55 protein-coding genes and 2 tRNA genes (2 of these 57 cut by a window edge) are annotated in these 56171 nt (G+C 68.0%); 22 read left to right on the forward strand and 35 right to left on the reverse strand.

Translation table 11 applies throughout. From position 1 onward, the window contains the following. Nucleotides 1-534 carry the 5' portion of a TetR/AcrR family transcriptional regulator gene (locus FB560_RS09755; RefSeq protein WP_141872176.1) on the reverse strand. Its footprint begins 54 nt before the window's first position, so the window shows 534 of its 588 coding nt (coding positions 1-534); it begins with the start codon at nt 532-534; its stop codon lies beyond the left edge, outside the window. Nucleotides 535-631: 97 nt separating this feature from the next. Between FB560_RS09755 and lipB the strand changes: the two genes are divergently transcribed. Beyond that, nucleotides 632-1270: a lipoyl(octanoyl) transferase LipB gene (gene lipB, locus FB560_RS09760; RefSeq protein WP_141872177.1), complete on the forward strand. Its 639-nt coding sequence runs from the start codon at nt 632-634 to the stop codon at nt 1268-1270. Then, complete coding sequence (lipA, locus tag FB560_RS09765) at nt 1267-2256, forward strand: lipoyl synthase (protein ID WP_141872178.1); 990 nt, start codon at nt 1267-1269, stop codon at nt 2254-2256. Before lipB ends, lipA begins: the two co-directional genes overlap by 4 nt. A gap of 9 nt (nt 2257-2265) precedes the next feature. Here lipA and FB560_RS09770 read toward each other — a convergent pair whose 3' ends face one another. Further along, a complete protein-coding gene (locus FB560_RS09770; protein ID WP_141872179.1) occupies nt 2266-2766 on the reverse strand; it encodes a DUF2004 domain-containing protein in 501 nt (166 codons plus the stop codon). Nucleotides 2767-2809: 43 nt separating this feature from the next. Beyond that, on the reverse strand, nt 2810-3682 hold the full coding sequence (gene ftsY / locus FB560_RS09775) for a signal recognition particle-docking protein FtsY (protein ID WP_141872180.1): 873 nt from the start codon (nt 3680-3682) through the stop codon (nt 2810-2812). 33 nt (nt 3683-3715) lie between these two features. Here ftsY and FB560_RS09780 point away from each other — a divergent pair, with 33 nt between their 5' ends. Continuing rightward, the gene (locus tag FB560_RS09780; protein WP_141872181.1) at nt 3716-4381 is read left to right on the forward strand and encodes an alpha/beta hydrolase; all 666 of its coding nucleotides are present in this window, start codon (nt 3716-3718) and stop codon (nt 4379-4381) included. A 10-nt stretch (nt 4382-4391) separates the two neighbouring features. Here FB560_RS09780 and smc read toward each other — a convergent pair whose 3' ends face one another. Further along, the gene (gene smc / locus FB560_RS09785) at nt 4392-7937 is read right to left on the reverse strand and encodes a chromosome segregation protein SMC (RefSeq protein WP_141872182.1); all 3546 of its coding nucleotides are present in this window, start codon (nt 7935-7937) and stop codon (nt 4392-4394) included. Nucleotides 7938-8457: 520 nt separating this feature from the next. Here smc and FB560_RS09790 point away from each other — a divergent pair. From FB560_RS09790 to FB560_RS20690, 5 genes are all read left to right on the forward strand, one after another. Beyond that, nucleotides 8458-8730, forward strand: a complete 273-nt coding sequence (locus tag FB560_RS09790) for a hypothetical protein (RefSeq protein ID WP_141872183.1) — start codon at nt 8458-8460, stop codon at nt 8728-8730. 14 nt (nt 8731-8744) lie between these two features. Further along, nucleotides 8745-9836, forward strand: coding sequence for a GNAT family N-acetyltransferase (locus FB560_RS09795; RefSeq protein ID WP_141872184.1), 1092 nt, complete (start codon nt 8745-8747; stop codon nt 9834-9836). Beyond that, a complete protein-coding gene (locus FB560_RS09800) occupies nt 9833-10912 on the forward strand; it encodes a GNAT family N-acetyltransferase (protein WP_141872185.1) in 1080 nt (359 codons plus the stop codon). Before FB560_RS09795 ends, FB560_RS09800 begins: the two co-directional genes overlap by 4 nt. 98 nt (nt 10913-11010) lie before the next feature. Further along, nucleotides 11011-11706 carry an ABC transporter ATP-binding protein gene (locus FB560_RS09805; RefSeq protein ID WP_141872186.1) on the forward strand — a complete coding sequence of 232 codons (696 nt, stop codon included), beginning with the start codon at nt 11011-11013 and terminating at the stop codon, nt 11704-11706. Then, a complete protein-coding gene (locus tag FB560_RS20690; protein ID WP_170198099.1) occupies nt 11703-13022 on the forward strand; it encodes an FtsX-like permease family protein in 1320 nt (439 codons plus the stop codon). Before FB560_RS09805 ends, FB560_RS20690 begins: the two co-directional genes overlap by 4 nt. 21 nt (nt 13023-13043) lie before the next feature. On the opposite strand, the gene FB560_RS09815 is transcribed toward FB560_RS20690, so the two are convergent. From FB560_RS09815 to FB560_RS09845, 7 genes are all read right to left on the reverse strand, one after another. After that, nucleotides 13044-13580, reverse strand: coding sequence for a GNAT family N-acetyltransferase (locus tag FB560_RS09815; protein ID WP_141872187.1), 537 nt, complete (start codon nt 13578-13580; stop codon nt 13044-13046). Between the two features lie 49 nt (nt 13581-13629). Beyond that, nucleotides 13630-14493, reverse strand: a complete 864-nt coding sequence (gene mutM, locus FB560_RS09820; protein WP_141872188.1) for a bifunctional DNA-formamidopyrimidine glycosylase/DNA-(apurinic or apyrimidinic site) lyase — start codon at nt 14491-14493, stop codon at nt 13630-13632. Continuing rightward, nucleotides 14486-15178 carry a ribonuclease III gene (gene rnc / locus FB560_RS09825; RefSeq protein ID WP_141872189.1) on the reverse strand — a complete coding sequence of 231 codons (693 nt, stop codon included), beginning with the start codon at nt 15176-15178 and terminating at the stop codon, nt 14486-14488. Before rnc ends, mutM begins: the two co-directional genes overlap by 8 nt. A 17-nt stretch (nt 15179-15195) precedes the next feature. Then, nucleotides 15196-15405 carry a 50S ribosomal protein L32 gene (gene rpmF, locus FB560_RS09830; RefSeq protein WP_017830754.1) on the reverse strand — a complete coding sequence of 70 codons (210 nt, stop codon included), beginning with the start codon at nt 15403-15405 and terminating at the stop codon, nt 15196-15198. A gap of 2 nt (nt 15406-15407) precedes the next feature. Then, nucleotides 15408-15902 carry a YceD family protein gene (locus FB560_RS09835; protein WP_229673224.1) on the reverse strand — a complete coding sequence of 165 codons (495 nt, stop codon included), beginning with the start codon at nt 15900-15902 and terminating at the stop codon, nt 15408-15410. Between the two features lie 127 nt (nt 15903-16029). Next, nucleotides 16030-16527 (reverse strand): pantetheine-phosphate adenylyltransferase, encoded by a 498-nt coding sequence (gene coaD / locus FB560_RS09840; RefSeq protein WP_141872190.1) that lies wholly within the window; start codon nt 16525-16527, stop codon nt 16030-16032. 54 nt (nt 16528-16581) lie between these two features. Beyond that, nucleotides 16582-18762 (reverse strand): ATP-dependent DNA helicase RecG, encoded by a 2181-nt coding sequence (locus FB560_RS09845; protein WP_141872191.1) that lies wholly within the window; start codon nt 18760-18762, stop codon nt 16582-16584. Nucleotides 18763-18823: 61 nt separating this feature from the next. Between FB560_RS09845 and rsmD the strand changes: the two genes are divergently transcribed. Beyond that, nucleotides 18824-19462 (forward strand): 16S rRNA (guanine(966)-N(2))-methyltransferase RsmD, encoded by a 639-nt coding sequence (gene rsmD, locus FB560_RS09850; protein WP_141872192.1) that lies wholly within the window; start codon nt 18824-18826, stop codon nt 19460-19462. Here rsmD and thiL read toward each other — a convergent pair. Then, nucleotides 19432-20427 (reverse strand): thiamine-phosphate kinase, encoded by a 996-nt coding sequence (thiL, locus tag FB560_RS09855; RefSeq protein WP_141872193.1) that lies wholly within the window; start codon nt 20425-20427, stop codon nt 19432-19434. The two genes, rsmD and thiL, sit on opposite strands and share 31 nt — an antisense overlap. Nucleotides 20428-20450: 23 nt before the next feature. On the opposite strand from thiL, the gene FB560_RS09860 reads away from it, so the two are divergent. Continuing rightward, a complete protein-coding gene (locus tag FB560_RS09860) occupies nt 20451-20933 on the forward strand; it encodes a DUF3515 family protein (protein ID WP_141872194.1) in 483 nt (160 codons plus the stop codon). Nucleotides 20934-20994: 61 nt separating this feature from the next. Here the strand turns inward: FB560_RS09860 and FB560_RS09865 are convergent, their stop codons facing one another. The 6 genes from FB560_RS09865 to leuC form a co-directional block, all read right to left on the reverse strand. Further along, complete coding sequence (locus FB560_RS09865) at nt 20995-22077, reverse strand: D-alanine--D-alanine ligase family protein (protein WP_141872195.1); 1083 nt, start codon at nt 22075-22077, stop codon at nt 20995-20997. After that, entirely contained in the window at nt 21983-23092 is a 1110-nt protein-coding gene (locus tag FB560_RS09870; protein ID WP_229673222.1) for an NAD(P)H-dependent glycerol-3-phosphate dehydrogenase, read from the reverse strand. The genes FB560_RS09865 and FB560_RS09870 overlap by 95 nt, the downstream gene beginning before the upstream one ends. A 13-nt stretch (nt 23093-23105) precedes the next feature. Next, complete coding sequence (locus FB560_RS09875; protein ID WP_141872197.1) at nt 23106-23870, reverse strand: lysophospholipid acyltransferase family protein; 765 nt, start codon at nt 23868-23870, stop codon at nt 23106-23108. Then, nucleotides 23867-25234: a UDP-N-acetylglucosamine 1-carboxyvinyltransferase gene (gene murA, locus FB560_RS09880; RefSeq protein WP_141872198.1), complete on the reverse strand. Its 1368-nt coding sequence runs from the start codon at nt 25232-25234 to the stop codon at nt 23867-23869. Before murA ends, FB560_RS09875 begins: the two co-directional genes overlap by 4 nt. A 67-nt stretch (nt 25235-25301) precedes the next feature. Further along, nucleotides 25302-25898, reverse strand: coding sequence for a 3-isopropylmalate dehydratase small subunit (leuD, locus tag FB560_RS09885; RefSeq protein WP_141872199.1), 597 nt, complete (start codon nt 25896-25898; stop codon nt 25302-25304). Between the two features lie 2 nt (nt 25899-25900). After that, nucleotides 25901-27358: a 3-isopropylmalate dehydratase large subunit gene (gene leuC, locus FB560_RS09890; protein WP_141872200.1), complete on the reverse strand. Its 1458-nt coding sequence runs from the start codon at nt 27356-27358 to the stop codon at nt 25901-25903. A 187-nt stretch (nt 27359-27545) separates the two neighbouring features. On the opposite strand from leuC, the gene FB560_RS09895 reads away from it, so the two are divergent. Beyond that, nucleotides 27546-28841: an O-acetylhomoserine aminocarboxypropyltransferase/cysteine synthase family protein gene (locus FB560_RS09895; RefSeq protein ID WP_141872201.1), complete on the forward strand. Its 1296-nt coding sequence runs from the start codon at nt 27546-27548 to the stop codon at nt 28839-28841. Then, nucleotides 28838-30151 (forward strand): LLM class flavin-dependent oxidoreductase, encoded by a 1314-nt coding sequence (locus tag FB560_RS09900; protein WP_141872202.1) that lies wholly within the window; start codon nt 28838-28840, stop codon nt 30149-30151. The genes FB560_RS09895 and FB560_RS09900 overlap by 4 nt, the downstream gene beginning before the upstream one ends. 21 nt (nt 30152-30172) lie before the next feature. On the opposite strand, the gene FB560_RS09905 is transcribed toward FB560_RS09900, so the two are convergent. Continuing rightward, on the reverse strand, nt 30173-30670 hold the full coding sequence (locus FB560_RS09905) for a DUF427 domain-containing protein (protein WP_141872203.1): 498 nt from the start codon (nt 30668-30670) through the stop codon (nt 30173-30175). 36 nt (nt 30671-30706) lie between these two features. On the opposite strand from FB560_RS09905, the gene FB560_RS09910 reads away from it, so the two are divergent. Beyond that, nucleotides 30707-31303: an LON peptidase substrate-binding domain-containing protein gene (locus FB560_RS09910; protein WP_141872204.1), complete on the forward strand. Its 597-nt coding sequence runs from the start codon at nt 30707-30709 to the stop codon at nt 31301-31303. 20 nt (nt 31304-31323) lie between these two features. On the opposite strand, the gene FB560_RS09915 is transcribed toward FB560_RS09910, so the two are convergent. After that, nucleotides 31324-32328, reverse strand: a complete 1005-nt coding sequence (locus FB560_RS09915; RefSeq protein ID WP_141872205.1) for a TerC/Alx family metal homeostasis membrane protein — start codon at nt 32326-32328, stop codon at nt 31324-31326. A gap of 264 nt (nt 32329-32592) precedes the next feature. On the opposite strand from FB560_RS09915, the gene FB560_RS09920 reads away from it, so the two are divergent. The 4 genes from FB560_RS09920 to FB560_RS09935 all read left to right on the forward strand — a co-directional run bounded on the left by FB560_RS09920 (nt 32593) and on the right by FB560_RS09935 (nt 36178). Beyond that, complete coding sequence (locus FB560_RS09920) at nt 32593-33150, forward strand: RNA polymerase sigma factor (RefSeq protein ID WP_141872206.1); 558 nt, start codon at nt 32593-32595, stop codon at nt 33148-33150. After that, nucleotides 33147-34259: a DUF4349 domain-containing protein gene (locus tag FB560_RS09925; protein WP_141872207.1), complete on the forward strand. Its 1113-nt coding sequence runs from the start codon at nt 33147-33149 to the stop codon at nt 34257-34259. Before FB560_RS09920 ends, FB560_RS09925 begins: the two co-directional genes overlap by 4 nt. A gap of 132 nt (nt 34260-34391) precedes the next feature. Next, nucleotides 34392-34940, forward strand: a complete 549-nt coding sequence (locus tag FB560_RS09930; RefSeq protein ID WP_141872208.1) for an ArsR/SmtB family transcription factor — start codon at nt 34392-34394, stop codon at nt 34938-34940. Continuing rightward, the gene (locus tag FB560_RS09935) at nt 34940-36178 is read left to right on the forward strand and encodes an MFS transporter (RefSeq protein ID WP_229673141.1); all 1239 of its coding nucleotides are present in this window, start codon (nt 34940-34942) and stop codon (nt 36176-36178) included. The genes FB560_RS09930 and FB560_RS09935 overlap by 1 nt, the downstream gene beginning before the upstream one ends. A gap of 50 nt (nt 36179-36228) precedes the next feature. On the opposite strand, the gene FB560_RS09940 is transcribed toward FB560_RS09935, so the two are convergent. Continuing rightward, nucleotides 36229-36301, reverse strand: a tRNA-Glu gene (locus FB560_RS09940). A gap of 151 nt (nt 36302-36452) precedes the next feature. Between FB560_RS09940 and FB560_RS09945 the strand changes: the two genes are divergently transcribed. Together FB560_RS09945 and FB560_RS09950 are read left to right on the forward strand one after the other, a co-directional pair. Next, entirely contained in the window at nt 36453-37091 is a 639-nt protein-coding gene (locus FB560_RS09945) for an MBL fold metallo-hydrolase (protein ID WP_141872210.1), read from the forward strand. Beyond that, nucleotides 37091-37627, forward strand: coding sequence for a GNAT family N-acetyltransferase (locus tag FB560_RS09950; protein ID WP_325058550.1), 537 nt, complete (start codon nt 37091-37093; stop codon nt 37625-37627). The genes FB560_RS09945 and FB560_RS09950 overlap by 1 nt, the downstream gene beginning before the upstream one ends. Before the next feature lie 8 nt (nt 37628-37635). Here FB560_RS09950 and pepN read toward each other — a convergent pair whose 3' ends face one another. Next, nucleotides 37636-40125 (reverse strand): aminopeptidase N, encoded by a 2490-nt coding sequence (gene pepN / locus FB560_RS09955; RefSeq protein ID WP_141872211.1) that lies wholly within the window; start codon nt 40123-40125, stop codon nt 37636-37638. 100 nt (nt 40126-40225) lie between these two features. On the opposite strand from pepN, the gene FB560_RS09960 reads away from it, so the two are divergent. Further along, nucleotides 40226-40663: a MarR family winged helix-turn-helix transcriptional regulator gene (locus FB560_RS09960; RefSeq protein WP_170198100.1), complete on the forward strand. Its 438-nt coding sequence runs from the start codon at nt 40226-40228 to the stop codon at nt 40661-40663. A gap of 60 nt (nt 40664-40723) precedes the next feature. Then, nucleotides 40724-41581: a 3-hydroxyacyl-CoA dehydrogenase gene (locus tag FB560_RS09965; protein ID WP_141872213.1), complete on the forward strand. Its 858-nt coding sequence runs from the start codon at nt 40724-40726 to the stop codon at nt 41579-41581. Between the two features lie 58 nt (nt 41582-41639). On the opposite strand, the gene FB560_RS09970 is transcribed toward FB560_RS09965, so the two are convergent. The 3 genes from FB560_RS09970 to FB560_RS09980 all read right to left on the reverse strand — a co-directional run bounded on the left by FB560_RS09970 (nt 41640) and on the right by FB560_RS09980 (nt 44546). Continuing rightward, nucleotides 41640-42620, reverse strand: coding sequence for a DNA topoisomerase IB (locus FB560_RS09970; protein ID WP_141872214.1), 981 nt, complete (start codon nt 42618-42620; stop codon nt 41640-41642). Nucleotides 42621-42736: 116 nt separating this feature from the next. Further along, a complete protein-coding gene (locus tag FB560_RS09975; protein WP_141872215.1) occupies nt 42737-43234 on the reverse strand; it encodes a hypothetical protein in 498 nt (165 codons plus the stop codon). Between the two features lie 34 nt (nt 43235-43268). Continuing rightward, nucleotides 43269-44546: an MFS transporter gene (locus tag FB560_RS09980; protein ID WP_141873203.1), complete on the reverse strand. Its 1278-nt coding sequence runs from the start codon at nt 44544-44546 to the stop codon at nt 43269-43271. Nucleotides 44547-44653: 107 nt separating this feature from the next. Here FB560_RS09980 and FB560_RS09985 point away from each other — a divergent pair, with 107 nt between their 5' ends. Continuing rightward, entirely contained in the window at nt 44654-45463 is an 810-nt protein-coding gene (locus FB560_RS09985; protein ID WP_141872216.1) for a hypothetical protein, read from the forward strand. Between the two features lie 18 nt (nt 45464-45481). On the opposite strand, the gene FB560_RS09990 is transcribed toward FB560_RS09985, so the two are convergent. From FB560_RS09990 to FB560_RS10035, 10 genes are all read right to left on the reverse strand, one after another. After that, complete coding sequence (locus FB560_RS09990) at nt 45482-47161, reverse strand: MFS transporter (protein WP_229673139.1); 1680 nt, start codon at nt 47159-47161, stop codon at nt 45482-45484. Further along, entirely contained in the window at nt 47158-48174 is a 1017-nt protein-coding gene (glsA, locus tag FB560_RS09995) for a glutaminase A (RefSeq protein ID WP_141872217.1), read from the reverse strand. Before glsA ends, FB560_RS09990 begins: the two co-directional genes overlap by 4 nt. Before the next feature lie 168 nt (nt 48175-48342). Next, nucleotides 48343-48414 (reverse strand) — tRNA-Gln (locus FB560_RS10000). 169 nt (nt 48415-48583) lie between these two features. Beyond that, nucleotides 48584-50089 (reverse strand): glutamate--tRNA ligase, encoded by a 1506-nt coding sequence (gltX, locus tag FB560_RS10005; protein WP_141872218.1) that lies wholly within the window; start codon nt 50087-50089, stop codon nt 48584-48586. 12 nt (nt 50090-50101) lie between these two features. After that, nucleotides 50102-50872 carry a class I SAM-dependent methyltransferase gene (locus FB560_RS10010; RefSeq protein WP_141872219.1) on the reverse strand — a complete coding sequence of 257 codons (771 nt, stop codon included), beginning with the start codon at nt 50870-50872 and terminating at the stop codon, nt 50102-50104. After that, complete coding sequence (locus FB560_RS10015; protein ID WP_141872220.1) at nt 50869-52128, reverse strand: MFS transporter; 1260 nt, start codon at nt 52126-52128, stop codon at nt 50869-50871. Before FB560_RS10015 ends, FB560_RS10010 begins: the two co-directional genes overlap by 4 nt. After that, nucleotides 52125-52901 carry a fumarylacetoacetate hydrolase family protein gene (locus FB560_RS10020; protein ID WP_141872221.1) on the reverse strand — a complete coding sequence of 259 codons (777 nt, stop codon included), beginning with the start codon at nt 52899-52901 and terminating at the stop codon, nt 52125-52127. Before FB560_RS10020 ends, FB560_RS10015 begins: the two co-directional genes overlap by 4 nt. A gap of 124 nt (nt 52902-53025) precedes the next feature. Further along, nucleotides 53026-54126, reverse strand: coding sequence for a branched-chain amino acid aminotransferase (locus tag FB560_RS10025; protein WP_141872222.1), 1101 nt, complete (start codon nt 54124-54126; stop codon nt 53026-53028). A gap of 62 nt (nt 54127-54188) precedes the next feature. After that, nucleotides 54189-55232, reverse strand: a complete 1044-nt coding sequence (locus FB560_RS10030; RefSeq protein WP_141872223.1) for a 3-isopropylmalate dehydrogenase — start codon at nt 55230-55232, stop codon at nt 54189-54191. Nucleotides 55233-55306: 74 nt separating this feature from the next. Then, nucleotides 55307-56171, reverse strand: the 3' portion of a protein-coding gene (locus tag FB560_RS10035; protein ID WP_141872224.1) for an MFS transporter. It continues 671 nt past the right edge of the window; the window shows 865 of its 1536 coding nt (coding positions 672-1536); the start codon falls outside the window, past its right edge; its stop codon occupies nt 55307-55309.

Raw genomic sequence — 56171 nt, forward strand, 5'->3', positions numbered from 1 at the left:
CTCGGGCGTGCCCCGTCCCGCTCCCTGCTCGGCCCACACTCGCAGGGACGACAGCACGGCGGTCGCGTGCGCAGAACCCAGGATGTCCGCTCGGATGACGTCGATGCCGGAGGCGATGGCGGCGTCTGCGATCCCCGACGACAGGCGCGCATGGCGGAGACCGGTGTCGCGAACCAGTTCCTTACGAAGTCCCATCGCCGCGGCGTTGCGCAGGGCGAGGGCGAGCGGGTCGGGTTCGAACCCCCGCACGATCCTCATGAGGATCTCGCGCACCGCATCCCCGCCGGCATCGTCCCCGAGCGCCTGCAACGAGTCGAGCGCCTGGTCGATGCGCTCGTCGATCCCCGACCAGAGCACATCGCTCTTCGAGGTGAAGTAGTTGAAGAAGCTCGACCGACTCACTCCGGCACGTTGGGTGATGTCGGCGACGGATGTCCCGTCATATCCCCGCTCCAGGAACAGCTCGCACGCCGCTTCCGCCAGGGTCTCGCGGGAGGACGCCTTGGGGCGTCCGGCGCGGCCAGTCGAACTCATGCCTTCACGCTACCGCGCGGGCGCCGTGCGCCGCCGACCCGACCATGCAGGAGTATTGTTAGACCCGATCCAACTAGTCGCTCGACGGGAGACCCCCATGCTGGACATCGTCACGCCCGGACTCGCTCCGCATCTGGTTCCGTACCTGGAAGGGTGGGAGCTGCAAAGACGCATCCACGCGGATGTCGTCGCCGGGACACGACTCGACACCCTGGTCCTCCTCGAGCACGAGGCCGTCTACACGGCGGGCAAACGGACCGAAGCGCACGAACGCCCCTCGGACGGCACTCCTGTGGTCGACGTCGATCGCGGGGGCAAGATCACCTGGCATGGCCCGGGGCAGCTGGTCGGCTACCCGATCGTGCGACTTCCTGAACCGATGGATGTCGTCGCCCATGTGCGACGGCTGGAGCGCGTGCTGATCGAGGTGCTGCGCCCGCTCGGCGTGGACGGCTACCAGGTGGAAGGACGCAGTGGCGTCTGGGTGCGCCGGCCGCTGTCGGAGGACAAGGTCGCCGCGATCGGCGTCCGCGTGCAGCAGGGAGTGACGATGCACGGCTTCGCCATCAACTGCGACAACAGTCTCTCCGGATTCCGCGGGATCATCCCGTGCGGGATCACCGACGCGGGTGTCACCACGGTGAGCGAGGTCGTCGGTGCCGACGTCTCCCCCGCGGACATCCTCGAAGCCGTCGCTGCCGCCTTCACCACCGAGTACGCAGGAGTTCCCGCATGACCGCCGCCCCCGAAGGACGCAAACTCCTGCGTCTCGAGATCCGCAACGCCGAGACGCCGATCGAGCGCAAGCCCGAATGGATCCGGACCAAGGCGAAGATGGGGCCGGAGTACACCGCACTCCACTCCCTCGTGAAGAGTGAGGATCTGCACACCGTCTGCCAGGAAGCCGGGTGCCCGAACATCTTCGAATGCTGGGAGGACCGCGAGGCGACGTTCCTCATCGGCGGTTCCCAGTGCACGCGTCGCTGCGACTTCTGCCAGATCGACACCGGCAAGCCCGCCGACTACGACACCGACGAACCGCGCCGCGTCGCCGAGAGCGTCGTCAAGATGAACCTCCGCTACGCCACCGTGACGAGCGTGGCGCGCGACGACCTCCCTGACACCGGGGCCTGGCTCAACGCCGAGACCGTACGGAAGATCCACGAGCTCAACCCGAACACCGGCGTGGAACTGCTCGCGAACGAGCACAACGCGGATCCCGCGTTCCTCGGGCAGATCTTCGATGCACGGCCCGAGGTGTTCGCACACAATGTCGAGACGGTGCCCCGCATCTTCAAGCGCATCCGCCCCGCCTTCCGGTACGAGCGCTCTCTCGATGTGCTCACGCAGGGTCGCGCTGCCGGGCTCATCACGAAGTCCAACCTGATCCTCGGCATGGGTGAGGAGCCGGAAGAGGTGGTGCAGGCTCTGCACGACCTCCACGACGCCGGCTGCGATGTCATCACCATCACGCAGTACCTGCGCCCGTCACCGCGTCATCTCCCGGTGTCCCGCTGGGTGAAGCCCGCCGAGTTCGTGGAGTTCAAGGAGGAGGCGGAGCGCATCGGCTTCCTGGGCGTGCTCGCGGGACCGCTCGTGCGTTCCTCGTATCGCGCAGGACGCCTCTGGGCGCAGTCCATGATCTCGAAAGGCCGCGAGATCCCGCCGCACCTCTCGCACATCGCGGAGAGCGCCGATCTCGGATTCGCTCAGGCGGTGTGACCCGGGGCGTCAGTCGGCGCTCATCACCGACTGCACGCTGCCGTCGGAACCGAGGTTCACCAGCAGCACGTCATCGGTGGAATCGGGATCGAGCGCGTACTCCAGAACCGCGAACGGCTCGGATCCGCCGTGCTCGTCGGCCAGAATCGTCATGCTCATCAGGCGGAGCGAGCGGATGATGTCGACGGCCGGGTCGCCCGAGACGTCGACCAGCACCTCTTCGAGCTCGTCACCGTACGTCTCCTGCTGCTGCAGGATGTACTCGGTCACCTCGCTCGTGCGGTCGTCGACCTCGGCGAGCATTCCGCGGCGCGCCGTGTCGTCCACGCTCTCCAGTCCGGCGATCAACGAAGCGGCGATGTCGAGCGCCTCGGAGGAGACGTCGTCCTGATCGGGCGCGGTCAGATCGACGGTGACACTCTGGTCGCCGAGCTCCACGGTCTCCGACCAGAAGATCGAGCCGTCGGGACCCGAGGAAAGGAGTCCGAAGTAGTCGTGTTCGATCGCCATAACGCTATGAAACCAGCCTCGTGCTCGGTGCGGTAGTCCCTCGTCATCCGACGAGGGATTGAACGAAGACATGCGGGGTGAAACCGGTCAGATCGTCGATGCCCTCACCCTGTCCGAGGAGCTTGACGGGGATCCCCGTACGCTCCTGCACCGCCAGTACGAATCCGCCCTTGGCGGAGCCGTCGAGCTTGGTGAGCACGAGTCCGGTGACGCCCGCGTGCTCCAGGAACGCTTCGGCCTGAAGGACGCCGTTCTGGCCCGTCGTCGCATCCAGAACCAACAGGACCTCGCTGATCGGGGCCTGCTTCTCGATCACCCGACGGATCTTCGTCAGCTCGTCCATCAGACCACCCTTGGTGTGCAGGCGCCCTGCCGTGTCGATGATCGCGATCTCGATGCCCTCTCGCATCGCATACTCCACGGTCTGGAATGCGACGGATGCCGGGTCCTGGCCCTGCTGCTGCGGGCGCACGATGGCCGCTCCCCCGCGCTGCGCCCACGTGGCGAGCTGATCGACCGCGGCGGCACGGAACGTGTCTGCCGCGCCGACGACGACGCTGCGCTGGTATCCGCGCAGGAACTTCGTGAACTTGCCGATCGTCGTGGTCTTGCCCACGCCGTTGACGCCGACGACGAGCACGACGGCCGGCCGCTCCGTGAGCTTGAGCGTGGTGTCGAACTTCGCGAAATGCTCCTCGAGCGTCTCGCGCAGCATCCGCTGAAGATCCTGTGGATCCGTCGTGCGGAAGCGCTCGACCTTCTCACGCAGCTCCTCGACGACGCGCTCGCTGATGTCCGGGCCGAAATCCGCCGTGATGAGCGCGGTCTCCAGGTCCTCCCATGTCGTCTCATCGATCGTGGGCTTGACGAACATGCCGCGCAGTGCGCGACCGAGGGACCAAGACTTCTCCGCCATGACTCCAGCCTACGTGTCAGGTAGCATCCGGACATGCAGCGCGACGTCCTCACACGGCTCTTCCTCCATGGAGCCGGTCGACGCGGCCACGCCGCATGGCCGGGACTGCCCGAATCGAGTGGAACCTTCCTCGAGTTCGACTCCCGCTCGACGATCGACGACCAGACGCGCGCCCTGCAGGACTCCCCGCACCAGGCGATCGTGTTCGCGCATTCGATCGGTGCCGTACCTGCGGCTCTGGCTGCACGACCGATGGGCGTTCGCGGCGCGGTGCTGGTCGAGCCCGCGCTCTATGACATCGTCCGTGGTGAGAGCGCGATCGAACGCCACATCGGAATCGTCGTGGAGGCGCGGGCACAAGCCGAGGCGGGGAACCTCGAAGGATTCTGGGCGATCCTGCGCCCCCTGATGTTCGGAGGCTCCTTCGACCCCTCCACCTGGGAACAGGAGAAGCCGCTCGCGCAGCAGTGGGCGGTGACCAATCTCCCGTGGGGGCACGGAGTACGCGCGCAGATGCTGGGCGAGATACCCACGCTCGTCGTCACCGGAGGGTGGAACGACGAGTACGAGATCATCGCGAGACGCCTGGTGGACGATGTGGGAGCCGAACACCACGTTCTTCCCGGTGCCGCCCACCGCCCGCAGGACCATCCGGGATTCGTGTCGGTCGTCGAGCGTTTCGAACTCTCGCTCCGCTGACGACGGGTGATCAACGGGCGGCCGCTGCGCGGTCGCCCACGCGCTGCCCGACCACAGCCGACACGCCGTCCTGGCGCATGGAGACGCCGTAGAGGGCATCCGCGATCTCCATCGTGCGCTTCTGGTGCGTGATGATCAGCAGCTGAGAACTCTCGCGGAGCTGCTCGAACACGGTCAGCAGTCGTCCGAGGTTCGCGTCATCGAGCGCCGCCTCCACCTCGTCGAGGATGTAGAACGGGCTCGGACGGGCCTTGAAGATGGCGACGAGAAGCGCCACGGCCGCCAACGATCGCTCGCCACCGGACAGCAGTGAGAGGCGCTCGATCTTCTTGCCCACCGGCCGCACGGACACCTCGATGCCGGTGGTGAGCATGTTGTCCGGATCCGTGAGCGAGATGCTTCCCGTTCCGCCGGGGAACAGCAGGGGGAACACCTCTCCGAACGCCTCCTTGGTGTCTTCGAATGCGCTCGCGAAGATCGTCTGCATCCGCTCGTCGAGGTCCGTGATGATCGTCAGCAGGTCCTGTCGCGTCTGCGTGAGGTCTGCGAGCTGCTCGGTCAGGAACGCGTGGCGCTGCTCGAGCGCGGCGAACTCCTCGAGCGCGAGCGGATTCACCCGCCCGAGCTGAGCCAGCTTGCGCTCGGACTCGTTCAGACGCCTCTGCTGGATACGACGATCGAACGGGATCGCCGTATCGTCGCTGCCGTCGTCGCCGTCCACGACCGTGAGCGGATCACGTGGAACCGGCTGATCCGGTCCATATTCCGCGATCAGAATATCTTCGTCGAGCGCGAGCTCGGACGCCACCCTCTCGAGCAGGCTGTTCAAGTGGAGCTTCTTCTCGTGGATCTGCAGTTCGAGACCGTGCACGCTCTCTGTGAGGCCGGCGAGGCGCTCCCGCAGCGAGGTCTCCTGCGCGCGGAGAACGCTCAACTCCTGGTTCTGCGCCGAGCGCGCGGACTCCGCTTCGGCGAGAGCGACACGGGCCTCGGTCACCGAACGGTCCAGCGAATCGAGGATGCGGGGCAGCTCCTCGGCCACTCCGGATGCCGACTCCCGCTGTGCGCGTCGGATCACCGCACGCCGGGCGGCCTCAGCGGCCGCTCCGCGTTCCTGTTCACGCTGACGCTCGAGTGCGGTGACTCGGGCCTGTGCAGCACGCACGCGCTCTCGGAGCGTCTCGATCTCCAGCCGTGCCCTGACCTCGCCCTCGCGGGCCGACTCCAGCGACTCCATGAGCCCGTCGCGCGCCGAGGCGTCGAGCACGGGTCGAGGTGCGGCGATCGCCTCCTCGAGCGCGTCCTTCGCCTGCCGCGCCTTGACCTCGGCATCGGCCACAGCGGCCTGCGCCTGCGCGAGACCGGCTTCCAGACGCTCGCACTCGGCGACAGCGGCCTCGTGCTGCACGGTGATGCGGTTCACCTGCTCGGCGTGACTGGCCAGAGCCGCGTCGTGCTCACGGAGGGCACGCAGCGCGTCCCTGGCATTGCATCGCGTCGTCTCGACGCGCTCGTTCGCGTCCTCGCGCGCTTCGCGCAGGGAATCCACGACGACTTGGATCTCTGCCAGCCGCTCGCTCGCCGCGTCACGCTCGGCCGCGAGCTCGAGCCGTGACCGCTCTCCCCCCGACCCGGTACGCAGCGTCTGCGCCGTGATCACATCACCGGTCACCGTCACGATGGTCGTCGTCGTGTCGCCGGTCACGTCGAGAGCCGCTCGCGCTGCACGCGCCGCGCCGAAGTCCTCTGCGATCAGGACGTGTGCCAGGATGCCGAGCACACCGGCCGGTGCCGTGACCGTGTCCACAGCCGGTGTCACCCCGGCCAGCTCGGGCAGGGACAGGCTCGGGCGAGCAGCATCCGCGACCACGAAATCGACCACACCTCTGCGTGCATCCGCGGCCTCTGCCGCGAGAGCGAACGCATCTGCGGACGAGTCCACGAGCACGCCCTCTGCCAGGGGGCCGAGCACGGCGGCGACCGCCGCCTCGAAGCCCGCCCGCACCTGCACCGAGTCACCGACGAGTCCCCGCACTCCCTGTGCACCCAGCTTCACGATCTCGGCGGCACCGCCGGAGATCGCGAGCGCACTGCTGAGAGCAGCAGCCTTGGCCGTGAGCGCATCGACCTCGCGTTCCGCGGCGTGCAGGCGCTCGCGCAGGGTCTCACGTTCGGCCTCCGCCGCTGTGGCCGCACGCTGGGCGCTGTCGTACGCCACCGAGTGCTCGGCGGCCGTGCCCTCCGGCGCCTCGGCATCGTCGATCGCCTCGAGCGCATCCGCGGCCTCACGACGACGCACATGGGCAGCCTCCAGAGCGTTCTCCTGCCGGAGGACCGCTCCACGCACGGCAGCCAGCGCGGATGCGGCGGCGTCGGACGTGCCGCGAAGTGTGTTCAGGCGCATGTCGTACTGCGAGACGAGCGCACTCTGCTCGGCGATGTCGACATCGAGCGTGTCGAGTTCGGCCCGCGCGTTCATGACCTCACGGCTCGCCGTCACCGCCGCATCCTGCGCATCTCCGAGGCCGGCGGAGATCTCCGTGATCTCGTCCTTCGCCTCATCGATCGTGCTCTGGGTCACAGTGACCGCCGTCACCGCCGCGTCGTCCTCCTCGGACCCCAGCAACGCGAGACGCTGGTTGGCGAGCGTGTAGAGGCCACGCATGCGCTCCTGCACCTGCTCAAGTCCGAATGCCACACCGCGCGCCTGGTCGACGGCCACGGAGTTCTGGTCCTGCTCCAGGCGAGCGATACCCGCGCGCACGCCCTCGGCCTGATCGGTGAGGACGAGTCGTTCGGTGTGACGCTCGTGTTCCGTGCGCGTGTGATCAGCGAGCGCCGTCCGCAGCGCGACGACGTCGTCAGCGAAGATACGCGCCTTCGCGTCGCGGACGACCGCCGCGATGGTCTGCGCCTCACGCGCGATCTCGGCCTGCCGACCGAGCGGCTTGAGCTGGCGCCGGATCTCGCCGGCGAGGTCGCTCAGACGCGTGAGGTTCGACTCCATCGCATCCAGCTTGCGGAGGGTCTTCTCCTTGCGGCGACGGTGCTTGAGGATGCCGGCCGCCTCCTCGATGAAGCCTCGACGGTCCTCCGGGGAGGCCTGCAAGACCGTGTCGAGGCGTCCTTGCCCGACGATCACATGCATCTCGCGTCCGAGCCCGGAATCACTGAGCAGTTCCTGCACGTCGAGCAGGCGGCAGTTGTCCCCGTTGATGGCGTAGTCGCTCGAGCCGTTCCGGAACAGGGTGCGGCTGATCGTCACCTCGGCGAATTCGATCGGCAGCGCACCGTCACTGTTGTCGATCGTCAGCTGCACTTCGGCGCGTCCGAGCGGGCCACGCGTCGACGTGCCGGCGAAGATGACGTCTTCCATCTTGCCGCCGCGGAGCGTCTTCGCACCCTGCTCGCCCATGACCCAGGCCAGTGCGTCGACGACGTTCGACTTGCCGGAACCGTTGGGGCCGACGATGCAGGTGACGCCCGGTTCGAAGACGAAACTCGTGGGTTGCGCGAACGACTTGAACCCTTTGAGCGTCAGGCTTTTCAGATGCATACGGGCACCGCTCGTCGGGGGAGAATCACGCCCACACGCTACCGGAATTCCGCAGATCCGCCCGCATCCCGCGCGGCACGAGCGGGAACCGGACCACACCGCGACACGCCGGATCCGCACCGAGATGCTTGACGAGCGCGCGCGCCGTTCGCTACGGTAGGCCACCGGATCGCCACACACGAAGGAGGTTACCGATGATCACTCAGCTGAACGCACAGGCCACAGACCTCGCCGCGCACGCATTCTTTGCGCCGCGCCTTGCGCACTCGGTAGCCACCGGCATCCGTCCTCGCGCAATCTCCTAGAACCGCACTCGGAGACTCTCGACCGTTTCCAGGGTCGAGTCTCGAAGGTTCTTCCACGCCCGCTCGCCCGATCTCCGGATCATGCGACCTCCGCCACCCCGGCAGTCGCCGGACGCGTGGCTCCGGAATTCCGCCACTCCGTGCGGACTCCGTTCGCCGACCCGGCATGAGTCCGGTTCGGCGCTTCTCGCCAACTCTTCCTCGAAGGAATCACCGTGAACACCACGCTGTCTCACAGCACCACCCACCCGCCGGATACCGAGGACCGCCAGGTCCTGCAGATCCCCGCCCCCGCAGAACTGCGCCGGCTCGCGTTCGCTGATCGCCTGTCGCTGCGCTTCGCCATCTGGCTGTTCGAGCGGGCCCAGCGTCCGCGTCGTCCGCGCGTCACCGCCACCGTCGATCCGTTCCTGCTCCGCGAGCAGAATCTCTCACATCGCGAGTCGATCGCCCTGCTCACCTACGACCTGCAGCGACAGCTGCGATGACCAGGAGCCTTCCCATGGAGATCGTCTCCCTCCCCGCCGGGGCGACCCTGCATCCGCTCGTGCTTCCGGCACGAGCGGATGCTGCGGACGCGGGCGAGTTCCACGAACTCGCCCGCGTCCGCAACGCCGTGTATCGCGAGCTCACCGGACGCGATGAGCAGGACCGGTCGCCGGCAGAGCTGCTCCCGCTGCTGCGTTCCCGCACGGAGCGCACGACCTACGTCTGGACCGTCCAACAGGGCGGCGAGGTCGTCGGTCGTGCCGTCGTCGATGTCCCGCACGATGCCGGCTCTCGCGTCGTGATCGCCACGATCGAGATGCTCCCTCGGGTCTGGGGCCAAGGCATCGGCACGGCGGTTCTCCCGCATGTGGAAGCCATCGCACGCGACCACGGACGATCGGTGATCCAGAACTGGACGGAGCAGCAGGCGAGCGACGGCCCCCGCATCGAGGCGCCGACGGGGTTCGGCAGCGTGCCGCGCGATCACGTCGCCCGATTCCTGCAACACAGCGGCTTCGGGCTCGAACAGGTGTATCGCGTGAGCCACCTCGCCCTGTCCGCGCGGATCGACGCCCACGTCGACGCACTTCTCTCCGACGCTCGTGCGGCGTCTGCCGGATACCGGCTCGTGCACTGGACGACGCCCACTCCGGCCGCGCGCATCGACGACTACGCGTGGCTCAAGTCGCGCATGTCGACGGATGCACCCTCGGCAGGTCTCGACACCGATGAGGAGAAATGGGACGCCCGGCGCGTCATCGAGATGGAGGAGCGCGTGGCGCAGATGGGACAGACCCTCCTGGTCGTCGCGGCGGAGCATATCGAGACGGGCCGACTCAGCGCCTTCACCGAGCTCGGGATCGGTTCCGACCACACCGCGACGACCCATCAGAACGACACGCTCGTGCTCAAAGAACACCGCGGTCATCGCCTCGGAATGGTTCTCAAATGCGAGGCGCTGCGGCTCTGGCGCGATCTCATGCCCGAGTCGACACGCGTCATCACCTACAACGCCGAGGAGAACCGGCCGATGCTCTCCATCAACGAAGCCATCGGCTTCCATGCCATCGCCTATGAAGGCGCCTGGAAGAAGGAACTGAGATGACCGACGCCGATCTGACCATCACCCCGCTCACCGTCCCGGGGAGTCTCGACGACACGGACGCGGCAGACTTCATCGCCTTCGGCGACCTCAGCCGGCTCGTCTGCGATGAGGAGGTGGGACTTCCGGATCTCTCCCCCACGGCCTCACAGATGCTGGCCTCCTGGCAGGACGAGTCCGACTCGCTCCATCTCGGGTTCGTCGCCCGCCGCGACGGCGACATCGTGGGAATGGTGTCACTCTCCTACGCGCAGGAAGAGCACGCGAAGGCAGCAGAGTTCGACGTCCTGGTGCCCGCAGCGCATGCCGACGAGGGCATCGCGCAGGCGCTGCTGCTCTGCGCCGAGGACGACGCGCGTCGCCGCGGACGTGATGTGATGCAGACGTGGACGCTCCATCGTCCCGCGAACACGAGTGACGTGCTCATCCCGAAGACGGGCTGGGGACGGATCCCGCCCACCGCGCTGTCGAACTTTCTCGAGGCCCATGGTTACGGCCTCGAGCAGGTCGAGCGCAACAGCGAACTGGACCTGCACGCGGATCCGGGCGTCTGGGAGCGCGCGCTCGCTGACGCATCCGCGTTCGCGGGACCGGACTACCGTTCGCTCACCTGGGAGCTTCCGACCCCGCCCGCGCTGCGTGCCGGGTACGCCTCTGTGCTCGCCCGGCTCGTGACCGACGCCCCCAGCGGCGACATGGAGTTCGACGCAGAAGTCTGGGATGCCGATCGAGTCGCGCGCCGCGACGTGCGCATGACCAGCGCGGGCCAGCTGGTCGCGGTCTCGGCCGTCGAGCACGTGCCCACCGGCGAGATCGTCGCCTACAACGAACTGCTGGTCGGCCCGGACCGCGCGGGCATGACGCACCAGTTCGGCACACTGGTGGCGACGGAGCATCGCGGGCACCGCCTCGGCACGATCGTGAAATGCGCGAACATCCTGCGCTGGCGCGAACTCGTGCCGCAGTCCTCGCGCGTCTCCACGTTCAACGCTGAGGAGAACCGTCCGATGCTCGACATCAACGAGGCGCTCGGATTCGTCCCCGTCTCCTACGCAGGGGCATGGCAGAAGAGGATCTGAGTGTGCGGTGCCGAACTCATCCTCCGGGATGAGATCGGCACCGCATCTTCATCCGCCCGACCGACGCATCGCCGAAGGTCGGCGACGAGGCTGGAGACATGAACGCTCCCGTCATCGAAGCCCATGCTCTCCAGAAGACCTTCGGCGTCACCCGTGCTCTCGCGGGTGTCGACCTCGCAATCCATCGTGGCGAGTCCGTCGCGATCATGGGCGCCTCCGGATCGGGCAAGACCACCCTGCTGCATGTGCTCGCCGGGATCATCACCCCGGACTCGGGATCCGTCACCTTCCGTCCGTCCGAAGGCGCGGCGATCGATGTCGCCGCGCTCGGCGAGTCCGCTCGTTCCCGCCTGCGACGTGAGCGTTTCGGGTTCGTCTTCCAGCAAGGGCTGCTGATCCCGGAGCTCACAGCGGTCGAGAACGTCGCCCTCGCATCGATGATCAACGGCGTGTCGCGGAAGGATGCCATCCCGCACGCGGCGGCGTGGCTCGCAGCGCTCGGGCTGGCAGGTATGGAGGACCGCCGGATCGGCGAGCTCTCCGGCGGCCAGGCCCAACGCACGGCGATCGCCCGCGCCCAGGCGACCGGCGCAGAGCTCGTCTTCGCCGACGAACCGACCGGAGCACTGGACTCCCAGACCTCCTCCGAGGTCATGGACGCCCTCCTGTGGTCGACGACAGGTCAAGGCCGGTCGCTGGTCGTCGTCACGCACGACGCCGAGGTCGCAGCCCGCTGCACACGGACGATCGCGGTCCGCGACGGTCGCATCATCGCGGCGGCGGTCAACGCATGAACCGTCACGTGCTGGCGCTCCTCCTGCGTCCTGCCGAAGGTCAGGGCAGCCTTGTGGCCTTGCCCGTCATCGCCTTCGGCGTCGTCACCACGCTGGTGCTCACCGTCATCGGCGGCGCACAGTCGTTCTGGGGGTGGACCGATGGATACGCCGGGCTCTACCAGGCTCTCGCCGCCATCGCCCTCGTCCTTCTCCTCGTCCCCCTGACGTCGCTCGGCGGTGCTGCCGCCCGGCTCGCCGCGCGGAGAAGGGACGAGCGACTCTCCACCCTGCGCCTGCTGGGAGTCTCACCGGGCGGTGTCGCGGTCGCGACCGTGACGGAGTCGGCACTTCTCGCCGGTGTCGGTTCGCTGGCCGGGGTCGTCGGGTATCTCGCGCTCAGCCCGTTGATCGCACTCATTCCGTTCCGCGGCCAGGCGCTCGGGCTCACGGGAGTGCTGCTTCCTCCGCTCACGGTCGTAGCCGTCGTCGCCGGTGTGCTCCTGGTCGCCGTATCGAGCGCCGTGATCGGGCTTCGACGCGTCGTGATCTCGCCGCTGGGGGTGCGCATGCGTGCCACGGCGACGAGTGCGCATTGGATCCGCGCTGTCGTGGCGGTCTGCGTCCTCGCGATCTCCTTCGTGCTGATCAAGGTCTTCCCGTCTGTGGGCAGCCTGCTCACGACGATCGTGGTGCTGTCCGTCCTGTTCGGCGGCGCCCTCGCCGTCTTGAACCTGGTGGGACCGTGGGTTCTCAAAGTCGTCGCTCAGCGCCAGCTCCGTCGCGCTGAGCTTCCCGAAAGGCTGCTCGCGGCGCGCATCGTGCTCGACTCGCCCCAGGCGGCGTGGCGTCAGGTCGGCGGCATCGCGATGGCCAGCTTCATGGCCGTCTTCGCCGGCACCGGGGTCTCCCTCATGGGTCTGATGAACGCCGAGGGCTCGTCCGCCGACGCCGCCCTCGCGGTCGACATGCGCACCGGGCTGATCATCACCCTGATCGGATCATTTCTGATGGTCGCCGCCTCCGTCGGTGTGAACCAGGCGTCCGACGTGCTCGATCAGAAGGAACTGCATGCGAGTCTGCATCGTCTCGGCATGCCCTGGCAGACGGTCGATCGCGCGCGCCGCCGCGCGATCATGTCGCCGTTGCTGATCACCGCCATCGGCTCGGCGGTCTGCGCGGCGATCCTCGTGTTCCCGCTCCTGGGCATCGCGCTCATCACCACCCCGGAATCGCTCCTCACCATCGCCGCCGTCGTCAGCGCGGGGATCGGGGTCGTCTGGGCCACGACGCGGGCGACACGGCCGCTGCTCGCCCGGTCGTTCGCGACCGTGTGACGTGCGCTGGAGCTTCATGGTTCATTCGAGCCGCGAGTACATGTACATGTCGCGCCGACGAGACCCGATCTCCTGCCAGCCGCGAAGCAGCCCCTCTCGCAGGAAGCCGCATCTTTCCGCGACCCGCCAAGAGCCTTCGTTCGCGGGCTCGACATAGAGCTCCACACGGTGCACCCCGGGGAGCGTGAGGCCCCAGTCGGAGATGGCCGCCAACGCCGCGGATGCGATCCCGTGGCGCCGGTGACGGGACCCGACCCAGTATCCGATGCTGACGCGGCCCCGGTCCGCGTCCCTCAGCCACAATCCGATCTGGCCCATCGCGACATCCGAATGTGCATCCGCGATCGCGAAAGAGTATCCGGTTCGAAGCCGCAGCCGATCATGCTGGCGTCGGATGAATGCAAGGATCTCGTCCTCCGTGCCGTGGGAGGGCACAGAGGTGATCGAGGGAATCAGCGCGTCGACAGATGCGTCTCGGATCAAAGCAGCATCCTTCGCCGCGAATGGACGCAGACGGACGGCGTCGGTCTGCAGGATCGGCTGGATCAAGGGCTCCATACGAGCATCCTCCTCTCTCACTCGGCGGATCATCTCGATGCTGCGGGCCTCAGCGCCTGCGCTGGCACCGGGGGCAGAAGTGCGAGCCGCGGTTCATGAAGCTCTCCCGCACGATCGGCGTTCCGCAGCGCGGGCACGGCTTGCCCTGCCTGCCGTAGGCGTTGAGCGAGTGTGCGAAGTAGCCAGCCTGCCCGTTCACGTTGACGTACTGCGCGTCGAAGCTCGTGCCGCCTTCGGCGAGGGCCTTCATCAACACCGCCCGGACTTCGGCGAGCAGACGCCGCACGGCCTGCGTCGACAGAGCGCTCGCCGGCGTCTCCGGATGGATGCGCGCGGCCCACAGCGATTCGTCCGCATAGATGTTGCCGATGCCGCTGACCACACCTTGGTCGAGCAGGACCCGCTTGATCGCACTTCCTCGTCGCGCCAGCGCGGCGCGGAAGTCCCGGTCGTCGAAGGCGGCGTCGAGCGGATCCCGCGCGATGTGGGCCACCTGCGACGGCACAACGGAAGCGCCGTCGACGACCAGCGGGTCCACCGCCAGCGAGCCGAACGTGCGCTGATCCGAGAACACCACGGCCAGCTCGCCGTGCACAGGATGCTCGAGGTGGATGCGGATGCGCTCATGCCGCTCCGCGACCGCGTCGGGCGTGCGCAACAGCATCTGCCCGCTCATTCCGAGGTGGGCGATCAACGCCGCATCCGTCGTGTCGAGCGGCAGCCAGAGGAACTTGCCCCGTCGGACAGCATCCGTGAACGTGCGCCCCTCGAGGCGCGCGACGAAGTCCGCGGCACCCGCCAGGTGCCGGGTCAGAGCCCGCTCGTCGAAGACGCTCACCGCCGTGATCAGCGATCCGATCGTCGCGGGAGCGAGCCCCGCGCGGACCACCTCGACCTCGGGAAGTTCAGGCACGCTCGTTGAGCAGGCGCCACGCACTCAGCGCGGCAGCCATCTCGGCAGTCTTCTTGCTGCTGCCCTTGCCCGTCATACTCACGTCGCCGACGGTGACCGTCGCGGTGAACCGGCGGTCATGATCCGGGCCGCTCGCCTCGATCGAGTACTTCGGCGGGGTCGCTCCGGTGCGGGCTGCGAGCTCCTGCAGGCTGGTCTTCGGGTCCATCGCCGCGCCGTAGCGCTCCGGATCCGCGAGAAGCGGTTGCGTGAGACGGAGCACCAGCTCCGTGGCGGCCTCGGGACCGGCCGACAGATAGGTCGCTCCGATCACCGCTTCCATGGTGTCGGCGAGGATCGAGTCCTTGTCGCGTCCGCCGGTCTGCTCTTCACCGCGTCCGAGCAGCAGATGACTACCGAGATCGATGCCGCGAGCCACCTCTGCCAGCGCGACCGTCGACACGACGCTCGCGCGTCGCTTGGCGAGTTCGCCCTCATCGAGCTCCGGATGCGTGGTGAACAGCATCACGGTGACGGCCTGCCCGAGCACCGAATCGCCGAGGAACTCCAGGCGTTCGTTGTGCGGGATACCGCCGTGCTCGTACGCGTAGGAACGGTGGGTGAGGGCCAACCCCAGAAGCTCCGCGTCGATGTCGACGCGGAGCTTAGCTGGGAGAGGTCTCGTCCCCCCGGGGACCTCCGTCACGATCTGAGTTTCGAGACTCAGACGTCAGCGACCTTGCGGCCCTTGTACTCGAGGAAGAGCTCCGTGCCCTGCGAGTCCGTGACGACCTTGGCCTGGTGAGGACGGCTGTAGACGACCTGGCCGTTCTCGATGGTCTTGACGAGGGCGACGGGAGCCGCCTTCCACTGCGCGCGGCGCGAGCGGGTGTTCGAACGGGAAACCTTGCGCTTCGGGGGGTTACCAGCCATGACTAGCTCTCTTCTTTCTCGGCGGCGCGGCTCTCTGCCTTGCCGTCTTGGTCTGTGATCTGCTGGAGCGCACTCCATCGAGGATCGATGGGAGCTGCCTGCTCCGTTCCGGTGCTCACGGCCAGTCGTTCGCCCGTTTTCGAGTCGAGACCCGGGCAATCCGGCTGACACACCGGCTGAAATGGAAGTGCCAATACGGCCGCTTCCCTGACGAGAGTTTCAAGATCCACGTGGTCGTCTTGAACCTCGAAGTCAGTTTCTTCCTCACCAGGATACGCGAAAAGCTCCTGGAACTCGACTTCGACGGGCCGGGCGATGTCAATCAGGCATCTTCCGCACACTCCCACGTACTCGCCTTCCGCGGAACCCGTGACGAGAATGCCCTCATGGACCGACTCCAGACGTACGTCCAGGTCGATCTCGGAACCGGCTTCGAAGGAGACGATGCCCTCACCCCACTGTTCCTTGAGCGTGATCGTGAACTCATGCTCACGCATCTCACCAGGACGTCGGACGATGTCTCGGGCGGGGAGGACGAAGGGGCCGTTCAGTCGAGATCGCACTCCACCATGCTACCGGCTCGCCCTGGACAGCGGCCGGGGACCGCGAGACGGCCCCACCGGGTCAGATACCGCGCGCGCCCGTGTCGAGGAACGCGGCGACCGCCGGCGGCACGAACGGTGAGACGTCGCCGCCGAGCGACGCGACCTGCCGCACGAGCGAGCTCGACACCAGCGCGTGTGCCGGATCCGGCAGCAGGAAGACCGTCTCGATGTCGGCCAGGTGTCGGTTCACGATCGCCATCGGCGATTCGTAGGCGACGTCGATCTGCGAGCGGATGCCCTTGACCAGGACGCCGGCGTTGACGTCGCGTGCGTAGTCGACCAGCAGTCCCATGCTCCAGGAGCCGATCACGATGTTGCCCGGCATCCCGTCCTCGGCGATCGACTGCTCGAGCAGCGCGAGACGCTGGGCGATCGGGAGCATCGCCTCCTTGCCGGGGTTGTGCACCACCAGCACATGGAGTTCATCGAAGAGGATCGCGGCTCGACGGATCACGTCGAGGTGACCCAGGGTCGGCGGATCGAAGGAACCCGGGACGACGGCGATCCGGCTGCTCATGCGATCAAGCCTAGGGCACGGCGGATCACGACGAGTCGACGCGGTAACGCAGCGTCAGTTCTTCGCGAGGGCAGCGCGGTCGGCATCGCTCACGCGTCGTCCGATCGCGTCGCGCAGGCCGGGATGACGGTCGAGTGCCGGGTCGTGCGCAAGGATCTCCTCGCCGATCTCTCTGGCGCGCGTGATGAGCGCGGCATCCTTCACGACCCGCAACAGCTTGAGCGACGACCGCACTCCCGCCTGGGCCGCTCCGAGCACGTCGCCCTCACCGCGCAACTCGAGGTCGACCTCCGCCAGCGCGAAACCGTCGAGAGTCGCGGCGACCGCCTCCACCCGGTCGCGAGCGAGCGTGTCGGACTCTGCCTCGGTGACCAGCAGGCACAGGCCAGGCACACCGCCTCGACCGACGCGGCCACGCAGCTGGTGGAGCTGCGAGACACCGAACCGGTCGGCATCGAGCACGATCATCGTCGACGCGTTCGGGACGTCGACGCCCACCTCGATCACGGTCGTCGCGAGCAGGAGATCGATCTCCCCGCGCGCGAACGCCTGCATCACGGCGTCCTTCTCATCGGAAGGCATCCGGCCATGCAGGACGGCGCGCCGGAGCCCGCCCAGTGTCGGGTGCGTGGCCAGCACCTCGTCGAGTTGCACGACGCCCCATCTCGGTCCGTTCCCGCCCTCCGTGCCGAGGGCAGGAGCTGCGGGTTCTGCAGCTTCGGCTGTCTTCTTCGCGGTGTCGATCGCCGCACACACCGCGAACACCTGACGACCCTGCGCGATCTCCTCCGCCGCGCGCTCCCACACCCGGTTGAACCAACCAGGGTGCTCGGCGAGCGGCGCGACGAACGACTGGATGCCGGCACGCCCCGCCGGCATGGTGCGGATCACCGAGGTGTCGAGATCTCCGAAGACCGTCATCGCCACGGTGCGCGGGATCGGTGTGGCGGTGAGCACCAGCGCATGCGGGCTCGACCCCTTGGCCCTGAGGGCTTCACGCTGCTCGACACCGAAGCGGTGCTGCTCGTCGACGACGACGAGACCGAGATCGGCGAACGTGGTCTTCTCCCCCAGCAGTGCATGGGTACCCACGACGATGAGCGCCTGCCCCGAGGCGACACGGAGCGCGGCCTTACGGCGCTCCGCCGCCGGCATCTGACCTGTCAGCAACGTCGGCATCACGAGCGGCGCGAGCTGGGGTCCCAGCATCTTCGCGATCGATCGGAGATGTTGCCCGGCCAGCACCTCGGTGGGGGCGATGAGCGCAGCCTGTCCCCCGCTCTCAGCGACCTGGAGCATGGCCCGCAGCGCCACGAGCGTCTTTCCCGAACCGACCTCGCCCTGCACCAGACGGTTCATCGGCCATGTTCCGACGAGATCGTCGGCGATCTGCGCCCCGACCGTCTGCTGGTCGGGAGTCAGCGTGTAGGGCAGCGCGGCGTCGAAGCGCTCGAGGAGACCGCCCGCGGAGGCGGTGCGTGGCGTGGCCGAGAGCGCGCGCACGGCATCGCGCTGCTGCAGGAGAGCGGTCTGCAGCGTCAGGGCCTCGTGCATGCGCAGGGTGCGCACGGCGGGGTCGATGTCGTTGCGCGTGCGTGGGCGATGGATCCGCTCGAGCGCCTCAGGCGCGGTCAACAGCTCCTCCTGCACACGTACCTCGTCGGACAGCGGATCGGGGACCGCGTCGAGATCATCGAGCACGCGGCCGATGAGACGCGCGATCTGCCACGTCTGCAGGGTCGAGGTCGCCGGGTAGATCGGGATGGGGACGGCGGCTCGGGCATCCGCCGTGCGGCGGGCCGTGTCCTCGTCGTCGAAGAGCTCGTATTCCGGGTGGGCGAACTGCGTGACGTTGTTGAACATGCCGACCTTGCCGGAGAACACCCCCCGACGTCCCACAGCGAGATCCTTCGAACGCCACTCCGCTGCGCCGACGTTCTTCGCGAAGAACATGAGGGACATGCGCCCGATGCCGTCGCCGATCACGACGTCGACCATCGCGCCCGGCCGGTTGCGCATCCGCCGGAAGCTGGACGACAGCACCTCCGCGACGATCGTGACGGTCTCGCCGATCGGCAGATCCCGGATCGGCGTGAGCTCCCCCGGATCGGCATACCGTCGCGGGTAGTGCGAGAGCAGATCTCCGACGGTCTTCATGCCGAACGCACGATCGAGCGTCTTCGCGGGTGCCGCGCCGAGCGCATCATCCAGCGACGAATCGAGCGTGAGCGACATGCTCCGAGTCTAGAGAACCTCGCCGACACCCCGAGCGCGACGGCTGTCGTATCGTGATGAGGTGACGAGGATCATCGCAGGCCGCGCAGGCGGCGCCAGACTCGACGTACCCAGCGCCGGTACGCGCCCGACCAGCGACCGTGTGCGGGAGTCCCTGTTCGGCTCGCTGGATTCGGCTGACGCGATCGACGGTGCACGGGTCCTCGATCTGTACGCGGGCTCCGGTGCGCTCGGCCTGGAGTCGCTCAGCCGCGGAGCGCAGAGCGTCGAGCTCGTGGAACAGAATCGCGCCGCGGCCGCCGTCATCCGTCGCAACGCCGCCACCGTGGCGCGCGCGGGCGATCTCCCGGCCGCCCGCGTGCACGAGAGCGCAGTGCGTCCGTACCTCCTGCGTGCGACGGGGGCATTCGACCTCGTCTTCACCGACCCGCCCTACGACCTCGGCGACGAGGCCATGAACGAGGATCTGAAGGCTCTCGCGCCGCTGCTGTCCGCGCAGGCGGTCGTCGTGATCGAACGCGCCAAGCGCTCCGCTGCGCCCGATCTCGCCGCAGCGGGACTCGAGCTCTTCCGCGAGAGGAACTACGGCGACACCACGCTCTGGTGGGCGAGTCCTCTGCCCGCGCAGGATGCGGCTGCCGTGGACGATGAGGCCGCTCGCGCGGCCGCTCAGCCCGAGACGGAGTCCCAGTCGCGATAGGGGTCCCACCCCAAGATGTCGACCGGCTCCTCATCGCACAGGATGCCATCCGCACCTCGAGGACGCACCTCGCCGATGATCCGGAACCCTGGGGGGAGCACGCCGTCCGGGAAGGTGGCCAGCAACGCGTGATCCTCGCCGCCGACCAGGGCGCGGTTCGGGTCGTCACCGAGCGCTGCACGGCTGAGCGCGATCGTGACCCCCGAGGCCGATGCCAGACGTCCGGCATCCAGCGCGAGTCCGTCCGAGACATCCATCATGGACGTGGCTCCGGCGATCGCGGCGATGCGACCGAGGCCGATGGGCGGGGAAGGGCGCAGCTGAGCGTCGAGCGCGGCGCTCTCCCCTGACGCGAGCCGGGCGGGGTCGACCGGAACAGGGGAACCCCCCTCACGGAACCTGTCGAAGAGGACGGCCAATCCATGCGCGGCGTGTCCGAGCTCGCCTGCCACCGCGACCGTGTCACCCGGCCGTGCGCCGGAACGCGTCACCGCCTCCCGGCCTTCCAGATCCCCCAACGCCGTCACGGCGACGGTGAGCACGTCGGACGTCGTCAGATCCCCGCCGACGACTGCACAGCCGGGAGCCAGGGCCGCACAGGCGTCGCGGAAGCCGTCCGCAAGACGCTCGACGAACGACAGCCGAAGATCCCGGGGAATGGCCAGTGCGACCAGCAGGGCGGTCGGCAGTGCGCCCATCGCGGCGATGTCGGCGAGGTTGACCGCTGCGGCCTTCCACCCCAGGTCGTAGCCGCTGGTCCAGGCGAGCCGGAAGTCGGGGCCGTGGACGAGCGTGTCGGTCGTGGCGACCACGCTGCCGGACGGTGCGGCGATCACCGCGGCGTCATCGCCGGGTCCGAGGATCGTGTGCGTCGCGCGTGCGGTGCGCGAGAGGATCGCATGCAGGATGCGTCCTTCGGAGAGGTCACCCAGGCGTGGATCATCGGCTTCGGGTCGGGAGGGCATGCTGTCAAAGGTAGCCTGGAAGCATGCCCCGTATCCGACGTCTCGTTGCCGCCGGGAGTGCGTTGATCGTGGCGGGCGTCCTCGCAGGATGCTCGACCACGGTGCACCTCGAACCCGCCGACGATGCGAACAACCCGGCGTGCGCCGCCGTCTCCGTGCTACTGCCGAACAACGTCGGCGGTTTCGACCGGGTCTGGACCGATGCCCAGGCGACAGGAGCATGGGGAGACCCCACCATCGTGCTGCGCTGCGGCGTGGAGCCGCCTGCGCCCTCGACGCTCAACTGCACGACGCTCGGCGGTGTCGACTGGCTGGTCCTCGATCAGGAGGAGGACCGCCAGCGACTCGTCACCTACGGACGCGACCCTGCCGTCGAGGTCAACATCCGGCGCGGCGAGGAGATCGATTTCGCGACCGTGGTCGACAAGCTCTCCGCCAGCATCCAGTCGGGCCTCGCCCCGGCCACGGCGCATTGCACCGAGCGGGTCGAGACGCCCGCGAGCTGAAGCGGCATATCGCGGCGTGAGCCCGGGCGAGGCGCGAAGGCAGCGCCGCCCGGGCGCACCGTCAGCGGCGCAGACCTGCCTCGATCAGCTCCGAGATCAGATCGCCGTAGCTCAGCCCCGACGCGACCCAGCACTTGGGGAACATCGAGATCGGCGTGAAGCCCGGCATCGTGTTGAGTTCGTTGACGACCAGCTCGCCGGCAGCAGTGAGGAACATGTCGACACGGGCGAGCCCTCGGCCGTCGACGGCCTCGAACGCGCGGATACCGGCCTCCTGGATCGCCGTCACCTCCGCAGGGGCCAGCTCGGCGGGGCAGACCACATCGACGCCATCGCCCCCGAGGTACTTGCCCTCGAAGTCGTAGAAGCCGCGCGAGGTCAGCACGATCTCCCCGGGAAGAGAGGCGCGGACGCCGTCTGCACTCTCGAGGACGGCCACTTCGATCTCACGACCGACGACACCGGTCTCGATGAGCACCTTGTCGTCCTCGGCGAACGCGAGCGCCAGTGCGGCGTCGAGTTCGTCCGGGGCGTCGACCTTCGAGACGCCCACGCTGGAGCCCGCGCGGGCGGGCTTGACGAAGAGCGGAAGGCCCAGTGCCGCGGCATCCTCGCGGATCGTCGCAGCGTTCGCCGCCCAGTCCCGGCGCCGTACGGTCACCCAGGGCGCGACGGCGATTCCCGCCGCCTCGAGCGCGATCTTCATGAAGTGCTTGTCCATGCACAGCGCGGAGTCGAGCACCCCGCCGCCGGCGTAAGGGACTTCGAGGGTGTCGAAGTAGCCCTGGATGGTGCCGTCCTCACCGTGGGTGCCGTGCAGGATCGGCAGCACGATGTCGATCTCGCCCAGCCCCTCCACCGTGCCGTCGGTGTGCACGACGCGCAGCGTGCGGTCGCCGCCGGGTTCGGGCCAGCGCACGCGGCTGCCGTTGTCGACGACCTCCGGCAGGTGCTCGGCGTCCAGCGGGAACTTCGCAGGGTCATCGTCTTCGAGGACGAAGGCGCCTTCCCGCGTGATCCCGACGGGGATCACGTCATAGCGGTCGCGATCAATCGCGCCCAGCACGCCCCCCGCCGTGGCGGAACTGATCGAATGCTCGCTGGAGCGTCCTCCGAAGAGCACCACCACCGTCTGCTTGTCCATGGTTGGTCCTCTCGCCCTGGGGGGTGTCGTCGTCCGTCGTCAGGTGGGGTGCGATGTCACGGGGGTCCATCTTCCCGTCCAGCACCATCTTCACCTGCTCGACGATGGGCATGTCCACTTCGGACTCGCGCGCGAGCTGCAGGATCGGCGCCACGGACGCGAGGCCCTCGGCGGTCTGCTGCATCTGCTTCACGACGTCCTGGAAGCTGTAGCCCTGGCCGAGCAGGCGCCCGGCCGTGTTGTTGCGGCTGAGCGGCGACTGGCAGGTGGCGATCAAGTCGCCCAGTCCCGCGAGGCCCTGAAGCGTCTCAGGGTGTGCGCCGTTCGCGACCGCGAAGTCGGTCATCTCCACGAGTCCGCGCGTGATGATCGATGCCTTGGTGTTCTCGCCGTATCCGACGCCGTCGACGATGCCGATCGCCACCGCGATCAGGTTCTTCAGCACACCGCCGAACTCGGTTCCGATCACGTCGGTGTTCACGAAGGTGCGGAAGTAGCTGTTCCGCGCCGCACGCGCGACGATCTCCGCCGTCTCCTGGCTCCGCGAGGAGATGACGGCGGCGGTCGGCTGCTCGCGAGCGATCTCCAGGGCGAGGTTCGGGCCGGAGGCGACCGCGATCCGATCGGGATCGCAGCGGAGCTCCTGCTGGATCACCTGGCTCATGCGCAGCCCGGTGCCACGTTCGACGCCCTTCATCAGGCTGACGATCTTCGCATCGCTGTCGGAGAGCAGCGGCCGGAGTGCCTTGAGGTTCTCCCGCAGCGACTGGCTCGGCACCGACAGATAGACCTGCTCGGCCCCCTGCATCGCGGTGGCCAGCTCGTGTGTCGCCGCCATCGTCCGCGGCAGGTTGATGCCCGGAAGGTAGCGGGAGTTGCGTTTGGCCTCGTTGATCTCCTGGGCGAGCTCGGCACGACGCGCCCACATGGTCACCTGGGCACCGCCGTCGGCGAGGATCTTGCCGAAGGTGGTTCCCCAGCTGCCCGCACCGATCACGGTCGCGCGGGGACCCACGGGCACGTTTCTCTTAGGAGTCAAGACGACCCGTCTCCTTCTGACCGTGGCTCGCGGGGTTCCAGCGCTCAGCGGGCGCCTTCTCGTCGCGCAGCTCCTCGAGCAGCGCGGTGATCGCGTTCATGAGCCGATTCGTCGCCTCGTTGAGAGCGGACTGCTCGCCGGCGCGGCCGCGGAGATCCGACACGTCGACCGGATCCCCGATCACGACGCGCACCGGCTTGCGCAACGGCCACAGGCTCAGGCCCTTCTGGTAGCGCCCCATGATCTCCTGCGTACCCCACTGGGCCATCGGGATCAGAGGGATGCCGTCAGCGAGAGCGAGACGCACCGCGCCGGACTTGCCGCGCATGGGCCACAGGTCAGGGTCACGTGTGAGCGTGCCTTCGGGGTAGACGATCACGCCCCGACCGTGCTCGACGAGCTCGGCGGACTGCTTCATGGTCTGCTTCGCAGCCGAAGCCGACGAGGTGCGGGCCACGGGGATCATGCCCGTGCGCCGCAGCAACCAGCCCAGGACGGGAATCTTGAACAGGCTCTCCTTCGCCATGAAGCGCGGGGCGCGGCCGATCCGCCACACCGCGAGGGCGACGATCAGCGGATCGAACTCCGAGTAGTGGTTCGGTGCCAGCACGAACGCACCGGTGCGCGGAAGCTTCTCCGCACCGGTGACCCGGACCTTCGCGATCAACGAGACCAACGGCACGACGATCGCGGCGAGCGGCCAGAACAGGCTCGGCCGCGACTTCTCCCCCGAACCGGAAGACACCGGCGTCACCGGATGACGTCGAAGTCAGCGCCGACGGCGTCGAGCTTGGCGAGGAACTTCTCGTATCCGCGGCTGAGGATGTCGACACCCGAGACCTGGGACTCCCCCGACGCGGTGAGAGCGGCGATCACGTGGCTGTAGCCGCCGCGCAGATCGGGGACGACGATGTCGGCACCGTGCAGCGGCGTCGGACCGGTGATGACGGCCGCCTGCTCCAGGTCGCGACGCGGAACACGACGGGGACCCGCCTGCAGGCCGCGCGGGTGCACGACGATATCGGCGCCCATCTTCACGAGCGCGTCGGTGAAGCCGAGCCGGTTCTCGTACACGGTCTCATGCACCACGGAACGTCCGTTCGCCTGCGTGAGCGCGACCACGAGGGGCTGCTGCCAGTCCGTCATGAAGCCGGGGTGCACGTCGGTCTCGATGACGACGGGCTTCAGCTCGCCGTCGCGACGGAAGAGGATGCCGTCCTCCTTGATGTCGAACCAGCCGCCGGCCTTGCGGAAGACGTTGAGGAACGTGAGCATCTCCTGCTGCTTGGCCCCGCCGACGAAGATCTCGCCATCCGTCGCCAGTGCCGCCGAAGCCCACGATGCGGCTTCGTTGCGGTCGAAGATGGAGCGGTGGTCGTAGCCGCGGAGCTTCTCGACACCCTCGATGACGATGACCCGGTTGGGCTCGTACGAGATGATCGCGCCCATCTTCTGCAGCACCGCGATGAGATCCATGATCTCGGGCTCGATCGCCGCGTTGCGCAGCTCGGTGACGCCCTCGGCGCGGACAGCGGTCAGCAGCACCTGCTCGGTCGCGCCGACGCTCGGGTAGGGCAGGTGGATGTTCGCGCCGTGCAGACGCGTCCCACCCGTCGAGAGGCGGATGCCGCTCGGAAGCTTCTCGACGACGGCGCCGAACTTGCGCAGCGCGTCGAGGTGGAAGTCGATCGGACGGTCGCCGATGCGGCATCCCCCGAGGTCGGGGATGAAGGCCTGACCGAGACGGTGCAGAAGCGGACCGCAGAAGAGGATCGGGATACGGGAGGCTCCCGCGTGCGCATCGATCTCCTCGAAGTGCGCGGACTCGACATCGCTGGGGTCGAACACCAGCGCGCCGGGCTCGTCGCCGTCCGAGACGCGGACGCCGTGCACCTCGAGCAGCGAGCGCACCACCGCGACGTCGCTGATCGCGGGGACGTCGCGCAGCACGCTGACCGAGTCGCCCAGGAGGGAGGCGACCATCGCCTTGGTGGCGAGGTTCTTCGCCCCCTTCACGTCGACGCGGCCGCGCAGCGGGCGTCCTCCTCGAATTGCGAGGACGTCTCCGGTGAGAGCGGGGACTCCGTCCGGAAGAGCATCGCGCACGGGTGTCGTCATTCGGAGCCTCACTTCATTCACGGAAAATCAGGGGCGGGGCGCCCCTCGGCCACCCGCCCCTTCCGTATCACTGCACGGGGAGGGTCCGGGGCCGCCACGACTCGCGACGGGCCTCGAACTGCGCGATCTTGTCTTCGTTGCGCAGCGTGAGCCCGATGTCATCGAGCCCTTCGAGGAGCCGCCATCTAGTGTAATCGTCGATCCCGATCTCAGCCTGGATGTCGCCGATCGAAGCGGTGCGCGCCTCGAGGTCGACGGTGATGCTCGCCCCGGGAACACGGTCGATCTCCGCCCAGATGCGCTCCAGATCCTCTTCCGAGATCGTGGCGGCGAGCAGTCCCTGCTTGCCCGAGTTCCCGCGGAAGATGTCGGCGAATCGCGGGCTGAGGACCACCTTGAATCCGAAGTCGCGCAGCGCCCAGACGGCGTGCTCCCGGCTCGAACCGGTGCCGAAGTCGGGACCGGCGACGAGTACGGATGCCCCCTGGAACACGGGCTGATTCAGCACGAACTCATCATCCTGACGCCAGGCGTAGAACAGGGCGTCCTCGAAGCCGGTCTTGGTCACGCGTTTGAGGAACACCGCGGGGATGATCTGGTCCGTGTCGACGTTGGAGCGCTTCAGCGGCGCTGCGATACCGGTGTGGGTCGTGAACTTGTCCATGATCAGGCCTCTTCTCCGATGGTGACGAGCAGATCGCCGGGGCTGGACAGCGTGCCGCGAATCGCGGTGGCCGCAGCGACCAGCGGCGAGACCAGGTGCGTCCGGCCGCCCTTGCCCTGCCTGCCCTCGAAGTTGCGGTTGGAGGTCGAAGCGCAGCGCTCACCCGGCGCGAGTTGGTCGGGATTCATCCCGAGGCACATCGAGCAGCCGGCGAACCGCCACTCCGCTCCGAAGTCCGTGATGATCTTGTCGAGTCCCTCGGCCTCGGCCTCCAGGCGCACGCGCGCGGATCCGGGGACGACCATCACACGGACGCCGTCCGCCTTCTTCTTGCCCTCGATGATCGAGGCGAACGCCCGCAGGTCTTCGATGCGACTGTTCGTGCAGGAGCCCATGAACACGGCGTCGACGGGGACGTCCTTGAGAGGGGTGCCCGGCGTGAGGTCCATGTACTCCAGCGCCCGCTCGGCCGCGGCGCGTTCGTTCGGATCGCTGATGTCGGCAGGGTTCGGAACCGAGGCCGACAGCGAGCTGCCCTGGCCGGGGTTGGTGCCCCAGGTCACGAACGGCTCGAGCAGATCGGCATCGATGAAGACCTCGGCGTCGAACGTGGCGCCGTCATCTGTCGGGAGGGTGCGCCAGTAGGCGACCGCGTCGTCCCAGTCCTGTCCCTTCGGCGCGTGCTGACGGCCCTCGAGGTACGCGAACGTCGTCTCGTCCGGAGCCACCATGCCGGCGCGGGCGCCGGCTTCGATCGACATGTTGCAGATCGTCATCCGGCCCTCCATCGAGAGCGCGCGGATGGCGCTGCCGCGGAACTCGAGCACATAGCCCTGTCCCCCGCCGGTTCCGATCTTCGCGATCACCGCGAGGATGATGTCCTTCGCCGTCACGCCGGGACGCAGCGTGCCGTCGACCGTGATCGCCATGGTCTTGAACGGCTTCAGCGGAAGGGTCTGCGTGGCCATCACGTGCTCGACCTCGCTGGTGCCGATACCGAAGGCCATCGCGCCGAACGCGCCGTGCGTCGAGGTGTGCGAGTCGCCGCAGACGACGGTGATGCCCGGCATGGTGAGGCCGAGCTGCGGGCCGACCACATGCACGATGCCCTGCTCGGCGTCGCCCAGCGAGTGCAGACGCACACCGAACTCCGCGGCGTTGCGCCGCAGCGTCTCGATCTGCGTCCGGCTGGTCAGATCGGCGATGGGCTTGTCGATCTCCCACGTCGGGGTGTTGTGATCCTCGGTGGCGATCGTCAGATCCAGGCGACGCAACGGACGCCCTTCGCTGCGCAGGCCGTCGAACGCCTGCGGGCTCGTGACCTCATGGACCAGATGAAGGTCGATGTAGATGAGGTCGGGCTCGCCGTTCTCGCCCTTCACGACGAGGTGGTCATCCCAGACCTTCTCGGCGAGCGTGCGGGGGCGTACGTGATCGGCACCTGATGCGGGGGTGTTCATTGCGTGTCTCCTGAAGCTGGCGGTTCGGCCCACGATGGACTCCGCGACGAGGAGGGGCTCAGAACGAGGTCTCGTCGCGGCCGCTAAGAAGGAGCACGATCCGCATGACGTCAGATTACCACCGCTTCAGCACGGTGTGACGCGCCGTGACACTCTACTGAGACCTGCCCTATCGAGAGGTACCCGTATGACCGCCGACTCCGCCCACTTCGTCACCCGTGCGGTCCACGCTGGCCGCACTCGCGAGACGGCCACGTCGCGTGCCACTCCGATCTTCCTGACGGCGGGCTTCGAGTTCGACGACTTCGACCACGCTGCCGACCACTTCGGCACCGGCGCCGGCTTCGGTTACACCCGCACGGGGAACCCGACGGTCCGCACGGTCGAGCGGCAGCTCGCCGCTCTCGAATCGGGTGCGGATGCGGTGCTCGTCGCCAGCGGCCAGGCCGCCGTCGTCACGGCGTTCCTGACCGTCGCCGGTGCGGGCGACCACATCGTGAGCTCGACCCACATCTACGAAGGGACGCGCGGTCTCCTGGTCGACAACCTGGCGCGACTGGGCATCGAGGCCACGTTCATCGACGACATCGATGACCCGGAAGCGTGGCGCGCCGCCATCCGTCCGAACACGCGCGCGCTGTTCGCGGAGTCGATCGCGAACGCGCGCAACGACATCCTCGACATCTCGGCGATCAGCGCCGTCGCCGACGAAGCCGCGATCCCGCTGATCGTCGACAACACGCTGGCGACCCCGTATCTGGTGCGGCCTCTCGAGCACGGAGCCGCGATCGTCGTGCACTCCGCCTCGAAGTTCCTGGCGGGGCACGGTTCCGTGCTCGGCGGTGTGATCATCGACGACGGCCGATTCGATGCCGTGCGCCACGGCCACAACGCGCCGCACCTCGTCCTCCCCGGTCGCGGGGGCCTCCCGAGCGTCGCCGCGCGCCACGGAGGGAACGCACGCATCGCCTACGCGCGGGAGTCCGTCGCGCCGCGTTTCGGTGCCTCCCCCTCCCCCCTCAACGCCTTCCTGATCGGGCAGGGGGTCGAAACCCTCGGTCTCCGTGTCGAACGCCAATCGCGCAACGCCCTCGAGATCGCGCGCTGGCTGGAGTCGCAGGACGAGGTCGAGAGCGTCGACTATGCCGGCCTGCCCTCCCACCCCGACCATGCGAAGGCCGAGCACTACCTCCGGGGCGGATTCGGGTCGATCTTCACGTTCACGCTGCGCGGCGGGCTGCCGGCGGCGCGTCGCTTCGTCGAGAGCGTCGAGGTGTTCGTGCACATGACCCACATCGGCGACGTGCGCTCCCTCGTGCTGCACCCTGGCACGACCAGCCACGCCCAGCGCGCTCCGGAGGAACGCGAGCTCCACGGGATCTTCCCCGGCACGCTCCGCCTGTCGATCGGAATCGAGGACGTGAGCGACCTCATCGGCGATCTCGCCCAGGTCCTCTCGGCGACCGAGGCTGCGATCGCATGAGCCGTCCGCAGCACTTCGGCTGGTTCCTCGCGCGCGGCTTCGGCCCGCAGGGATGGGGCTACCCGTCGCTCGACTGGGACTACGACTGGACCCGCCCCGAGATCTACCAGGAGGCGGCGCGCACGCTCGAACAGGCCGGCTTCGACCTCGTCATCATCGAGGACAGCCCTTCGCTCGGCTCCCCCGAGACGATCGACATCCGCGTCCGCCACGCCTTCGGCGGACCGAAGCACGATCCTCTCCTGCTCGCTCCGTACCTGTTCCAGGCGACGAGGCACCTCGGTGTCGTCCCGACCGTGAACCCGGCGGCATCATTGCCGTTCACCTCCGCTCGCCAGTTCGCCACACTGCAGCACCTGAGCGGACATCGTCTCGGCCTCAACGTCGTGACGGACACCGGCAGTGCACGACACTTCTCGGACGCACCGCAGCTCGATCACGATGCCGCCTACGACCGCGCCGAGGAGTGGCTCGACGGCATCCGCGCGCTCTGGCACAGCTGGGACGACGGGGCCTTGATCGCCGACAGAGGCACGGACGTCTATGCGGACGGCACGAAACTGCGTCCCATCAGGCACCGCGGTGAGCACTTCGCCTTCGACGGTCCGCTCAACGCACTCCCGTTCACCGACGGGGAGCCCGCCATCGTCTCGCCCGGCGGGTCCGGGCGTGGTCTCGGTTTCGCCGGCGCGAACTCGGACGTGCAGTTGGCGCTGGCTCCGCTGCATGAGGCGTCCGTGCGCGCCTATCGCGCGAAGGTGCACGACGCCGCGATCGAGAAGGGCCGGCGCCCGGAGGATATCAAGATCCTGTTCGCGATCCAGCCCGTCATCACCTCCTCGGTCGAGGAAGCGGAACGGATCGTCGCCGCATCGGCGCACCCCGATGATGCCGCCCTTGTCCAGATCGCCCGCAAGCAGTCGAGCGACCTGGAGACGGATCTGACATCGCTCGATCTCGACAAGCCCCTCGATCTGTCGCTCTTCGGCGCGCACGTGTCGCGCGGCAGCATCCAGCGTCTGATCGGCGATCTCGGAGAGGATGCCCCGCTGCGCGCCCACCTCACGGCACTCGTCCGTGCCGGACGCATCGACGACCGCAGCGGCTTCGTCGGCACCGCAGAGGAGTTCGCCGATCTCATCGAGGAGCTGGGCGAGTGGGGCAACGACGGAGTCCTGCTCTGGGGAGACTTCCACCCCGTCACGCTGCATCGCACGCTCGACGAGCTCGTGCCGATCCTGCGCCGACGCGGCATTCTGCGCCGCGAGTACGTCGAAGGCGGCCTGCAGGCGAACCTGCGCGCGTTCTGAGTCGACGCACCGGCCGAGGCGCTACCAGCCCTGCGAGCCGGGCACGCCTTTGAACGGCCCCACGACGGAGGACGTGACCCACCCGCCGTAGAATCCACCCGGTTGCGGAGTGACGACCTCGCCGCCCACCGTGCATTCGTCCATCTGCCCTGCATACACGGCGACCCGGTCGACCAAGGTCTCGTATCCCGGATCCGGATGCGGATAGTTCCACGCCGCGCCCTCGCGCACGAGACCTCCGCTGCGCACGTCGAGGTATCGTGCGGCACCCTTGAACTCGCAGAACGACGTGCCGCGCGCATCCACGAGGGCACCGGGGACGAAGTCCGCGATCGGCAGGTAATACACCGGAGGGTGGCTCGTCTCGAGCACCCGCACCGCGTGACGGGTGTCGGCGATCAGCGCACCGCCGAGGCGTATCGTGACCCGCTCCGGGACCGGCTCCACCCGCGGCGGCCGCGGATAGCCCCACACGGATTCCTGGCCGTGAGCGGGCGTGACGGGATGAGGCCTGCGCATCTGTTCACTGTACGTCGCTCGGTGTTGACTGGTGCGATGATCGCGATACCGATGTTCCCGCTCGGCTCGGTGCTGCTGCCGCACACTCCGCTCCCCCTGCAGGTGTTCGAGCCGCGATACCTCACCATGATCGGACGCCTGCTCGACGAGGAGGAGGCGCGGTTCGGCGTCGTGCTCATCGAGCGCGGCCACGAGGTCGGCGGCGGCGACCGGCGGAGCGGCATCGGCACCGTGGCCCGCCTGGTCAGCGTCGCGCCAGGCGCGGACGTGGTGCACATCGTGGCCGTCGGCACCGAGCGATTCACCGTCGAGCAGTGGCTGGACGATGATCCCTATCCCCGCGCCGAGGTCACGGCACTGCCCGAGCTCGGATGGAACGATGCTCTCACCCCGCTGCGCACCGAAGCCGAGGCGATCGTGCGGCGCACTCTCGCGCGGGCTCCCGAGGCACGATGGGATGCCGGCACCGAGCTCTCCGACGACCCCATCGCCGCCGCCTGGCAGCTCGCTGCGATCGCCCCGCTGGGCGAATACGACCGCTACACCCTCCTGCGGTCGACCACCGCCGGATCGCTGCTCCGTCAGGTCATCGATCTCACGCTCGAGGCGGAGCTGCTGTGGTCAGCCGAATGACCCGTGTGCGCCCCGTGAACTCAGTCGACGCTGAGGGCGTTCCTGGCGGCGCGTTTCTCTCGTGATGAGGCGATCAGGCTGGCGACGGTGGCGCCGACCATCGCGACCAGGATGACGGTCAGCGACATCCAGATGGGGATGTCGGGGGCCCACGCGATGTGCTCGCCCCCGTTGATGAACGGCAGCTCGTTCTCGTGCATGGCGTGCAGGACGAGCTTGACCCCGATGAAACCGAGGATGATCGCGATGCCGTAGTGCAGGTAGCGCAGTCGATCCAGGAGGTCGCCCAACAGGAAGTACAGCTGACGCAGCCCCATCAGCGCGAAGATGTTCGCCGTGAAGACCAGGAAGCTGTTGTGCGTGATGCTGAAGATCGCGGGGATCGAGTCGATCGCGAACATCAGGTCGGTCACACCGATCGCGACGAAGACGATGATCATCGGCGTCCACATGCGCTTGCCGTCGACGACCGTGCGCAGCTTGTTGCCGTCGTACTCCTCACTGATGTCGATACGACGACGCAGCAGCCGGACGATGAAGTTCTCGCGCTGCACCTCGCCGTCGTGGTCGCCGTCCGGCATCGCCTGACGGATCGCGGTGTAGATCAGGAACGCACCGAAGATGTAGAAGATCGGCGAGAAGTTCTCGATGATCGCGACACCGAGCAGGATGAACAGTCCGCGCAGCACCAGCGCGATGATGATGCCGACCATGAGCACCATCTGCTGCAGCCGCCGCGGCACCGCGAACTGCGCCATGATCAGCACGAAGACGAAGAGGTTGTCGATCGACAGGCTGTACTCCAGCGCCCATCCGGTGAGGAACTCCCCCGCGAACTGGCCGCCCGCGAACAGGGCGAGCAAGCCGGCGAACACCAGCGCGAGACCGACGTAGAAGGCGACCCAGAGGGTGGATTCCTTGGTCGACGGGATGTGCGGGCGCAGGCGCACCAGCATCAGATCGCCGATGAGGATGAGCACGAGGACGACGAGCGAGCCGACTTCGAACCAGACGGGAATGTTCACGCGCGCACTGCGCCTTTCGAGAGGGGTCGTTGGATACCGAGAGTCTCTCCCCCGCACAGAGTGCGTCGCGCGCCCGGAGCAGCGGAACTGGTGCTCGTGATGACGTTACGCGCGGATCCGGGATACTCCCCCTCGCGATGCCCATGTTAGCGGAGCGGGCGGGGGTGCAGGACCGTTCCCGCGGACGTGACTTCCCCCGGCGATTCTGAGACGATGGCGCTTCTGTCGACACTTCTCTGTTGAGAGACACCGAACGGAATCAGGATGCCCGTGCAGACGAGTGATCAGAAGTGGGCGGCGCAGGCCGCGGCAGGTGACGAGAGCGCCTTCCGCGAGCTGTATCGCGCCCATGTCCGACCGGTCTTCTGGATCGCCGACGGCATCCTCGCGTCGTCCTCGGACGCCGAGGACGTCACCCAGGAGACGTTCGTGGTCGCCTGGAGGAAACTCCCGAGCCTCGAACTGCAGGGGGAATCGATCCTGCCGTGGCTGGCGACGATCTGCCGCTTCCAGGCGGCGAATCGGCTCCGCCAACGGCGACGAGATCAGGCCCACACCGCGGATGTCCTGGACGAGAACGTCCCGGACACGGTGAGCGTGGAGGAGCAGGTCATCACGGCCGCGCTCGCCGCGCGGATCGCGGCCGAGGTCGGCACCCTGAACGAGCTCGACCGTGAGATCTTCCGCCTGTGCGCATCGGAGGGCTATGCCTATCAGGCAGCCGCCGATGAGCTGGGCGTGAGCCATGCCGTGGTCCGGAACCGTCTCTCCCGAGTGCGCACCCAATTGCGTGGCGCCGTCAAGGAAGTGAGAGACGCATGAACGACCAGAACTCGATCGACGACCTGCCGGACCTGCCGGATGACGCGATCGCGCGGATCGAGAACGCGGTGTTCTCGCAGATCGCCGAGGAACGATCGCCTGCCGCTCCCACGGCCGCGCGCTCGAGGCTGCGGCGTCGCCGGTGGCTGACAGGCGCCGGCATCGCTGCCGCCTTCACCCTCGGAGTGCTCGTGACACCGCCCATCCTCGGTGCCGTCGGCTCCGGAGTCGTGATGAGCACGGCAGACGGCACCGACATGTCCGGAGGATCCGTCGCGGAATCGAGCGCGGGGTCGTCTGACCGGAGCTCAGAGGTCGTACCTGGCGACGGGTCGAGCGACGCATCGGCACCGTCGACCCTCCTCGGCGCCGAGGCCGGGGATGCCGACAGGGAGATCGTCACCACGGCGAACGTCACTCTTCAGGTGAAGGACATCCCGACGGCCGCTGCGGCCGTGACCGCACTCGCGGAGGAACACGGCGGCTACGTCGAGAGCACGCAGGTCGGCAAGGCACTCGCGATCGATGACAGCTCCGCTCCCGCCCCGGCCGATGCGGGGTACGGCTGGATCAGCGTCCGCGTGCCGTCCGCCGATCTCACCGACGTGATCAGCGAGCTCGGCGATTCCGGCGAGGTGCTGTCGTCGTCGATCGCGAAGCAGGACGTGACTTCGACGGCGATCGATCTGCGGGCACGCGTCGATGCGACCAAGGCGTCGGTCGAGCGGCTGACCGAGCTCATGGCGCAGTCCGGGAGCGTCTCCGAACTCATCGAGGCTGAAGTCGCGCTGACCGATCGTCAGGCACAGCTCGAATCGTGGGAGCAGCAGCTCGCCTCCATCGAGGACCAGGTCGCGATGTCGACGGTGCAGGTCGAACTCACGCGTGCCTCGGTGCCGACCACCGCCGACCCCGCCGGTTTCGCCGACGGCGTGCTGGCCGGATGGAACGGCTTGGTCGTCTCGCTGAACGCCCTCGTCATCGCCGTCGGATTCATCCTCCCCTGGCTCGGCGTCGCCGCCGTCGTGGTGCTCGTCATCTGGCTCATCCGCCGCGCCCGTCGGGCTCGGCGCGAAGCAACGGTCAGCGCGGACACCGCCGCGGACTGAGGTCGCACCGAAGGCCGCCGCGGGTCTCGTTTCCGCGGCGGCCTTCGGCGTGGACGTGCGCGTATCCCGCGTCTTTCCGCGGTATACAAGAACTCTTGTGGGTCTCAGCGACCGGGCATAGCGTGTCCTCTCGTGGAAGACATCTCCGTGATCACCGCCGTGAACCACCCGCTGCGTCGCCGCATCTTCGATTACCTGCTCCTGTACGGGACGTCACAGGTGACGACGATCTCCCGCTCGTTGGAGAGCCAGGTGGGCAGCATCAGCCATCATCTGCGGATGCTCGAGCGGGCCGGCGTCGTCGAACGCGCCGAAGACCCCCGCGGAGATCGCCGCACCAGCTGGTGGCGCCTCGCCCGGCGCAGCATGACCTGGTCGGCCGAGGACTTCGCGGACTCCCCCGCGGACGCCCTGCTCGCCCGCGAGGCGGAGCGCCAAGGCATCCGCATGCAGATGGAGCGGCTGCAACGCTGGCGACGTCATCGAGGCGATCCGGCATACGCCGAATACGAGGCGTTCAACACCGAGACGACCACCTGGGCGTCGGCGGCGGAGATCAAAGATCTGTCCGACCGCCTGCGGCAGACGCTGAGCGAATGGCAGACGTCGATCGACGACACGGATGGGCAGCCGCGAGTGCCGGTCTTCTTCTTCTCCCACATCTTCCCGACGGAGCCGTGATGAGCGTCGCGGAACCGATCGTGCTGCAGGAGCCACCACCGTTCCCGCGCGATCGGCGCGTACATGCCTGGATCGGGATCAAGGCGTTGTCCGATGCCGGAGACGCGCTCTGGACGATCGCGCTCGCGTGGACGGCCGTGCAGATCGCCACCCCTGCCGTCGCGGGCCTCGTGGTCGCGGCAGGTACCGTGCCCCGAGCCGCCGTGCTGCTGTTCGGCGGCATCCTCGCGGACAGGGCGGACGCGCGCCGCGTCATGCTGTTGTTCAACGCACTGAGGGTGGGGGTGCTGATCGCTGTGGCGCTCTGGGTCGTCGCGACGCCACCCACCATCGCGGTGCTGCTGTTCGCCGCCATCGCGTTCGGGGTCTGCGACGCTTTCTACGAACCGTCGGCGGGCACGATCGCGCGGCAGCTCGTGCGCGCCTCGGATCTTCCTGCCTATTCGGCGGTCGCGCAGACGGCCTCACGGCTGGGAACGATGGGCGGAGCCGCCCTCGGTGGCGTGGTGGTCGCGCACGCCGGACTGGCCGGCAGCGCGTCCGCCAATGCGCTCACCTTCGTCGTCGTCGTCGCGTTCATCGCGCTCGGGCTGCGTCCACGCTTCGCGCTTCCGCGAGCTGCCAAGGAACCCGCGCTGCGCGGGATCGCGCGCGGCTTCGTTCACCTGAAGAACGCGCCCACGACGCGCACGCTCGTGCTCGCCCTGTCCGGTCTGAACCTGGCCGTCGGTCCGGCTGTCGGCATCGGACTGGCGTTGCGGGCCCACGACCAGGGGTGGGGCGCGCAGGCGGTCGGCCTGTTCGAAGCGCTCCTCGGAGTCGGCGCAGCGCTCGGCGCCGTCTCCGTCGCGCGATGGCGGCCTCGGCGCGAGGCCTCTGCCGGCTTCTGGGCACTGGTCGTGCAGGGCGGCGGCATCGTGGCACTCGGCATCGGACCGGCCTGGACGGTGGCGATGGCGTCGTTCGTGATCGGAGCGACCGCGGGATACGCGTCCGTGCTGCTGAGCTCGACGTTCGCCGCGACGATCGACACCGCCTATCTGGGCCGCATGGGCGCGATCACCCGCCTGGGTGACGACTGCCTGATGCCGCTCGCGATGATCGCTTTCGGTACGCTCGCCTCGGCGACGGCGCTCTGGGTGCCGTTCACGGTCTTCGGGGCGGCGATGGCCGCCCTGATGATCGTGCCGCTGCGGAACAGGACCTTCCGCGAGCTCTCGCTCCGCCCCGTGAACTGACCCGGATGCGACGAAAGCCCCCGGAGAACCGGGGGCTTTCGTGTGTTGTGTGACCCCAGCGGGATTCGAACCCGCGTTACCGCCGTGAGAGGGCAGCGTACTAGGCCGCTATACGATGGGGCCGTCTGGCGGAACGTTTCCGTCCCGCGACAACCGTTCAAGTATGCCACGGCGATTCTTGCTGCGCCAAATCGAGCCGAGGGTGCCGTACGCCCGGGCGTGGCGCACCCGTCATCGGTTTGCCCGCAGACCCCAGAAGGAGTTGACTCATCCCATGCGCGTGACCAAGTTCGAACATGCCACCCTCCGGATCGATCAGAGCGATCAGACACTGGTGATCGATCCCGGCTCCTTCACGACTCCGCTCGACGACCTCAACGGCCTGGTCGGCATCGTGCTCACGCATGAGCACCCCGACCATTGGACGCCGGAACACCTCGACCGCCTCCTGCGCGCTGCCCCCGGCACGCCGATCTTCGCCCCCTCCGGGGTGGCGGCGGCCGCTTCGGGCTATGACATCACGATCGTGTCGCCCGGCCAGACGGTGACGGTGGGCGATTTCACCCTGCGCTTCTTCGGAGGCACCCACGCGATCATCCACTCCTCGATCCCCACGATCGAGAACGTCGGAGTACTCGTGAACGAGGAGTTGTACTACCCCGGCGACTCGTACGCTGTGCCGGAGGGCATCGCGATCGACACTCTGGCCGCCCCGCTCGGCGCCCCCTGGCTGAAGATCGGCGAGGCGATGGACTACGTTCTGGCCGTGAAGCCGCGTCGCGCCTTCGGCACGCACGACATGACGCTCTCTGTCGCCGGAAAGACCATGCACCGGGCACGTCTGCAATGGGCGACGGAGCAGGGCGGCGGCGAGTTCTTCGTGCTCGAACCCGGCGAGTCGCTCGACCTCTGATGAAGGCGGCCAAGCGGCTGCTCCCTCCGCCGACCGACCGGCTCCGATTCCGTGAGATGACATCGGACGACCTCGACCGGATGGCAGCCCTTCTCGGAGACCCCGACGTGATGTCGTACTATCCCGCGCCCAGATCGCGCGAGGAGAGCGCGGACTGGATCGCTCGCATGCAGCGCAGCTACGACCAGCATGGCCATGGGCTCTGGATCATCGAGACGCACGACGGGGAGTTCGTGGGCGACTGCGGGGTGACCTGGCAGTCCTTCAACGACACGCCGGTCCTAGAGGTCGGCTACCACGTGCGTGCGGCACTGCAGCGCCGGGGCTATGCCACCGAGGCCGCGCTGGTGTGCCGCGAGCTGGTGCGTCGCGAGTTCTCCCCCACTCTGCTCACCGCGATCATCCACCCGGCGAACGACGCCTCACGCGGCGTCGCCGAGAAGCTCGGCATGACGCACATCGACGACGACCGCGCACATCCGTGGATCGTGCGCACCGTGATGGGGATGCAGCTCGAAGCCGAGCCCGAGACGTAGCCCCCGGATCAGCCGATCTTCCTCGCGCCGCGCACCCGCAGCTCCCTGGCGAGGTGATCACGCTGCTCGATCACGATGCGGCGGAGTGCCGCCGGCGCCGCGGTGTTCTCCGTGAGCCAGGTGTCGACGAGCGAGAGCGAGTCCGTCGCGGGGAACAACCCGATCACCAGACGCCGCGCGAGCTCGATGCTGCGCGAACTCCATGCCGCACCGATGCGCTCGAAGTACGTCGCGTCGAAGGGCTCGATCAGATCACGTCGGCCGCCGGCGCGGAAGCCCGCGATCTCCGCGTCCAAGTGGTCGTTGCTGAGCGCCAGGTCATCCCAGGCGGCGTCCCAGGCCGCACTCCGCACGAGCGGATCCGGTCGCGATGCCCTCGCCCGCCGTGCCGCCGTGCGCCCGTTCCCCGTGTCGTCGCGCGCCTCCTCCGCCTCGATGTCCTCCGTGGTCGCATGCCCGGTGGTGACGAGCGCGGTGAGCATCTGCCAGCGCAGATCGGGGTCGATCGTGAGTCCGTCGGGTGCCGTGCCGTCGAGCATGACGCGGAGGTCCACGCTGTGGAGGTCGTCGTAGGCCGACGCACCGGCGAGGGCGCGTGCCCAGCTCAGCTGGGCGTCGCTCCCGGCATCCGCTGCCTGCAGCGCCGTCCAGGTCGTCTCCGTCCAGGCACGCTGCTCCTGGGCGCGTCGCTCGTCGACGACGAAGTGACGCACCGCGTATGCGGCGTTCGCGATGACCCCGGCGAGCAGTCCGATGTTGGACTCCGCGGGCGCATGCGTCCGGACGACGGCCACGTAGCGGGAGGCATCGAGCTCGCCGTCACGCGTGGCGTTCCACAGCGACGACCAGACCAGCGCACGTGCCAGCGGATCCTCGACGATCGACAACGACTCCTCGACGGTCCGCAGGGACCGCTCGTCGAGGCGCGCCTTCGCGTACGTCAGGTCGTCGTCGTTCAGGATCACCAGGTCGGCGTCCGGAAGGTCGACGGGAGTCCGCGTCGCGGCGATGTCCAGCGCCACCTGCCCCTGACGCACGATGCGGTCGCCGGTCCGACCGTAGAGACCGATGCGCAGGCGATGCGGACGCGGATCGGTCTGCACCAACTCCACTGTCCCTGACCCGGTCTCCTCCAACGCGAGGGTGGACATGCCGGTGGTCTCGAGCCATGCCTGCGACCAGTCGCTTATGTCGCGACCGGAGACGGCGCTCAGCTGCTCCAGCAGGTCGGCGAGCGTGGTGTTGCCGAACGCGTGCGCGGCAAAGTACCGTCTCGCGCCTTCGAAGAACGCCTCCTCCCCGACGAAGGCGACGAGCTGCTTGAGCACCGCCGCTCCCTTGGCATAGGTGATCCCGTCGAAGTTGAGCTTCGCCGCCTCGAGGTCGGTGATGTCGGCGACGATCGGATGCGTGGTCGGCAGCTGGTCCTGCTGATACGCCCAGGCCTTGCGGTTGGCGGCGAACTTCACCCAGGCATCGGTGAACCGGGTCGCCGCGGCGGAGGCATGCGCCCCCATGTAGTCGGCGAAGGATTCCTTGAGCCACAGATCGTCCCACCACCGCATGGTGACGAGGTCGCCGAACCACATGTGCGCCATCTCGTGGAGGATCGTGTTGGCGCGCGCCGCGCGCTGCGCGTCGGTCGCCGCTCCGCGCGACAGATAGGCCTCGGTGAAGGTCACCAGCCCGGGGTTCTCCATCGCGCCGAGGTTGTACTCGGGCACGAAGATCTGGTCGTACTTGCCCCAGGGGTACGGAGAGGCGAAGGCGTCGGTGAAGAAGTCGAGACCCTGGCGGGTGATCTCGAGGATCTCCTCGGATTCCAGATGCGCGGCGAGCGAGCGCCGCGCGAACACGCCCAGCGCGATCCGCTGAGCACCGCGGGACCATTCCCCGTCGACCCGCACATACGGTCCCGCTGCGACAGCGGTGATGTAGCTCGAGATCGGCAAGGTCGGGGCGAACTCGACGCGCTGGCGAGCATCGTCGTGCTGCGTGCCCACCGCGATCTGATTCGACAGCACCTCCCAGCCGGACGGCGCGTGCACCACGAACGTGTAGGGCGCCTTGATGTCGGGCTGCTCGAAGCACGCCATCACGCGGCGTGAATCGGCCGGCTCGTACTGGGTGTAGAGGTAGGTCTCCCCGTCAGCCGGGTCGACGAAGCGGTGCAGTCCCTCACCGGATCGGCTGTAGGCGCCGACGGCTTCCACCACGACGATGTTGCGGGCGGCCAGTCCGACGAGAGGGATCCGGGCACCGTCATGACGCGGCTCCTGGTCCACACCGTTGAGGGTGATGCGGTCCACGGACTCGCCGATGAAGTCGAGCCAGGTCTCGGACACCGTTGCGTCGAAGTCGATCGTCGTCACGGTCGGGAAACCGCTGTTTCCCGGATCGGGCGCCCCGGTCAGATCGAGTTCGACACGGATGCTGCGCACGGCGACGGCAGCGGATCGCGCAGCCGTCTCCTCGCGGGTGAGATTGGCGGTGTCCATGCATCCATCCTGTCATCCGCGTCGTTCGATCCGGATCTCACCAATGTTGTGGAATGCAACAGCACGGCGTAATGTTGCATATGACAACAGGAGGCGCGCGATGGACATCGAAGAACAACGAGACCGGCACAGCGCGACGGTGCTCCGCTCGCTCGTGGCGATCTCTCGCCGGGGCCTGGCGGACGCACGATTCGACGACACACCACTCTCGGTCACCGACCAGTCCATCGTGATGGCCATCGCCGAGCAGCCGGGGATCCGCTCCATCGACATCGCGCGCATGTTCCGGCTCAACCGGTCGACCGTGTCCCGCCAGCTCGCCTCGCTCACCTCGCTCGGCATCGTCCGCGAGGTCCCCAGCGACTCCGGGCGCGGACGGCCGCTCGAGCTGACGCCCGCAGGGACAGCGGCCTACCGAGGCACACTCGACACCCTGCAGAGGATCATCGATGCGCACCTCGCTCCCTGGACAGACGAAGAGGTCGCCCGGTTCGCACACGACCTCGAGCGATTCGACCACAGCGCCGATCTGCCCTGACCGGGCGCATCGGCGCACCCGCGGAACCCGACCCACAAGGTCACCACAGAAGGAAGAGAAATGAAGAACATCACCGTCCTCGGCACCGGCGTCCTCGGATCGCAGATCGCGTTCCAGACCGCCTTCCACGGCTTCGACGTCGTCGCGTACGACATCGACCAGCCCGCCCTCGGTCACGCCTCCGAGCGCTTCCAGGGCCTCGCCGCGCGTTACGAGGCCGATGGGGTCGCCGGTGCCGCCGACGGCGGTGCGGCAGCCGCGATCCAGCGGATCCGTCTGAGTTCAGATCTGACGGATGCCGTGTCCGCGGCCGACCTCGTGATCGAGGCCGTGCCCGAGAACCTCGAGCTGAAGCAGAGCATCTACCGGACGATCGCCGACGCAGCCCCCGCAGCGACCGTGTTCGCGACGAACTCCTCGACACTGCTCCCGAGCGCTCTGTCCGCGTCCACCGGTCGCCCCGACCGCTTCCTCGCACTGCACTTCGCGAACGAGATCTGGTCGCACAACACCGCCGAGGTCATGGGCACGCCCGCGACCGACCCCGCCGTCTACGAGCAGGTCGTCGCGTTCGCCGGTCAGATCGGGATGGTCCCGATCGAGATCAAGAAGGAGAAGGCGGGCTACCTGCTCAACTCGCTCCTGGTCCCGTTCCTGCAGGCGGCCGGCGAGCTCCTGGTCGACGGCATCGCCGAGCCCGAGGCCATCGACGCCACCTGGCGCATCGGCACCGGGGCCCCTGCCGGTCCGTTCGAGATCTACGACATCGTCGGACTCACCACGGCGTACAACATCTCCCGGATGGGCGACGCGAAGCAGCAGGCCTTCGCCGACCTCATCAAGGAGCGCTACATCGACCAGGGCAAGCTCGGCGTCGCGACCGGAGAAGGCTTCTACACCTACCCGCGCAGCAACTGACCCACGCGACGAAGCGGTCGCCCACCGTACGGTGGCGACCGCTTCGTCGTCTCCCGGCTCAGCGTCGTCGGCGCGGCTTCTCCGCCAGCAATCGACGGATCGCGGTCTCGGGAGCGACCGTCAGATCGAGCGTCGTCCCTCGGGCGTACAGACGGAAGACCCGAGGATCGATGTAGCTCCCGCGGGCGACCGCCGTCGTGTTGCCCAGCGCGGTGGCGGTGGCCTGCACCGCGAGCCGCTCCGCCTTCTTGCGCTCGGCCGTCGTGTCGAGCACGCCGATTCGCGCGAGGGCGTCGGCCGCAAGGATCGTACCGTGCAGAGTGCGGAAGTCCTTCGCCGAGAAGACCCCGCCGGTCACGCGGCGCAGATAGTCGTTCACCTCGGCAGGCGTGATGCGTACGCGGCGCCGCCCCTTCCGATAAGCGAGCAGGAAGGCACGATCGGGGCCGGCGGAGAGCTCCGTGAGGACATCGGCGAGCGGCGCGTCAGAGATCTCGATCGACGCCGTCTGACCGCTCTTCGCCGGGAAGGACAGGGCGACCGTCGACGCGGTGATCTTGACATCGCGTCGACGGAGCGTCGTCAGACCTCGACTCCCGTGCTTGACGAGATAGCGCTCCGACCCCACCCGCAGGGCAGCGTCGTCGAGCAGACGGAACGCGGTCGCGAGCACGCGCTCGCGCGACAGGCTCTCGTCACCGAGTGCGCGGGTCACGCGCGCTCGGGCCCGTGGCAGCCGCTCCGCCAGGTCGAGCGCGCGCCGGAACTTGCTCCGATCGCGGCGCACGCGCCAGAGCGGGTGGTACAGGTACTGGCGGCGACCCGCCTCGTCGGTCCCGACGACCTGGATGTGCGCGAGCGGATCGGCGGCGATCCACACGTCTTCCCACGCCGGCGGGATGACGAGGTCGTGGATGCGTTCCCGATCGGGTTCGGGTGCCGGATGGCCGTCCTGGTCGACGTAGCGGAAGCCCGAACCGGAGCGACGACGACGGTACCCGAGGTCTTCACCGGGCACGACCCGGACGAGCGTCGTCATGTCATCGTCCCGGCGGTCTGCAGGGACGCGGAAGGGCAGGGAAGGACGATCATCGCCCCAGGATGAGGCGCCGCGGGCAGTCCGGAAAGGGGCTGGCTCTCGGCAGGAGGATGGTGCTAGGAGGGGGCGTCGATCTTCGGATCGCGGAACATGGCACGCATATGATCGCTGGTGAGGAAGTCGGCGATGCCGATCATGATGAGGCTGAACATGATCTGCTCCGTGACCATCCACAGCGGATACAGACCGGGGATGGCGGCCATCACGAGCGTGATCACAGGGAAGATCTGCGCGAACAGACGGAGACGGAGATAGGCCCAGCGCCACCCGCGTGCGGCACGCCAGGCGAAGTAGAACAGCGTCGCCGTCATCGCCAGCACGACGACGGTGCGCATCCAGACCGCGAGCGGGACCGACTCGCCTTCTCCGGCCAGCACCACCGCGACGACGACGGCCCCGACTCCGATCAGCAGCTCGACGACCAGCAGCCAGATGATCCAGGTGAACGCCCGACGGGTGCGCGGGTGCGTGCGATTGGCATGGCTGATCTCGACGCCGGCCTGCCTCCCCCCGGCGATGCGGTCGAGGCGGAGCAGAAGCGGTTCGAGGGACATGTTCGGAGCCTATTCCTGCCGACGACGTTCAACCTCACCCATTCGATGGAGTTCCCTCGACGATCGGTGACACGACGGCCACACCGTTCGCAGCCGGCGGTACGACCCGTTCGAGCGCGAGCGCGAGCAGACCGACCGCGAGGCTTCCGACGATCATGACGCCGATGAACCAGGCGTCGAGCCCTGCTCCGAGAAGCAGGCCGGCGACGAGGGGGCCGGTGATCGCTCCCCCTTGGAACGCGGCCGAGTTGATCGCGTTGTATCGTCCCCGCGTGCGATCAGAGGCGAGATCGTTGTAGATCGCCGGGACCGTCGGCTGCAGCATCGTCTCGCCGAACGCGAAGATCCCCATGAACGCCAATACGCCGATCGCCGCGATCAGCGAGTCCGGCAGCAGCCCTGCCGCGCCGAGCACCAACCACGACAGCGCCCAGATCACGGCCATGACCTGCATCACCCGCGTGCGCCGCCTGCCGGTGATGAGCTTCAGCACGGCGAACTGCAGCAGCACGATCACCAGCGTGTTGACCGCGAACGCGAGCCCGACCACCCTCGTCGACACCTCGGCGACCTGGCGCGCGAAGGCGGGGAACCCTGCCTCCATCTGCCCGTACCCGATGAACATCGCCAGGAACGTCAGCAGCGTGAGCCAGAGCACTGCCGGGCGGCGCAGGATCTGCCGATAACCCCCGGCGGAGGTGGCGTCGGTGTCGTCCGAGCCCTCGGAGTGGGTGCGCACATGTCGTAGCGGGCCGAGCAGCAGGGCCAAGGGGATCAGGCTGCTGCCCGCATCGATCAGGAAGACCGTCGTGAACGTGGCGGGGTCGTCGACATTCACGAAGAATCCGCCGATCACTCCGCCGACGCCGATCCCCAAGTTGACGAGAGCGAAGTTGACGCCGAAGTACTGCTGGCGCACCTCGCCGTCGACGACGCTGGCGATCAACGCGTTGAACCCCGGCCACGACACGCCGAAGTTCACCCCGATCAACACCACTGCCACAGCGGCGACGGCCGGGTGCGTCGCGAAGGCCAGGAGCGAGCAGCCGACGATCATCGCCAGCAGACCGACGATCAGCACGCGGTGCGCGCCGTATCGATCGATGAGCGTCCCGCCGGGGCCCGTCACGATCAGGCCGGTGATCGCGATGAGGCTCATCAACGCCCCGGCGATGCCGAGCTCGAAACCGCGCACCTCATGCAGGTAGATGATCGTGAACGGAAGCGTCATGCCACGGCCGAGGGTTTGGATCGCGACGGTCGACAGCAGCCACCGTCCCTCGGTGGGCAGCGCGCTCCAGAACGTCCTCATGCCGATCACCAGAGCAGTCTGACCCAGGCATCCGACATCGTGCGAATCCACGCCGCCCCTGGCATCCGGATTGAGGCGACCCCTTCGGGTCTGAAAGGATCACGAGCATGAGCCTGTCTTTCGAAGAGTTCCGCGAGCGCCTGTCGACACCGGGCGGCGCGGCATCGCTCGGTCTGACCCTGACCGATGCCGAGGGACTGCAGGTGCGTGCGGATGAGCCCGCTTCCCGCAGCTGGTACGACTACTGGACCAGCAGTGCTCTCCCTGTCGTTCCCGACGCGACGACTCACGACATGGCTGCAGCTCCGGCTGTCTCCGAGCCCTCTGCTGCAGCGCACGGCGCCGGCGGACACGACCTCTCTGCGCTGCAGGCCACCCCTGCCGCTTTCCCGGCGCCCGCGCCCGCCGACGGCACTCCCCCTCGCAAGAGCAGAACCGGCCTGTGGGTGCTGCTGTCGGTCCTGGGAGCGCTGGTGCTCATCGCCGTCGTCGTGCTCGTGATCGCGCTCACGACCGCGCGCCACTGGACGAAGGTGGATGTGCCGGAGCAGCCCGAGACCTTTCACAGCGAGGAGTACGAGACCGGACGGTTCGACGTCACGATGGACGACGTCAACCCCTGCTTCGTCGACCAGGCCTGGTCCGACTGCATCGACGCCATGGCTGCCCAGTATGACGCGGTGTGCGCTGACGTCGAGCTCACCGAGCCGGCGACGAGCGTGTGCACCGAATACCTCGCGGCGATCGACGACATGAGGTCGCAGGGTACCGACGGCGTCGTGGCGAGTCTCGGCAGCTTCGGGAAGCTGTCGCGCACAGCCGAGCTCGCGACCCGGCAGGTGTCGAACGAGGACTACCGGCCTGCCGAGACGCATGAGGCGGTCTGCTACCTCGGATTCCTCGGAGAGTGCCGGTAGCCCTCTCTCATCGGCGCATCAGGCCTCGCTGAGGTCGGGCTCCGGCGTGCGACCCGTCGCGACCGACGTCGGCACCTCGCCCGGCCGGTAGCGCGGCAGACGGCCGGCCGGAACGATCGCCAGCGCGCTCACACCCGCGAGGATCAGCAGGCCGATCTTGAGAGCGCTCAACCGTGCGTCCTCGTTCACGGCGACAGCGGCGTCGATCTGCGCGGGCGTCGCATCCGTCTGCTCGAGCACGTCCTTCAGACGGTCGTTGCTGACGAAGTTGGTGCGGTCGAGATCGACCTGTGCGACCAGCTCGGGCGGAAGTTCCGGGTGATCAGCGAGGGAGGCCACCACATTCACGCTGAGGATGCCCACCAGCAGCGCCCCGGCGACCGCCGTGCCCACCGCGGAGGCGAGATTCTGCGTGGTACCGCGGACCGATCCGACGTCTCCCGCGAGCGACTTGGGCGACGCCGTCACCAGCACGTTGAAGACCAGGGTGACGAGAGCACCCTGCCCCACACCGAACACGAAGAGCCCCAGGATGGTGGGGAAGGTCTCCCAGTTGTTGTTCACGACGAAAGCGAGCCAGACCAGGGCCACCGTGGTGAGGCTGAACGAGAACACGCCGATCGTGCGCGGAGAGAACCGTCGATAGAACCGCACGACCAGCATCGCGGTGAAGAACACCGTGAGGTTGAACGGCAGCATCGCCAGCGAGGTGTCGAAGGGAGTACGGCCCTGCACGATCTGGATGTAGAGCGGGATGCTGAAGTTGAGCGCGGCTTCCAGTCCGACGACGATGAACATCGCGTACACGGCGGCGCGCTCGCGCGAGGAGCCGAACACCGACAGGCTCACGAGCGGGACCTTGCCCGCTTTGGTGCGCCGACGGGTCCAGAGGAAGAACAGCTGCACCAGCACCAGACCGATCACCACCAGGACCGGGGCGGGTGACAACCCGAGCACATCGAACGGGGCGTCCGCACCGGCGGTCAGAAGACCCCACCGGTTCAGGTTGTTCACGCCCAGGGTGAGCGACACGATTCCCGCGCCGATCAGGAGCGCCGCGACGACGTCGATCTTGATCTCGGGGTTCCCCGGCTCTCCCCGCAGCCGGAAGCTGAGGAGGAACACCGCGACCGCGAGGATCAGCACGACGATGAAGACCTGCCGCCATCCCACCAGGGTGGCGAGCGTGCCCCCGATCAGGAACGCGCTGACGCCGGCGAGGGCACGCGCAGAGCCGAGCGAGCCGATCGCTGTCGCCTGCTGCGCGCCGCGGTAGTTCTCGGCGATGAGTGCGACGAGCGAGGGAACGATGATTGCCGCAGAGGCACCCGCGAGAGCCTGTGCGAGGATCACGAACTCGACGGAGGGCGCCGAGATCATCAGGATCGCCGACACCGCGAAGACGGCCACGACGACCCGGAACACGATCACCCATCCGACGCGCTGGCCGATCTTCGCTCCGACCATCACCAGCGCGGCGACGACCAGGCCATAGGTGACGATCGCCGTGCTGATGTCCGTAGGCGGCACACCGAACGTCTCGACCATCCCGCCCAGCGATACCGGGAGCGCCGACACGTTGTACGACATCAGGATCTGCGCGAGGAAGAGTCCGATCATCGGCACCCAGGATGCGCGCACCTCCTCCGCGAGCGGCGCGGACCCGGGGCCGGGGCCGGTGGATGATGCAGAGCTCATGCGTCGGTTCCTCTCGTGAAGTGCGAATCGGAGGCGAAGATGTTGAGGCCCAGCGAGCGGGCGAGGAACGCCGTGGCGATCTGTCCACGCACGCTGTTGCCGGCGCTGTCGAGCGGCGGCGCGTAGGTGCCGATCCCGACCTTGCCGGGGGCGACGGTGACGAGGCCGCCGGCGACGCCGGACTTCCCGGGAAGGCCGATCTCGAACAGCCACTCCCCCGAGCGCTCGTACAGACCACTCGCGGAGAGCACGGCCAGAGTGTCGCGGCAGACATCGGCCGATACGACACGTTCCCCCGTCACCGGGTTCACTCCGCCATCCGCGAGCGTGGCGCCCATCACGGCCAGGTCTCTGGCATCGACGAGCAGCGAGCACTGCCGGGTGTAGACGTCGACGACGGCGTCGGGATCGGTGGTGATGCGCCCGTAACTCTGCAGCAGAGTGGCGATCGCACGGTTGCGATGGTTCGTCTCGGACTCGGAGCGGTACACCTCCTCGTCGACCTGCAGCTCTCTGCCGGCGAAACGGGAAAGCCCTGCGCGGATCGCTTCCCATTTGTCTTCGGCATCACCCGGCAGGAGCGCCGTGGTGGCGATCGCTCCCGCGTTCACCATCGGGTTCATGGGGTGACCGTCGTTGAGCTCGATCGCGACGACCGAGTTGAAGGCGAGTCCCGTGTTGTTCACACCCACGACGTCGAAGGCCTTCTCATGACCCACCTGCTCGCTGAGCAGCGCGTACACGAATGCCTTGGAGATCGATTGGATCGAGAACGGGATGCGGGTGTCGCCGATCTCGTGGAGTCCCCCGCGCACATCCGTGACGCACACGCCGAACGCCGTGGCATCCGCTTGCGCGAGCACCGGGATGTAGTCGGCGACCGCACCCTCGTCGTGACGCTGCGCGCGCGCATATGCCGCGGCGAGCACCTCGTCGAGCCGGCTGTCCGGCGGCACGACTCCGGTCGCCACCTCTTGGCCGATATCCGCGACATCCAGTTCGTTCGCCCGCATGATGCTCAGCGTAGAGCCTGGGGAAGCGACAGGCGGGTGTGTGTCCGACCATGTGCGGCACGTAGAGGCTCCTCCGCCCCGCACGTAGAGGCTCCTCCGCCCCGCAGGAGCGAGAGAACGTTCGCCACCGACGACAAAACCCCCGCCTGAGCGGGGGTTTTCATCTTGCTGGGGTACCTGGACTCGAACCAAGAATAACGGAACCAGAAACCGTCGTGTTGCCAATTACACCATACCCCAAGGGCGAAACCGGAGCCTCGCACCGAGAGTCAAGCTTACCCGACCGATCGCCGCGCACCAAATGGAGCGCGTCTTCCGCACCCCGGGCGTGGCGGATCCGGAATCGAGACGTCAGAGGAGGAGGACCGCCAGGCGATCCCCCTCCTCCGAGACGACTCTGCGACGTGCGTCAGCCGGCGAGCGTCGCCGACAGCGCCCGCAGGCGGCGCAGCGACTCGTCCTTGCCGAGCAGTTCCATCGACTCGAAGAGCGGCGGAGAGATACGTCGTCCCGTGATGGCGACGCGCGGCGGGCCGTAGGCGATACGCGGCTTGAGCTCGAGCTTCTCGACCAGCGCCTCGGCCAAGGCCTCCTGGACCTTCTCCGGGGTGAACTCGGTCACCGGCTCGAGAGCGGCGACGCAGGCGTCGAGCACGTCAGCCGCGTTGGCCGGCAGACCCTTCAGGGCATCCGCGTCGTAGGACACGTCGTCCGTGAAGAGGAATCCGACCATGCCCGGAACCTCGCCCAGCAGCTGCACGCGCTCCTGCACCAGAGGGGCGACTCGGAACGCCTGCACCAGCTGCTCGTGCGTCGGCTCGTCGAACAGACCGGCGGCCGCGAGATACGGGATCGTGCGCTCGGCGAAGTCCTTGCCGTCGAGCATGCGGATGTGGTCGCCGTTGATCGACTCGGCCTTCTTCTGATCGAAGCGAGCCGGGTTCGGGTTGACGTTGACGATGTCGAACGCCGCGGTGAACTCGTCGAGCGTGAACACGTCGCGGTCGGGGCCGATGGACCAGCCCAGCAGTGCCAGGTAGTTCAGGAGCCCCTCAGGGATGAACCCACGGTCGCGGTGCAGGAAGAGGTCGGCCTGCGGGTCGCGCTTGGAGAGCTTCTTGTTGCCGGTCTCGCCGAGCACGAGCGGCATATGCGCGAATCGCGGCACGAAGGTCGTGACATCCGCATCGATCAGCGCCGCGTACAGAGCGAGCTGACGCGCGGTCGACGGCATCAGATCCTCGCCGCGCAGCACATGCGTGATGCCCATGAGCGCGTCGTCGACGGGGTTCACGAACGTGTACAGCGGCACACCGTTCGGGCGCACCACCACGAAATCGGGGAAGGATCCGGCGGGGAAGGTCACCTCGCCGCGGATGAGGTCTTCATACGTCAGGTCCTCGTCCGGCACGCGCAGTCGCAGAGCAGGCTGACGTCCCTCCGCACGGAACGCCGCCTTCTGCTCTTCGGTCAGATCGCGGTCGAAGTTGTCGTAGCCGAGCTGCTTGGCGCGGCCGTTCGCCTCGTTGCGTGCATCGATCTCGTCGGCGTTGGAGTAGCTCTCGTAGAGCGCGCCGGAGGCGACGAGCTTGTCGATCACGCCGCGGTAGATGTCGTGACGCTCCGACTGCCGGTACGGTGCGTGCGGGCCTCCGACCTCGACACCTTCGTCCCAGTCGATCTTCAGCCAGGTCAGCGCGTCGACGAGCTGGCGGAAGCTCTCCTCGCTGTCGCGCGCGGCATCGGTGTCTTCGATGCGGAAGATGAGCTTGCCGCCGTTGTGGCGGGCATAGGCCCAGTTGTAGAGGGCCGTGCGCACCATGCCGACGTGCGGCAGGCCTGTCGGCGAGGGGCAGAAGCGGACGCGGACGTCGGCACCGCTGGCGGTCGTGGTGAGGGGGTGAGGAGTAGCCATATCCCTTCGATTCTAGAGCGCGCGACCCACCGCCACCGCTGCGGTGTGCTCCAGAAGAACCAGTCCCTCCACGGCGTGCTCGGCACAGACCTCATCGAATGCCCCTCGGAACTGCGCCCTGTCCTCCCGTCCGAGCCCTCGATAGAGCATTCCCGCCGACGCCACCCCTCCTTCCGCCGATGCCCAGAGAACAGAGGGCACGGCGCGCCAGGTCCACGACAGTTCCTCGACGCGTGCGCCCTGCCACCCGCCATCGGCCAGCATCGCCGCGAAACCCTCGCTGGTGCGTGCGAAGTCCTTGTCGGCGGGAAGCCTCTCCCCCGACGACGCGACGATGCCCGCCCTGGCGACGATGTCCATCCAGAACCAGGACGGCGATCGCACCCAGATGCTGGCGGCGAGCGGTGCGCCCGACACGGCGATGCGCGCGATCTCCCGCGCGGACGCTCTCGGATCGGGCACGTGATTGAGCACGAAGTTCGCCGTCACCGCCTCGAAGGCAGCGCTGGTGAAAGGGAGTTCCGGAAGGGCGCCGGCGACGACGCGAATCCGCGGATGCTGGCGTTCCGAGACCGCGCGCATCGTGGGCTCCGGCTCGCACCCGGTCACGTCCCACCGTGCCCGTCGGAAGCGATCGGCGAGCTCACCGGTACCCGATCCGATGTCCAGCAGTCGACGTCCACCCGGAGCCCCGAGCGCGCTCAGGAGCGCGTCGCCGGTGCCGGCGCAGAGCGACGCATAAGAGGCGGCATACGCCTCACCGACGCCAGCCCAGGGCTTCACGAGCGCGGCGACCTGGCGAGCGGCGAGAGCGCCACGATCGCGATGACGAGCACGGAGGCGGCGATGCCCAGGCCCGCGTACTGGAAGTTCGACAGCACGACCCCGGCGAGTACCGCGCCCGCCGCCGCGCACAGGCTCATCAGCGAGTCGCTGCGCCCCTGACGACGCGTCCGCAGCGCGGGTGCCGATGCCTCGGTCAACAGCGCCGCCCCGGCGACCGTCGCCGCGCTCCAGCCCAGTCCGAGCAGGATCAGCGCCGACATCACACCCCAGGGCTGGTCGTTCGCGAAGATCGCGAAGAGCAGCGACGCCGCCGAGAGCGCCTGTCCGAGCAGCACCACGCGCAGCTTGCCCCAGCGATCCGCGAGGATGCCGAACACCGGCGACAGCGCGTACATCCCGGCGACGTGCAGCGCGATCGTCACACCGACGAGCTGCGAGACGTCGGCCGGGGTCGCCTCCATCCCGTGCGCGCCGTGCGCCATGTGCGAGAGGTGAACGGGCGTCATGGCCATCACCGAAGCCATCACGACGTGCGAGGCCGCGACCGCGAAGATCGCATATCGCGCCACGACAGGACGATCCGCGACCGTCTCTCCCACTGCTGCGGCCGCGGTGCGTGCGAGTCGTTGCGCCGACAGGAGCGGGTCGGGACGCAGAGCGAGCACGTAGAGCAGGAGCGCCGCGCACTGCGCCACGAAGGAGAACACGTACGATCCGGTCTGCGGCGGCATGCCCAGCGCCTGACCGACGACCTCGCCGGGAGCCAGCAGCAGCGGACCGGCGACACCACCGATCGTGGTCGCCCAGACCACGATCGAGAGGTCCCGTCCACGATGCACCGGAGCGGCGAGGTCGGTCGCCGCGAAGCGCGACTGCAGATTGCCTGCATTGCCCGCACCGATCATCAGGATGCCGGCGAGCAGGAGCGGGAAGATGCGCAGCGCTGCAGCGAGGATCACGACCGCGATCCCCACCAGGGCGAAGAGGTTGCCGAGAGTCAGAGCCCGGCGGCGTCCGACCTTCGCCGCGAGGCGGGCGAGAGGGATCGCGCACAGTGCCGCGCCGAGCGTCACGGATGCCGTTGCCAGACCGGACAGCGCATCGCTCCCGGAGATGTCGGCGGCCAGCAGCGCGCCGAGAGAGACGGTCGCGCCGAAGGCGATGCCACCGAGCACCTGACCGAGCGAGAGGACCAGGACGGTGCGCCGCTGGACGACCGCCTGCTCGGTCGCCGTCAGCGCCGCCGAGGTCATGACGGACGCGGTGCGTCGCGCACGACGTTGCGCAGGATTCCCAGTCCGGTGATCTCGACCTCGACGGTGTCGCCCGCGTCGAAGGTGCCCACACCCGCCGGAGTCCCGGTGAGGATGACGTCGCCGGGGAGCAGGGTGAACACGGCGGACGCGTACTCGATGATCGCCGGTACGGAGTGGATCATGTCGGTCAGCGGTGCCTGCTGGCGGACCTCGCCGTTCACGCGGGTCTCGACGCTCGCCGTCGTCAGATCGAAGTCCGTCTCGATCACGGGGCCGAGCGGGCAGAACGTGTCGAAGCCCTTCGCGCGCGACCACTGCCCGTCCTTGCGCTGCAGATCACGCGCCGTGACGTCGTTGCCGATCGTGTATCCCAGTACGTAGTCGAGGGCGTCGGCCGCCTTGACGTTCTTCGCGATCTTGCCGATCACGACCGCGAGCTCGCCTTCGTACTCGGTGCGCTCGGACAGCGCGGGGCGCACGATGGCATCACCCGGGCCGATCACCGAGGTGTTCGGCTTCAGGAACAGCAGCGGCTCCTCGGGCGCCACTCCCCCCATCTCGGCGGCGTGATCGTGATAGTTCTTGCCGACGCAGACGACCTTGGACCGCGGGATCACCGGAGCGAGCAGTGCCGCATCGGCGAGGGGTACACGGTCGCCCGTCGTCTCGTATCCTGCGAACAGGGGGTCCCCGGCGAGCACGACGAGGTCGCTCCCGTCGATGATTCCGTACATGATGGCGTCGTCGTGACTGAACCGGGCGATCTTCATCCGTCCAGCCTATCCAGACCGCGCGCCCTCGATACCCTTCTGCCGCGACGAGACCCCGCCCTGCAGACGACAGCAGGACGGGGTCTCGTCGGTGAAGCGGGGTCTCGGCATCACGCCGAGAGGATCAGGCGTCGAGGCGGAGGAGCCAGCCGTGCTTGTCCTCGCGGCGACCGTATTGGATGTCGGTCAGTTCCTCTCGCAGCGAGAGGGCGAGTTCGCCCAGCGGCTGCGGCTCGTCGAACCCGTCGCCCACGAGAGCGCCGATCGGGGTGACGACCGCGGCGGTGCCGCAGGCGAACACCTCCACGATGTCGCCCGAGGCGACACCGGAACGCCACTCATCGATCGAGATCGGTCGCTTCTCCACCGTGTATCCGCGATCCGCGGCGAGCTGCAGCAGCGAGTCGCGCGTGATGCCCTCCAGGATGCTGTCCGATTCGGGGGTGACCACACGGCCTTCCTTGAAGACGAAGACGACGTTCATGCCGCCGAGCTCCTCGACGTAGCGGTTCTCGTTCAGGAACACGACCTGGTCGCAGCCCTTCGCGCTCGCCTCGCTCTGTGCGAGCAGGCTCGACGCGTAGTTGCCGCCGGTCTTCGCCTTCCCCGTACCGCCCTTGCCCGCGCGGGCGTAGTCCTCGGACAGCCAGATGCGCACCGGCTTCACGCCGCCGGAGAAGTAGGCACCGGCGGGGCTGGCGATCACGTAGTACGCGACCTTCTGCGCCGCGCGGACGCCGAGGAACGCCTCCTTGGCGAACATGAACGGGCGCAGGTACAGGCTCTGGTCGGCTCCGGACGGAACCCAGCGTCCGTCGACGGCGACCAGTTCGCGCAAGGACTGGATGAAGTACTCGGTCGGCAGCTCCGGCAGCGCCAGACGTCGGGCGCTGGCCTGGAGGCGCGCGGCGTTGCGATCGGGACGGAACGTGTGGATCGAGCCGTCCTCGTGACGGTAGGCCTTGATGCCCTCGAAGATCTCCTGCGCGTAGTGCAGCACAGACGCGGCCGGGTCGAGCGGGATCGGGCCGTAGGGCTGCACCCGCGGACGATGCCATCCGCCCTTCCCGGACCAGCAGATGTCGACCATGTGATCGGTGAACACGACGCCGAAGCCCGGGTTCTCGAGCACCTCGGCGACCCGCGCGGGCGTCGCGGCTGCAAGGTTCTTGGTCACAGCGAAATCGAGCGGCGCCACGGCCGTCTCAGCGTCGATGGTCGTCATAGTCGTCTTCCATTCCTCGTGGGTGGGCGCATCGTCGCGCCGTCTCAGCCTACGCCTGCCGATCAGAGGCGGGCAGTGATCGCGGAGCCGATCTCCGCGGTGGAGCGGGCACCTGTCCGGCCCGCGATGTCGGCCTCGACGGCGTCGCTGACGCGCGCCGCCTCGGCCGGGAATCCGAGGTGGTCCAGCAGCAGCGCGATCGAGAGGATCGCCGCCGTCGGGTCCGCCTTCTGCTGCCCCGCGATGTCGGGGGCCGAGCCGTGGACCGGCTCGAACATCGAGGGGAAGGTGCCGTCCGGATTGATGTTCCCGGATGCGGCCAGTCCGATGCCGCCCGTGACGGCACCGGCGAGGTCGGTCAGGATGTCGCCGAAGAGGTTGTCGGTGACGATCACGTCGAACCGCGCGGGATCGGTGACGAGGAAGATCGTCGCCGCATCCACGTGCAGGTAGTCGACCGCGACCTCGGGGTGCTCCGTGGCCACCTCATCGACGACGCGCTTCCAGATCGCGCCGGCATGCACGAGCACGTTGGTCTTGTGCACCAGCGTCAGCTTCTGGCGGCGGCGCGCGGCAAGCTGGAACGCGTGGCGCACGACGCGCTCCACGCCGAAGGCCGTGTTCACAGAGGTCTCGTTGGCGACCTCCTGGGGCGTTCCCACGCGGATCGCACCGCCGTTGCCGACGTACGGGCCCTCGGTACCCTCGCGCACGACGACGAAGTCGATCTCACCGGGGTTCGCGAGCGGACCCGGCGCGCCGACGAACAGCTTCGAGGGACGCAGGTTCACGTAGTGATCCAGCGTGAACCGCAGCTTCAGCAGCAGACCGCGCTCGATGTTGGCGTCCTTCAGGCGGGGGTCGCCTGGCGTTCCGCCGACGGCTCCGAGGAGGATCGCATCCTGGGCCGTGATGGCGGCGAGGTCGTCATCGGTGAGCGTGTCGCCGGTCTCGAGGAAGCGCCCGGCGCCGAGCGAGAAGCGCGTCTTCTCGAAACGGACATCGCTGTCGGCGGTGACCGCGTCGAGCACCTTCTCCGCCTCAGCGATGACCTCGGGGCCGATCCCGTCTCCGGGGATGACGGCCAGCTTCACGACACGCGACATGACTCTCCTTGCACCGGGATGAACCGACCCGCGTCCATGAGAGGTCGTCAGGGCCGGTCCATCCAGCGTACTGGTCAGTGCGAGGTGCGCGTGCGCAGTGTGACGCCCGCGATCACACCGGCGACGACGACGAGTCCGGCGCCGATCAACGAGGTCACCATCACGCCGGAGCCGAACGCGGCGGCTGCCGCGTCCCAGAGCGCATCGCCGAGAGCTCCCGGCAACTCGTGCGCAGCAGTGTACGCACCGGCCAGCGTCTCCTTGGCGGCGTGCGCCACTTCGGCGGGAAGCCCCTCGGGCAGCACGAGTGCCCCGCGATAGAAGGCCGTGATGAGTCCACCCAGGATCGCGGTGCCGAGAACGGCTCCGAGTTCATAGGCGGTCTCGGAGACGGCACTGGCCGCGCCGGCCTTCGCCGCCGGCGCACTCGAGAGGATGAGCTCGTTCGAGATCGTCTCCGCGGCACCGATGCCGATGCCGAGCACGACGAACGCGATCACCAGGGGGGCGACGCCGTGCTCGTGCGTCGTGAAAGCCACGATCAGGTAGCCCGCCACGGAGAAGGCGAGCCCTGCGGGCACCACCACATGCGGCGGCACACGACGCGAGATCGGTACGACGGTGAGACCGGCGACGATCATCGCGAGCATGCCCGGCACGAGAGCCAGACCCGCCGTCATCGGCGAGAGGCCGAGCACGAGCTGCAGGTGCTGCGACACGAAGTAGAGGAAGCCGACCAGCGCGACGACGCTCAGCAGGTTCACCAGGATCGCCCCGGAGAACGACCCCCGGCGGAACAGCGCCATGTCGAGCATCGGTATCTCGGCACGCAGCTGGCGTCGCACGAACAGATATCCCATCACGAGGCCCAGCAACGCCCATCCGGCGGCCATCACACTGGGGCCGTCGACCGCGAGCGACTTGATCGCGTAGACCACG

Origin of the sequence: Microbacterium saperdae (assembly GCF_006716345.1) — a bacterium.
Classification (GTDB): Bacteria; Actinomycetota; Actinomycetes; order Actinomycetales; family Microbacteriaceae; genus Microbacterium; species Microbacterium saperdae.

Excerpts from the sequence above, each read along its gene's own strand:
- lipB (WP_141872177.1), top strand. The coding sequence starts at position 632 with ATGCTGGACATCGTCACGCCCGGACTCGCTCCGCATCTGGTTCCGTAC.
- lipA (WP_141872178.1), top strand. The coding sequence starts at position 1,267 with ATGACCGCCGCCCCCGAAGGACGCAAACTCCTGCGTCTCGAGATCCGC.
- FB560_RS09770 (WP_141872179.1), bottom strand. The coding sequence starts at position 2,766 with ATGGCGATCGAACACGACTACTTCGGACTCCTTTCCTCGGGTCCCGAC.
- ftsY (WP_141872180.1), bottom strand. The coding sequence starts at position 3,682 with ATGGCGGAGAAGTCTTGGTCCCTCGGTCGCGCACTGCGCGGCATGTTC.
- FB560_RS09780 (WP_141872181.1), top strand. The coding sequence starts at position 3,716 with ATGCAGCGCGACGTCCTCACACGGCTCTTCCTCCATGGAGCCGGTCGA.
- smc (WP_141872182.1), bottom strand. The coding sequence starts at position 7,937 with ATGCATCTGAAAAGCCTGACGCTCAAAGGGTTCAAGTCGTTCGCGCAA.
- FB560_RS09795 (WP_141872184.1), top strand. The coding sequence starts at position 8,745 with ATGGAGATCGTCTCCCTCCCCGCCGGGGCGACCCTGCATCCGCTCGTG.
- FB560_RS09800 (WP_141872185.1), top strand. The coding sequence starts at position 9,833 with ATGACCGACGCCGATCTGACCATCACCCCGCTCACCGTCCCGGGGAGT.
- FB560_RS09805 (WP_141872186.1), top strand. The coding sequence starts at position 11,011 with ATGAACGCTCCCGTCATCGAAGCCCATGCTCTCCAGAAGACCTTCGGC.
- FB560_RS20690 (WP_170198099.1), top strand. The coding sequence starts at position 11,703 with ATGAACCGTCACGTGCTGGCGCTCCTCCTGCGTCCTGCCGAAGGTCAG.
- FB560_RS09815 (WP_141872187.1), bottom strand. The coding sequence starts at position 13,580 with ATGGAGCCCTTGATCCAGCCGATCCTGCAGACCGACGCCGTCCGTCTG.
- rpmF (WP_017830754.1), bottom strand. The coding sequence starts at position 15,405 with ATGGCTGGTAACCCCCCGAAGCGCAAGGTTTCCCGTTCGAACACCCGC.
- FB560_RS09835 (WP_229673224.1), bottom strand. The coding sequence starts at position 15,902 with ATGCGTGAGCATGAGTTCACGATCACGCTCAAGGAACAGTGGGGTGAG.
- coaD (WP_141872190.1), bottom strand. The coding sequence starts at position 16,527 with ATGAGCAGCCGGATCGCCGTCGTCCCGGGTTCCTTCGATCCGCCGACC.
- FB560_RS09845 (WP_141872191.1), bottom strand. The coding sequence starts at position 18,762 with ATGTCGCTCACGCTCGATTCGTCGCTGGATGATGCGCTCGGCGCGGCA.
- thiL (WP_141872193.1), bottom strand. The coding sequence starts at position 20,427 with ATGCCCTCCCGACCCGAAGCCGATGATCCACGCCTGGGTGACCTCTCC.
- FB560_RS09860 (WP_141872194.1), top strand. The coding sequence starts at position 20,451 with ATGCCCCGTATCCGACGTCTCGTTGCCGCCGGGAGTGCGTTGATCGTG.
- FB560_RS09865 (WP_141872195.1), bottom strand. The coding sequence starts at position 22,077 with ATGGACAAGCAGACGGTGGTGGTGCTCTTCGGAGGACGCTCCAGCGAG.
- murA (WP_141872198.1), bottom strand. The coding sequence starts at position 25,234 with ATGACGACACCCGTGCGCGATGCTCTTCCGGACGGAGTCCCCGCTCTC.
- leuD (WP_141872199.1), bottom strand. The coding sequence starts at position 25,898 with ATGGACAAGTTCACGACCCACACCGGTATCGCAGCGCCGCTGAAGCGC.
- leuC (WP_141872200.1), bottom strand. The coding sequence starts at position 27,358 with ATGAACACCCCCGCATCAGGTGCCGATCACGTACGCCCCCGCACGCTC.
- FB560_RS09895 (WP_141872201.1), top strand. The coding sequence starts at position 27,546 with ATGACCGCCGACTCCGCCCACTTCGTCACCCGTGCGGTCCACGCTGGC.
- FB560_RS09900 (WP_141872202.1), top strand. The coding sequence starts at position 28,838 with ATGAGCCGTCCGCAGCACTTCGGCTGGTTCCTCGCGCGCGGCTTCGGC.
- FB560_RS09905 (WP_141872203.1), bottom strand. The coding sequence starts at position 30,670 with ATGCGCAGGCCTCATCCCGTCACGCCCGCTCACGGCCAGGAATCCGTG.
- FB560_RS09910 (WP_141872204.1), top strand. The coding sequence starts at position 30,707 with ATGATCGCGATACCGATGTTCCCGCTCGGCTCGGTGCTGCTGCCGCAC.
- FB560_RS09920 (WP_141872206.1), top strand. The coding sequence starts at position 32,593 with ATGCCCGTGCAGACGAGTGATCAGAAGTGGGCGGCGCAGGCCGCGGCA.
- FB560_RS09925 (WP_141872207.1), top strand. The coding sequence starts at position 33,147 with ATGAACGACCAGAACTCGATCGACGACCTGCCGGACCTGCCGGATGAC.
- FB560_RS09935 (WP_229673141.1), top strand. The coding sequence starts at position 34,940 with ATGAGCGTCGCGGAACCGATCGTGCTGCAGGAGCCACCACCGTTCCCG.
- FB560_RS09945 (WP_141872210.1), top strand. The coding sequence starts at position 36,453 with ATGCGCGTGACCAAGTTCGAACATGCCACCCTCCGGATCGATCAGAGC.
- FB560_RS09950 (WP_325058550.1), top strand. The coding sequence starts at position 37,091 with ATGAAGGCGGCCAAGCGGCTGCTCCCTCCGCCGACCGACCGGCTCCGA.
- pepN (WP_141872211.1), bottom strand. The coding sequence starts at position 40,125 with ATGGACACCGCCAATCTCACCCGCGAGGAGACGGCTGCGCGATCCGCT.
- FB560_RS09960 (WP_170198100.1), top strand. The coding sequence starts at position 40,226 with ATGGACATCGAAGAACAACGAGACCGGCACAGCGCGACGGTGCTCCGC.
- FB560_RS09965 (WP_141872213.1), top strand. The coding sequence starts at position 40,724 with ATGAAGAACATCACCGTCCTCGGCACCGGCGTCCTCGGATCGCAGATC.
- FB560_RS09970 (WP_141872214.1), bottom strand. The coding sequence starts at position 42,620 with ATGACGACGCTCGTCCGGGTCGTGCCCGGTGAAGACCTCGGGTACCGT.
- FB560_RS09975 (WP_141872215.1), bottom strand. The coding sequence starts at position 43,234 with ATGTCCCTCGAACCGCTTCTGCTCCGCCTCGACCGCATCGCCGGGGGG.
- FB560_RS09980 (WP_141873203.1), bottom strand. The coding sequence starts at position 44,546 with ATGAGGACGTTCTGGAGCGCGCTGCCCACCGAGGGACGGTGGCTGCTG.
- FB560_RS09985 (WP_141872216.1), top strand. The coding sequence starts at position 44,654 with ATGAGCCTGTCTTTCGAAGAGTTCCGCGAGCGCCTGTCGACACCGGGC.
- FB560_RS09990 (WP_229673139.1), bottom strand. The coding sequence starts at position 47,161 with ATGAGCTCTGCATCATCCACCGGCCCCGGCCCCGGGTCCGCGCCGCTC.
- glsA (WP_141872217.1), bottom strand. The coding sequence starts at position 48,174 with ATGCGGGCGAACGAACTGGATGTCGCGGATATCGGCCAAGAGGTGGCG.
- gltX (WP_141872218.1), bottom strand. The coding sequence starts at position 50,089 with ATGGCTACTCCTCACCCCCTCACCACGACCGCCAGCGGTGCCGACGTC.
- FB560_RS10015 (WP_141872220.1), bottom strand. The coding sequence starts at position 52,128 with ATGACCTCGGCGGCGCTGACGGCGACCGAGCAGGCGGTCGTCCAGCGG.
- FB560_RS10020 (WP_141872221.1), bottom strand. The coding sequence starts at position 52,901 with ATGAAGATCGCCCGGTTCAGTCACGACGACGCCATCATGTACGGAATC.
- FB560_RS10025 (WP_141872222.1), bottom strand. The coding sequence starts at position 54,126 with ATGACGACCATCGACGCTGAGACGGCCGTGGCGCCGCTCGATTTCGCT.
- FB560_RS10030 (WP_141872223.1), bottom strand. The coding sequence starts at position 55,232 with ATGTCGCGTGTCGTGAAGCTGGCCGTCATCCCCGGAGACGGGATCGGC.